The 57457-nt window shown below is 59.8% G+C and carries 55 protein-coding genes (2 of these 55 only partly in view); 30 read left to right on the top strand and 25 right to left on the bottom strand.

Annotated elements, in window-relative coordinates; translation table 11 throughout:
• Positions 1-685, bottom strand: the 5' portion of a protein-coding gene (locus RCJ00_RS14125; RefSeq protein WP_316222719.1) for a hypothetical protein. Its footprint begins 485 nt before the window's first position; the window shows 685 of its 1170 coding nt (coding positions 1-685); its start codon is at positions 683-685; its stop codon lies off the left edge, out of view.
• A gap of 137 nt (positions 686-822) precedes the next feature.
• Here RCJ00_RS14125 and RCJ00_RS14120 point away from each other — a divergent pair, with 137 nt between their 5' ends.
• The gene (locus tag RCJ00_RS14120; protein WP_316222718.1) at positions 823-1101 is read left to right on the top strand and encodes a 4Fe-4S dicluster domain-containing protein; all 279 of its coding nucleotides are present in this window, start codon (positions 823-825) and stop codon (positions 1099-1101) included.
• A gap of 17 nt (positions 1102-1118) precedes the next feature.
• Here the strand turns inward: RCJ00_RS14120 and RCJ00_RS14115 are convergent, their stop codons facing one another.
• Positions 1119-2675, bottom strand: a complete 1557-nt coding sequence (locus tag RCJ00_RS14115; RefSeq protein ID WP_316222717.1) for an MDR family MFS transporter — start codon at positions 2673-2675, stop codon at positions 1119-1121.
• Between the two features lie 131 nt (positions 2676-2806).
• Between RCJ00_RS14115 and RCJ00_RS14110 the strand changes: the two genes are divergently transcribed.
• From RCJ00_RS14110 to RCJ00_RS14095, 4 genes are all read left to right on the top strand, one after another.
• A complete protein-coding gene (locus tag RCJ00_RS14110; RefSeq protein WP_316222716.1) occupies positions 2807-3373 on the top strand; it encodes a carbohydrate binding domain-containing protein in 567 nt (188 codons plus the stop codon).
• 199 nt (positions 3374-3572) lie between these two features.
• Positions 3573-5894, top strand: coding sequence for a glycoside hydrolase family 3 C-terminal domain-containing protein (locus tag RCJ00_RS14105; protein ID WP_316222715.1), 2322 nt, complete (start codon positions 3573-3575; stop codon positions 5892-5894).
• Positions 5894-6319, top strand: coding sequence for a GNAT family N-acetyltransferase (locus RCJ00_RS14100; protein WP_316222713.1), 426 nt, complete (start codon positions 5894-5896; stop codon positions 6317-6319). Before RCJ00_RS14105 ends, RCJ00_RS14100 begins: the two co-directional genes overlap by 1 nt.
• Positions 6316-7104: a GDSL-type esterase/lipase family protein gene (locus tag RCJ00_RS14095; RefSeq protein WP_316222712.1), complete on the top strand. Its 789-nt coding sequence runs from the start codon at positions 6316-6318 to the stop codon at positions 7102-7104. The genes RCJ00_RS14100 and RCJ00_RS14095 overlap by 4 nt, the downstream gene beginning before the upstream one ends.
• Here RCJ00_RS14095 and RCJ00_RS14090 read toward each other — a convergent pair.
• Entirely contained in the window at positions 7087-7536 is a 450-nt protein-coding gene (locus tag RCJ00_RS14090) for an Lrp/AsnC family transcriptional regulator (protein WP_316222711.1), read from the bottom strand. The genes RCJ00_RS14095 and RCJ00_RS14090 overlap by 18 nt on opposite strands.
• A gap of 118 nt (positions 7537-7654) precedes the next feature.
• Here RCJ00_RS14090 and RCJ00_RS14085 point away from each other — a divergent pair, with 118 nt between their 5' ends.
• Positions 7655-8395, top strand: a complete 741-nt coding sequence (locus tag RCJ00_RS14085) for a tryptophan 2,3-dioxygenase family protein (protein ID WP_316222709.1) — start codon at positions 7655-7657, stop codon at positions 8393-8395.
• Complete coding sequence (locus RCJ00_RS14080; RefSeq protein ID WP_316222708.1) at positions 8392-9444, top strand: aminotransferase class V-fold PLP-dependent enzyme; 1053 nt, start codon at positions 8392-8394, stop codon at positions 9442-9444. The genes RCJ00_RS14085 and RCJ00_RS14080 overlap by 4 nt, the downstream gene beginning before the upstream one ends.
• Positions 9445-9455: 11 nt before the next feature.
• Here the strand turns inward: RCJ00_RS14080 and RCJ00_RS14075 are convergent, their stop codons facing one another.
• Entirely contained in the window at positions 9456-9782 is a 327-nt protein-coding gene (locus RCJ00_RS14075; protein WP_023456622.1) for a cell division protein ZapA, read from the bottom strand.
• Positions 9782-10078, bottom strand: coding sequence for a hypothetical protein (locus RCJ00_RS14070; protein ID WP_316222705.1), 297 nt, complete (start codon positions 10076-10078; stop codon positions 9782-9784). The genes RCJ00_RS14075 and RCJ00_RS14070 overlap by 1 nt, the downstream gene beginning before the upstream one ends.
• Positions 10079-10227: 149 nt before the next feature.
• On the opposite strand from RCJ00_RS14070, the gene tkt reads away from it, so the two are divergent.
• Positions 10228-12210 (top strand): transketolase, encoded by a 1983-nt coding sequence (gene tkt / locus RCJ00_RS14065; RefSeq protein WP_316222703.1) that lies wholly within the window; start codon positions 10228-10230, stop codon positions 12208-12210.
• 277 nt (positions 12211-12487) lie between these two features.
• On the opposite strand, the gene RCJ00_RS14060 is transcribed toward tkt, so the two are convergent.
• Positions 12488-13036: an EF-hand domain-containing protein gene (locus RCJ00_RS14060; protein WP_316222702.1), complete on the bottom strand. Its 549-nt coding sequence runs from the start codon at positions 13034-13036 to the stop codon at positions 12488-12490.
• A 197-nt stretch (positions 13037-13233) separates the two neighbouring features.
• A complete protein-coding gene (locus tag RCJ00_RS14055) occupies positions 13234-13644 on the bottom strand; it encodes an EF-hand domain-containing protein (protein ID WP_316222700.1) in 411 nt (136 codons plus the stop codon).
• Positions 13645-13867: 223 nt separating this feature from the next.
• Between RCJ00_RS14055 and RCJ00_RS14050 the strand changes: the two genes are divergently transcribed.
• From RCJ00_RS14050 to RCJ00_RS14010, 9 genes are all read left to right on the top strand, one after another.
• Positions 13868-14599 (top strand): response regulator, encoded by a 732-nt coding sequence (locus RCJ00_RS14050; RefSeq protein WP_316222698.1) that lies wholly within the window; start codon positions 13868-13870, stop codon positions 14597-14599.
• Positions 14600-14602: 3 nt separating this feature from the next.
• Positions 14603-16228, top strand: a complete 1626-nt coding sequence (locus tag RCJ00_RS14045; RefSeq protein WP_316222697.1) for a HAMP domain-containing sensor histidine kinase — start codon at positions 14603-14605, stop codon at positions 16226-16228.
• A gap of 213 nt (positions 16229-16441) precedes the next feature.
• Entirely contained in the window at positions 16442-17464 is a 1023-nt protein-coding gene (gene gap / locus RCJ00_RS14040; protein WP_316222695.1) for a type I glyceraldehyde-3-phosphate dehydrogenase, read from the top strand.
• Positions 17465-17564: 100 nt separating this feature from the next.
• Complete coding sequence (locus RCJ00_RS14035) at positions 17565-18776, top strand: phosphoglycerate kinase (RefSeq protein ID WP_316222693.1); 1212 nt, start codon at positions 17565-17567, stop codon at positions 18774-18776.
• A gap of 119 nt (positions 18777-18895) precedes the next feature.
• Positions 18896-19933, top strand: a complete 1038-nt coding sequence (fba, locus tag RCJ00_RS14030; protein WP_316222691.1) for a class II fructose-bisphosphate aldolase — start codon at positions 18896-18898, stop codon at positions 19931-19933.
• A 130-nt stretch (positions 19934-20063) separates the two neighbouring features.
• The gene (locus RCJ00_RS14025) at positions 20064-20624 is read left to right on the top strand and encodes a 6-carboxytetrahydropterin synthase (RefSeq protein ID WP_316222689.1); all 561 of its coding nucleotides are present in this window, start codon (positions 20064-20066) and stop codon (positions 20622-20624) included.
• Positions 20621-20977, top strand: coding sequence for a dihydroneopterin aldolase (gene folB, locus RCJ00_RS14020; protein ID WP_316222687.1), 357 nt, complete (start codon positions 20621-20623; stop codon positions 20975-20977). The genes RCJ00_RS14025 and folB overlap by 4 nt, the downstream gene beginning before the upstream one ends.
• A gap of 5 nt (positions 20978-20982) precedes the next feature.
• Positions 20983-21525, top strand: a complete 543-nt coding sequence (locus RCJ00_RS14015) for a DinB family protein (protein WP_316222686.1) — start codon at positions 20983-20985, stop codon at positions 21523-21525.
• Positions 21526-21602: 77 nt separating this feature from the next.
• Positions 21603-22031, top strand: a complete 429-nt coding sequence (locus RCJ00_RS14010; protein ID WP_316222684.1) for a hypothetical protein — start codon at positions 21603-21605, stop codon at positions 22029-22031.
• Here RCJ00_RS14010 and RCJ00_RS14005 read toward each other — a convergent pair whose 3' ends face one another.
• The 3 genes from RCJ00_RS14005 to uvrB all read right to left on the bottom strand — a co-directional run bounded on the left by RCJ00_RS14005 (position 22032) and on the right by uvrB (position 25788).
• Positions 22032-22628 (bottom strand): DUF3617 domain-containing protein, encoded by a 597-nt coding sequence (locus tag RCJ00_RS14005; protein ID WP_316222682.1) that lies wholly within the window; start codon positions 22626-22628, stop codon positions 22032-22034.
• Between the two features lie 278 nt (positions 22629-22906).
• Positions 22907-23251, bottom strand: a complete 345-nt coding sequence (locus RCJ00_RS14000) for a hypothetical protein (protein WP_316222680.1) — start codon at positions 23249-23251, stop codon at positions 22907-22909.
• Between the two features lie 380 nt (positions 23252-23631).
• Positions 23632-25788 carry an excinuclease ABC subunit UvrB gene (gene uvrB / locus RCJ00_RS13995; RefSeq protein ID WP_316222679.1) on the bottom strand — a complete coding sequence of 719 codons (2157 nt, stop codon included), beginning with the start codon at positions 25786-25788 and terminating at the stop codon, positions 23632-23634.
• 623 nt (positions 25789-26411) lie between these two features.
• Between uvrB and RCJ00_RS13990 the strand changes: the two genes are divergently transcribed.
• The 4 genes from RCJ00_RS13990 to RCJ00_RS13975 all read left to right on the top strand — a co-directional run bounded on the left by RCJ00_RS13990 (position 26412) and on the right by RCJ00_RS13975 (position 30735).
• Positions 26412-27566, top strand: coding sequence for a cell wall hydrolase (locus tag RCJ00_RS13990; RefSeq protein WP_316222676.1), 1155 nt, complete (start codon positions 26412-26414; stop codon positions 27564-27566).
• Positions 27567-27819: 253 nt separating this feature from the next.
• Positions 27820-29544 carry a methyl-accepting chemotaxis protein gene (locus tag RCJ00_RS13985; protein ID WP_316222675.1) on the top strand — a complete coding sequence of 575 codons (1725 nt, stop codon included), beginning with the start codon at positions 27820-27822 and terminating at the stop codon, positions 29542-29544.
• 227 nt (positions 29545-29771) lie between these two features.
• Positions 29772-30152 (top strand): hypothetical protein, encoded by a 381-nt coding sequence (locus RCJ00_RS13980; RefSeq protein WP_316222673.1) that lies wholly within the window; start codon positions 29772-29774, stop codon positions 30150-30152.
• Between the two features lie 208 nt (positions 30153-30360).
• The gene (locus RCJ00_RS13975) at positions 30361-30735 is read left to right on the top strand and encodes a hypothetical protein (RefSeq protein WP_316222671.1); all 375 of its coding nucleotides are present in this window, start codon (positions 30361-30363) and stop codon (positions 30733-30735) included.
• Positions 30736-30869: 134 nt separating this feature from the next.
• Here the strand turns inward: RCJ00_RS13975 and RCJ00_RS13970 are convergent, their stop codons facing one another.
• Positions 30870-31004, bottom strand: coding sequence for a hypothetical protein (locus RCJ00_RS13970; RefSeq protein ID WP_255346288.1), 135 nt, complete (start codon positions 31002-31004; stop codon positions 30870-30872).
• Between the two features lie 346 nt (positions 31005-31350).
• On the opposite strand from RCJ00_RS13970, the gene RCJ00_RS13965 reads away from it, so the two are divergent.
• On the top strand, positions 31351-31878 hold the full coding sequence (locus RCJ00_RS13965) for a TIGR02281 family clan AA aspartic protease (RefSeq protein WP_316222667.1): 528 nt from the start codon (positions 31351-31353) through the stop codon (positions 31876-31878).
• Here RCJ00_RS13965 and dusA read toward each other — a convergent pair.
• Both dusA and RCJ00_RS13955 read right to left on the bottom strand, forming a co-directional pair.
• Positions 31862-32899: a tRNA dihydrouridine(20/20a) synthase DusA gene (gene dusA, locus RCJ00_RS13960; RefSeq protein ID WP_316222665.1), complete on the bottom strand. Its 1038-nt coding sequence runs from the start codon at positions 32897-32899 to the stop codon at positions 31862-31864. The two genes, RCJ00_RS13965 and dusA, sit on opposite strands and share 17 nt — an antisense overlap.
• A gap of 140 nt (positions 32900-33039) precedes the next feature.
• The gene (locus RCJ00_RS13955; RefSeq protein ID WP_316222664.1) at positions 33040-34026 is read right to left on the bottom strand and encodes an NAD-dependent epimerase/dehydratase family protein; all 987 of its coding nucleotides are present in this window, start codon (positions 34024-34026) and stop codon (positions 33040-33042) included.
• A 160-nt stretch (positions 34027-34186) separates the two neighbouring features.
• Here RCJ00_RS13955 and corA point away from each other — a divergent pair, with 160 nt between their 5' ends.
• Positions 34187-35155, top strand: coding sequence for a magnesium/cobalt transporter CorA (gene corA / locus RCJ00_RS13950; RefSeq protein ID WP_316222663.1), 969 nt, complete (start codon positions 34187-34189; stop codon positions 35153-35155).
• 16 nt (positions 35156-35171) lie between these two features.
• On the opposite strand, the gene RCJ00_RS13945 is transcribed toward corA, so the two are convergent.
• Positions 35172-36491: an ABC transporter ATP-binding protein gene (locus tag RCJ00_RS13945; RefSeq protein WP_316222661.1), complete on the bottom strand. Its 1320-nt coding sequence runs from the start codon at positions 36489-36491 to the stop codon at positions 35172-35174.
• Between the two features lie 20 nt (positions 36492-36511).
• Positions 36512-38272 carry an ABC transporter permease gene (locus RCJ00_RS13940; protein ID WP_316222660.1) on the bottom strand — a complete coding sequence of 587 codons (1761 nt, stop codon included), beginning with the start codon at positions 38270-38272 and terminating at the stop codon, positions 36512-36514.
• A 425-nt stretch (positions 38273-38697) separates the two neighbouring features.
• Here RCJ00_RS13940 and RCJ00_RS13935 point away from each other — a divergent pair, with 425 nt between their 5' ends.
• Entirely contained in the window at positions 38698-41901 is a 3204-nt protein-coding gene (locus tag RCJ00_RS13935) for an autotransporter outer membrane beta-barrel domain-containing protein (protein ID WP_316222659.1), read from the top strand.
• Here the strand turns inward: RCJ00_RS13935 and RCJ00_RS13930 are convergent.
• The 4 genes from RCJ00_RS13930 to RCJ00_RS13915 form a co-directional block, all read right to left on the bottom strand.
• Positions 41892-43268: an efflux transporter outer membrane subunit gene (locus tag RCJ00_RS13930; RefSeq protein WP_316222658.1), complete on the bottom strand. Its 1377-nt coding sequence runs from the start codon at positions 43266-43268 to the stop codon at positions 41892-41894. The genes RCJ00_RS13935 and RCJ00_RS13930 overlap by 10 nt on opposite strands.
• Positions 43265-44389 carry an HlyD family secretion protein gene (locus RCJ00_RS13925; protein WP_316222657.1) on the bottom strand — a complete coding sequence of 375 codons (1125 nt, stop codon included), beginning with the start codon at positions 44387-44389 and terminating at the stop codon, positions 43265-43267. Before RCJ00_RS13925 ends, RCJ00_RS13930 begins: the two co-directional genes overlap by 4 nt.
• 37 nt (positions 44390-44426) lie before the next feature.
• Positions 44427-46013, bottom strand: coding sequence for an efflux MFS transporter permease (locus RCJ00_RS13920; RefSeq protein WP_316222656.1), 1587 nt, complete (start codon positions 46011-46013; stop codon positions 44427-44429).
• 361 nt (positions 46014-46374) lie between these two features.
• Positions 46375-46845 carry a hypothetical protein gene (locus tag RCJ00_RS13915; RefSeq protein ID WP_316222655.1) on the bottom strand — a complete coding sequence of 157 codons (471 nt, stop codon included), beginning with the start codon at positions 46843-46845 and terminating at the stop codon, positions 46375-46377.
• A gap of 83 nt (positions 46846-46928) precedes the next feature.
• Between RCJ00_RS13915 and RCJ00_RS13910 the strand changes: the two genes are divergently transcribed.
• Positions 46929-47096, top strand: a complete 168-nt coding sequence (locus RCJ00_RS13910) for a hypothetical protein (protein ID WP_316222654.1) — start codon at positions 46929-46931, stop codon at positions 47094-47096.
• A 33-nt stretch (positions 47097-47129) separates the two neighbouring features.
• On the opposite strand, the gene RCJ00_RS13905 is transcribed toward RCJ00_RS13910, so the two are convergent.
• From RCJ00_RS13905 to RCJ00_RS13890, 4 genes are read right to left on the bottom strand one after another with little or no spacing between them, the layout of a single operon-like run.
• Positions 47130-48446, bottom strand: a complete 1317-nt coding sequence (locus tag RCJ00_RS13905; protein WP_316222653.1) for an ABC transporter substrate-binding protein — start codon at positions 48444-48446, stop codon at positions 47130-47132.
• Positions 48443-49279 (bottom strand): carbohydrate ABC transporter permease, encoded by an 837-nt coding sequence (locus RCJ00_RS13900; RefSeq protein WP_316222652.1) that lies wholly within the window; start codon positions 49277-49279, stop codon positions 48443-48445. The genes RCJ00_RS13905 and RCJ00_RS13900 overlap by 4 nt, the downstream gene beginning before the upstream one ends.
• Positions 49276-50175, bottom strand: a complete 900-nt coding sequence (locus tag RCJ00_RS13895; RefSeq protein WP_316222651.1) for a carbohydrate ABC transporter permease — start codon at positions 50173-50175, stop codon at positions 49276-49278. Before RCJ00_RS13895 ends, RCJ00_RS13900 begins: the two co-directional genes overlap by 4 nt.
• Entirely contained in the window at positions 50172-51263 is a 1092-nt protein-coding gene (locus tag RCJ00_RS13890; RefSeq protein ID WP_316222650.1) for an ABC transporter ATP-binding protein, read from the bottom strand. Before RCJ00_RS13890 ends, RCJ00_RS13895 begins: the two co-directional genes overlap by 4 nt.
• A 269-nt stretch (positions 51264-51532) precedes the next feature.
• Between RCJ00_RS13890 and RCJ00_RS13885 the strand changes: the two genes are divergently transcribed.
• Complete coding sequence (locus RCJ00_RS13885; RefSeq protein WP_316222649.1) at positions 51533-52540, top strand: LacI family DNA-binding transcriptional regulator; 1008 nt, start codon at positions 51533-51535, stop codon at positions 52538-52540.
• On the opposite strand, the gene RCJ00_RS13880 is transcribed toward RCJ00_RS13885, so the two are convergent.
• Both RCJ00_RS13880 and RCJ00_RS13875 read right to left on the bottom strand, forming a co-directional pair.
• Positions 52537-53235 carry a gluconate 2-dehydrogenase subunit 3 family protein gene (locus tag RCJ00_RS13880; RefSeq protein ID WP_316222648.1) on the bottom strand — a complete coding sequence of 233 codons (699 nt, stop codon included), beginning with the start codon at positions 53233-53235 and terminating at the stop codon, positions 52537-52539. The two genes, RCJ00_RS13885 and RCJ00_RS13880, sit on opposite strands and share 4 nt — an antisense overlap.
• Positions 53232-54944: a GMC family oxidoreductase gene (locus RCJ00_RS13875; RefSeq protein ID WP_316222646.1), complete on the bottom strand. Its 1713-nt coding sequence runs from the start codon at positions 54942-54944 to the stop codon at positions 53232-53234. Before RCJ00_RS13875 ends, RCJ00_RS13880 begins: the two co-directional genes overlap by 4 nt.
• A gap of 176 nt (positions 54945-55120) precedes the next feature.
• On the opposite strand from RCJ00_RS13875, the gene RCJ00_RS13870 reads away from it, so the two are divergent.
• The 4 genes in view from RCJ00_RS13870 to RCJ00_RS13855 are tightly spaced (at most 49 nt apart) and all read left to right on the top strand, a layout consistent with a single transcriptional unit that may run on beyond the window.
• On the top strand, positions 55121-55540 hold the full coding sequence (locus RCJ00_RS13870) for a c-type cytochrome (protein ID WP_316222644.1): 420 nt from the start codon (positions 55121-55123) through the stop codon (positions 55538-55540).
• 49 nt (positions 55541-55589) lie between these two features.
• Positions 55590-56417, top strand: coding sequence for a 3-keto-disaccharide hydrolase (locus RCJ00_RS13865; RefSeq protein WP_316222643.1), 828 nt, complete (start codon positions 55590-55592; stop codon positions 56415-56417).
• Between the two features lie 20 nt (positions 56418-56437).
• On the top strand, positions 56438-56995 hold the full coding sequence (locus tag RCJ00_RS13860; protein ID WP_316222641.1) for a gluconate 2-dehydrogenase subunit 3 family protein: 558 nt from the start codon (positions 56438-56440) through the stop codon (positions 56993-56995).
• An 11-nt stretch (positions 56996-57006) separates the two neighbouring features.
• On the top strand, positions 57007-57457 hold the 5' portion of the coding sequence (locus RCJ00_RS13855) for a GMC oxidoreductase (RefSeq protein ID WP_316222639.1). Its footprint extends 1241 nt past the window's final position; the window shows 451 of its 1692 coding nt (coding positions 1-451); the start codon lies at positions 57007-57009; its stop codon lies beyond the right edge, outside the window.

Genomic DNA, 57457 nt, shown 5'->3' with positions numbered 1-57457 from the left:
AAAAATCCTCGTCGTTCATACGGAAGGTCTGCTTGAGGGGCTCAAGATCACTGTCGAGATTATTAGCCAATATCTTGGAGGTCAGCTTCAACGCCGCCTGTTCCATGCCCTTGCCAAACGCGGTCATGACCAAGTGCTCAATCTCGGCATTGGCAAAGCCGATCATCTCATTCAGATCATGAGGTGAAATTTTCAGATAGCACGGATCAGGACGAAAATTGAACCGCGCGAGATGCTCGCGCACTAGAAATGGATCGAGGGAGGGAATTTCGTCGAGATGTTGAAGGATTTGCAGATCGGTATTGGACGCCAGGTCCGAACTGTTGAAATAGCTGTTAACGAAGGTGTTGAACCCGATCTGGTTGACGAAGATCGAACGTCCCCCCAGACGCAGGTCGCCGGCGTCGAATGGCATAATAATCTTGGTCGCAGTGCGCCGCGGACGGCTGAACAACTCGCGTTCGGTGGCGCGCAGGGTATGCTTGATCAACAGGGCCTTGTTGAGCTGAGAATTCCTGAAAAATGGCGCGGACGTATAACCGGGCGTCCGGCCGGCCACGTTAAAAATCTGGGACAGGTTGAGCACACGGCTGGTAGAGGCCGTTTCACCGAGATTGGCGAGGTTACGAACATCGCGTTGGGTTTGATTATTCGATTTGGCGTAGGACGCCGTACGCGCGTTCATAAGCGAACCTTCTGGTCAAAAAAAGCTATGGCATTTTGCCTAAGCTCTGTACGCTGTAGATTGCCAATGACCGTACGGCGAAACGATTAAAGGCATATAAATTTTGATAAAAAACGCTTCGCAAAATGGCTATTTCCGTGGACAAATGCAAACAGGATGCTGGTGTATTTACACCGCAGATCAATCGGACACGCTGTGAAGGTAAGGGCGATTGCGTCGTCATCTGCCCTTACAATGTCTTTGAACTGGACATCCTGCCGCCGGAACACCGGACAGGCCTGGGAACAATGGCACGCCTAAAAGGTTTCATGCACGGATGGAAACAGGCCTTCGCCGTTAACGCCGATGCCTGCCGGGCGTGCGGTCTGTGCGTCTCGGCCTGCCCGGAAAAGGCCATAACCCTGGTAAGGCGCTGATCCGTACCTGACCGGAATCAGGGCTTTTTGGAAAAATCCGCGTCTTCCAAAATGGCTTCGGGAAGCGATTCCTCGATAATTTTTGCTATGCCTGGCTCGCGTCCCCTGATGGGCCGCTCCTCCATGCTCCACAAGGTAATGGCGGCCAGACACAGGCCGGCCGCCCCGCACCCGAATAGAGGCCGAAAAATCAGCGCTGCGTGATCAACGAGCTTGAGATGGTCCAGAACCTGTGGTGTTAGGCCGGCGCTGGCCTCACTGCCCATCAGGCCGAAGACCTGCCCGAACAGTATCGCGCCAAAGGCCGCCACCAGCAGCGCACCGCCCAAGGAGCGGAAAAAATTCATCATGCCGGTCGCGGTGCCCATCTGGTGACGTTCGACCACGTTTTGGATGGCGACGATGCTGACGGACATGACGGTGCCCAGCCCTGCGCTGGCAACCACCAACAGACATTCGAATCCCCAAAGCGGCAGCCGGTCGGGGAAAACGGCCAGTACGGCGTAGACACAGGCGGCGACCGGTAGACCGATCATCGGCATCAGTTTGTATTTCTGCCCTTTGGTGAACGAAATATACCGCCCTGCGCCGATTGAGCCAGCTACAACGCCCAGACTCATCGGCACAAGCGCCAGCCCGGTCTGGGTCGCGCCCAAATGATAGACGATCTGTAAAAAGATAGGCAGGTAGATACCGATGCCCATCATGACGCCCATGGCGAGGGTAGACATAAGAGTGGCGCGCAGGACAATGCCGTTCTTTAGCACATCGGTAGGGATCAGCGGTTCCGGCGCCAGGCGCAGGCGAAGCGCGAACAATAGCCATAAGACAACAGATGCAACATAGAAGGCCCATACCGGAACACCGTAGATCGCGCCACCATGCGTATTGAGCGCCAGCATGACGCACAGGGCGGCAACCGCCATCAAGGCTGCGCCGAATACGTCCAGTTTGTGCGGACGTTCATAGCGTGGCAGCTTGAGGAGGGCCTTGAACACAATCCACAGAGCCAAGGCGCCAAAGGGCAGGTTTATCCAAAAGATAGCCGACCAATGGAATTTTTCAGCGATAAAACCGCCCAGAACCGGTCCGCCCAGGCTCGATGCCGTGAAGACAGCGGCGAAATAGCCTTGCAAACGCCCGCGTTCCTTCATGGTCACGACATCTGAAATGACCGTCTGGACCAGTGACATCAGACCGCCGCCGCCAAGCCCCTGCACCGCGCGCGCCGCGATCAGCAGGTACATGTTGTTAGCCAACCCGCACAACGCCGACCCGGCCAGGAATATGGCGATGGCCATCAGCAAGGTGGTTCGCCGCCCGACAATATCCGCCAGCTTGCCGTAGAGCGGCGTCACCACCGTCGACGACAGCAGATAGGCCGTTACGATCCACGGCAGATGCTCGATATCGCCCAGTTCACGGCCGATTGTGGGCAAGGCCGTTGACACGATGGTCTGGTCGAGCGCCGCGAGGAGCATCACCATCATCAGGCCGATGATGACACGCTGGACATCCTTGGGGTCCATGCTCGCTGTCTGGGCGGGCGAAGCGGCGGTATGTGCAGCGGTCATGCGTAGTCTTCCGTTAAATTCGCGCCGCAGACTATGCCTTTTCGCGATAAGCGCAAGAACTTGACGACAGGTCTGTTTCATCGGACATAGGACGACAAAATACATGTCGAAATGTAATGGGAGCCTGACCGATGATGCGCTTTGTGACCGCCGCCCTCGCCGCCTTTGCCATTGTGGCTGCGTCGCACGCCGAAGCCGCCGTCGATATCGCCAGCCGGATGGTGAACCACCCTGCCGCCGACCAGTGGGGCGTCTATGGCACAGGTGAAAAGCATCAGATGGTGAAGGACACGGCCGTCAATGGCGGCTCGGCTTTCCAAGTGTCGTCGGCGGGCATCGGTGCCAACCCGTGGGACATTCAGGTGGGCGCACTGACGTCCAAGCCAATCCAGAAGGGCGATGTCATCTTGCTGGCCGTGTGGGCGAAAGCTGTCACACCAGGCACCATCACCGTTCCCGCCGTCATCCAGCAAACCGCCGCGCCCTATACCAAGATCGGTACGCAGACCTTGACCCTCACCCCTGACTGGCGGCTGCATTATGTCACCGGAACGGCGACCCAGGACTATCCGGCCGGGACAGCGGGCGCCAGCTTGCAACTGGCCACCGGCGCGCAGACAGTGGCGCTCGGCCCCGTCTTCATTCTTGACTTCGGACCGGGCTATAACCTCAAGGACCTGCCGCGCAATATTCCATAGTGCCAGGCGTGTGCGGCCTCTCGCCGTATAAACCACTGCTGGAACCGCTCCCGCTCTCGACTGTGTCATTGCGGCGTATTTTTTGCTTTGGCCGAGACGCTTTTCGTCTATAAACGACGCAAGCCAGTACGGCCTCAGGCCGCAATAATACGCGGCGCCACCAAGGCGCCCTGACGCAACATACTTGGGAGATACCTTTATGACCTCATACCGCTTTCTGGCGCACCTCGCCGGAACGACCGCCCTTATAGGCGCCCTCGCCCTGTCACCTGTCGCCTTTGCTCAGGCCACCAATAACGCGCCAGCCGTAGCCGCCGCCAAGACGGAGGTGCCAAAGGATCGTCCCTGGATGGACGCCAGTCTCGATCCGTCCGTGCGCGCCGACTTGATCCTGAAGGAAATGACGCTGGCCGAAAAGCTTCAGCTGACCTTCGGTTATTTCTCGACCAACCAAACCTGGCAAGTAACCCCCATCAAGAACTACGTCTTCCCGAAGGAAGGCCTGCCCGACTCGGCGGGTTTCGTTCCGGGTATTCCGCGTCTGGGCATCCCTAACCAATGGCAGACCGACGCCGGTGTCGGCGTCGCCACCCAGCGTTCGCCCAATCCGCGTGGCCGCACCGCCCTGCCGTCCGGCGTCGCCACGGCCGCGACATGGAATCCCGCGGTCGCCTATGCCGGCGGCGCTATGATCGGCAACGAAGCCTTCCTGTCCGGCTTCAACGTGCAACTGGCTGGCGGCATGAACCTGCTGCGTGAAGCGCGCAACGGCCGCAACTTCGAATATGGCGGCGAAGATCCACTGCTGGCTGGCGTCATCACTGGCAATGAAATCAAGGGGATCCAGTCCAATAACGTCATCTCGACCATGAAGCACTTTGCCTTCAATGGTCAGGAAACCAACCGCAACCAGATGGACCACCAGATTTCCGACAAGGCGGCGCGTGAGTCCGATCTGCTGGCCTTCCAAATCGCCAATGAAATCGGCCAGCCCGGTTCGGTGATGTGCGCCTATAATCGCGTCAATGGCTTCTACGCCTGCGAAAACAACTGGCTGCTCAATGATGTCTTGAAGACCGATTGGGGCTTCAAGGGCTATGTCATGTCCGACTGGGGCGCGACCCACTCAACCACCCAGGCGGCCAATCAGGGCCTGGACCAGCAATCGGGCTGGGCCTTCGACCGCTCGCCCTATTTCGACGGCGCCCTGCGCGAAGCCGTCAACAACGGTTACGTTTCCGAAGCTCGCGCCAACGACATGGCGCGCCGCGTTCTGTGGGGCATGTTCTCGGTCGGCCTGTTCGACAATCCGGTGAAGGGTGACCAGTCCTCACGCATCGACTTCGTCAAGAATGGGAAGATCAGCCAAACCGATGCCGAAGAATCGATCGTCCTGCTGAAAAACACGCCGGGCCTCCTGCCCCTGTCCAGGACCGCCCGTTCCATCCTGATCGTCGGTTCACACGCCGATGTCGGCGTCCTGTCAGGCGGCGGCTCTTCCCAAGTCTATCCGGTCGGCGGTTCGCCGGTGCCGGATGAATTCGCACCGAACGGCTTCCCTGGCCCCAAGACCTATTACCCGTCGTCGCCGATGAAGGGTATTCAGGCCCGCACCAGCGCCACCGTCACCTATCTCGACGGCAAGGACCTTAAGGCCGCTGCCGCTGCAGCCAAGAAGGCCGATGTCGTCATCGTTTTTGGCGAACAATGGACCGGCGAATCATTTGACGTGCCGGACCTCAACCTGCCCAACGGCCAGGACGCGTTGATTTCCACCGTCGCCAAGGCCAACAAGAAGACCGTCGTCGTGCTGCAAACCGGCGGCCCGGTCGTGATGCCGTGGTTGAAAAACGTCGGCGCTGTCGTCGAAGCCTGGTACCCCGGCACATCAGGCGGCGAAGCTATCGCGCGTGTCCTCACCGGCGAGGTCAATCCGTCCGGCCACCTGCCGGCCACCTTCCCGGCCTCGATCGACCAGACACCGCGTCCTAAGCTGGAAGGCGATCCCAAGCTGGATGCCGATTCGCACCCGGTGAGCGACTATAACATCGATGGCGCCGCCATCGGCTATAAGTGGTTCGACAAGAAGGGCCTGAAGCCGCTCTTCCCCTTTGGCCACGGCCTGTCCTACACCACCTTCCAGCTCGGCAGCCTGGTCGCCGAAGCCAAGGGCCAATCCTTCATCGCCAGCTTCAACGTCAAGAACACCGGCGCGGTCGAAGGCAAGGACGTCGCCCAGGTCTATGTGTCACCGGTCGAAGACAGCGGCTGGGAAGCGCCGAAGCGCCTGGCCACCTTCCTCAAGGTCGACCTGAAACCCGGCGAGTCGCGCACGGTGACGCTCACTGTCGATCCGCGCATGGTCGCCACCTATGATCCGGCCAGCAAGAGCTGGAAGGTCGCGGAAGGCTACTACAAGGTCATGCTGGCGACATCGGCCACCGATATCGTCCAAACCGTTCAGGTCCGCCTTGACGCTCAGACCTTCGGTGTCGGTACTCATTTCGCGAACGCCCAATAATGCTGCGTTTCGAGGTCACTACGGACCCGGCGAAAATTGATTTTGCCGCTGTCTATCGTTTCCTCGACGTGCAATCCAACTGGGCTCAGGGCATTCCGCGCGACCTGTTTGACAGGGCGATGCGGAATGCCCTTTGCTTTGCCGGCTTTCTCGAAGGCGAGCAGATCGCCTTCGCGCGCGTGATTTCCGACTATGCCACCTTCGCCAATCTCGTCGATGTCTTCACGGTGCCGGAGTTCCGCGGCAACGGCTATGCGACGCGCTTGCTGACGGCGGTGTTCGCTCATCCCGATCTGCAAGGGCTGCGCCGCTTCACCCTGGCGACACGCGACAAACACCCGCTCTATGCAAAATTCGGCTTCCATCCGCCGCTGTTTCCGGAAACGCTGATGGAACGCTATAATCCGGACATCTACAAAGCATGATGCGATGGCTGCTTCTGTTCTCCGTCCTGATCGTCGCCGGGCCGGCCCTGGCCGACGACTATCGGAGTTCCTCGCCGCGCATCGACGCGGTGGAGAAAGACTGGGGCCAATGGCTTGGGCCCTATCGCGCCAAGATCGTCGCCAAGATGGGAGAAGACTTCGGCGAACAATATATCTACGCCGCACAGAACGCCGCCCTGCCCCCGCCGGCCCCCAGCGAATCGCGCGTTGTCTTTATCGGCGATTCCATCACCGACCGCTGGAACCTTGCCCGGTTTTTTCCTGGCAAGCCCTACATCAATCGCGGTATCGGCGGCCAGGTCAGCCCGCAGTTGCTGGTACGCTTCCATGCCGATGTCGTCGCGCTCAAACCGAAGGCCGTGGTCATTCTGGTTGGCATCAATGACGTACAGGGCGTGCTTCAGGTCGAAACCGAAGCGCAGATCGCCGCCAATTATCGTGCCATGGCTGAAATCGCCGTCGCCAACGGCATCAGGCCGATCTTCACACGCCTCATGCCGCTCAACAACTACACGCCCAATGCCGCCACCATGCTGCAAGAGAGGCGCCCCGAACGGATCGCGTGGCTGAATGCCTGGCTATCCGGCTTTTGCGCCGACCACGGCTATGCTCTGATCGATTACGGCCCAGTGCTGCGCGACGACAAGGGCCTGCTCCGCGCCGACTACACCACCGACGGTATCCATCCGAACGATGCCGCCTACGCTGCCATGGTGCCCCTTGCTGAACAGGCGATTGAAACCGCCTTACAGGTTCGGCATTAGCGCACCATTCTCCTTGATTGTACGCATGGCCAAGGTGGTCGTGAACCGCTCGACACCAGGCAGCCGCCACAGGCTCTGGCGCAAGAAGTCATCGAGCGCCGTCATCGATGGCATGACGACCCGCAACAGATAGTCCGTAGCGCCCACCGTCGCGTGACAGCCGAGCACAGCGGGATGCGCCGCGACGGCCTGCTCGAACGCCTCGTGCCGGTCGAACGCGACGGTCACCTGCACGAAGGCCAATGTCGACAGGCCCAGCGCTGACGGATCCAGGTCGGCGCGGTAGCCACGGATGACGCCGGACGTTTCAAGCGCCTGAACCCGCTTCCAGCACGGTGATTTCGACAGCCCCGTGCGCTCGCCCAGTTCCGCGAAGGACAGGCGGCCATCGACTTCTAGCGCTCGCAGTATGGCTTCATCGAACCGATCCATTTGTTTCCTCATAAGCTCAAAAACACGCCACTTGTTTCCATTGTGCCGCAATATTGGGATACAATAGAAACAATGTTCGCACCAGCCTGCGCTATCGTGGCTCAACAGGGAGCCCGCCATGAACCGCCAGCACTATTACGATCTGCTTTCCGCGCCCGCCCGGCTCGACTATGAGCTTTACCTCGATACCGGAAACCTTTTGGCGTGCCAAAAGCCCATGCCCGCCATGATCAATGCCGACGAACTGCAATTCCAGATCGTGCATCAGGTCGAGGAATTGTGGATGAAGTTGATGATCCATACCCTGCTCGATATCGACGATCACATGCGGGCCGGGCATGCGCACAAGGTGGTGACGCTATTTTCCCGTTGCAACATGATCATGAAGCTGATGAGCGAACAGCTCGACCTGCTGGAAACCATGTCGCCGCACGATTATCAGCAAATCCGGCTACAACTCGGCAACGGGTCGGGCCAGGAATCGCCCGGATTTCGCACCCTGATGAAAATGCCACCCGAACTGTGGGAGACGTTCGAGGCGGTTTACCTGACCGGCCGCGCCCTCAGCGTTCGCGATATTTACGACACCCAGTACCGGCATGACGATGCCTATGTCATCGCCGAATGCCTGATGGAATTCGATGAGCGCATGGGCAAGTTCCGCGCCAACCACATTTTCTTGATTCAGCGCTCCATCGGCATGGGCGCCGCCTCGCTGAAAGGCCGGCCGGTCGAATTGCTCGATGCCGGCGCGCGCCACCGCTTCTTTCCAGCCCTGTGGGCGGTGCGCGCCGAAATGACCGATGACTGGGGTCAAGAATACGGGAAGGTCAGGGAAAGCCTGGGTGCCGCCGAATGAGCGATCTGTTCGACCTGCCGCCCGGCGGCCCCTATCTGCTCAGCCATTCCGCCGGCCTCTTGCCCGTAGCAGCGCGCGGCGAATTCGAAGCGAAATTTTTCACGCCCTGGGCGGCAAAGCCAGGCGAAAGTTGGCCCTTGTGGCTGGAGGCCATAGATGACTTTCGGACGGCCATGGCCGGTCTGCTTGGTGGACGCGCCGCCGACTATTGCCCTCAGCCCAACGTCTCGGCCGGCCTTTTTGCCCTTCTGTCCGGCCTGACGCCGCGCGACGGGCGCGACACCATTGTCATGTCGCCCCAGGCCTTCCCGTCGCTGGGTTTCGTGGCGCAACAGGCGCAGCGCCTGGGCTTCCGCTTTCGCCTGGTGGATGGCGATCCCGCCCATGTGGCAAACTGGGATGCCGCCCTGGCACCGGATGTCGCCGTGGTCGTGGTTATGCATGTGCATTCCAATACCAGCATCGTCTCGCCGGTTGCCGCTATTGCCGAACTGGCCCGGGCGCGCGGGATTTTCAGCATTGTGGACGTGGCGCAGTCGGCCGGTCTGCTGCCTATCGACGTATCGGCGTGGCGGGCGGACGCACTGGTCGGCTCGTGCATCAAATGGCTGTGCGGTGGTCCCGGCGCGGGCTTCCTCTGGTGCCCGCACGATCTGAAACCGTTGAACGTCGGATGGTTTTCGCATGAGGATCCGTTTGCCTTCGACATTCGCGATTTTCGCTATGCGACAGATGCGCGTCGGTTCTGGGGCGGTACGCCATCGGTCGCCCCCTACGTCCTGGCCACCAGCGGCGTCAAAACCATTGCCGCGATCGGCGTAGAGGCCGTTTTGGCGCATAACCGCGCCTTGATCGCACGGATCGATGCGGAAGATCGCAGCGGCAAGGGCGGCACCCTGTGCCACATCCCAACCGATATTGAGAAGACGATGGCCGCGCTGATCCAGGCTGGCTGCCGCTTCGACCGGCGCGGCGACACCTTGCGGCTATCATTCCATATCTACAACACCTCGACCGACGCTGATATCGTGGCGAGGTGTCTAGTTTAGGAGAGTGTACCTTACGCCCCCATCAGGCGTTCCAGGCGGGCGGCGGCATCGGCAATGGCAAAGGCCGCCTTGCGTTCCATTTCATGCGCGCCGGCATTCATGCGTGCATTGGCGGAATTGGCTTCGTCCAATTGCGCCCGCAGGTCCTGCATTTCGTCGATCATCAATAGCGACGCCATCAGGAACAGACGCACCTCACCTATCGCGCCGACATCCGACACGACCATCTCGACATGCTCGTCGAACTTGCGCGCCAATTCCTGAACCCGGCCTTCCTGACCGTCGGCGCAGCCGACCGTATAAGACTTGTTGTTGACGCGAACCGTGACTTCACCCATTACGCCGCCTCATTGGCCAGGAGTTGACGAATATTGGCCGCGGCCGCGCCCAGCGCTTCATGCGCCGCATTGGCGGCCTGGGCCAGTTGCGCGTTGGAAATGCGCGCCTCTTCCAGTTCGGCCAGAACCCGGTCATAGGCTGCGTTGGTGCCACCCGTTCCGTCACCGGTATATTCCGGGAGGGGCTCACCGGCCTGCAAGGCACGAACCCGGGATTCCAGCGCCTCAAGGGCGCGATCCAGCCGATCCACCGCTATGTTGAGACTGCTGCCGGGATGGGCGTGCGCGTTTTCCATGACCGATCTCCTTAAACCTGCCGGCTGATCCGTCCGATAGCGGACCAAAGAATCGCGCCGGGACGCATTAATAACCTACACTTTGGGGAGAAGTTCGGTTAAAGGCACACCGACTCCTGCCACATTAACACTTTAATAGAGACTCACCCATGTCCACAAGCCTTCTTCCGCTGAAGCCGTCCGGTGTCCTGATGGCCGACGCGATCCGCGTCCTGTCGATGGAGGCCGTGCACCGTGCCAAATCAGGCCACCAGGGCATGCCGATGGGCATGGCGGACGTGGCAACGGTTCTGTGGACCAAGTTCCTGAAATACGATCCGAAGCAGCCCGACTGGGCCGATCGCGACCGCTTTGTTCTGTCGGCCGGCCATGGCTCGATGCTGCTCTATTCTCTCCTCCACCTGACCGGTTTCAAATCGGTGTCGATGGAAGACATAAAGAATTTCCGCCAGTGGGGCTCGACCACCGCCGGCCACCCGGAATATGGCCACACCGCCGGCGTCGAATGCACAACCGGCCCGCTCGGCCAAGGCCTGGCCACGGCGGTCGGTATGGCCATGGCCGAACGTCATCTCAATGCCCGCTTCGGCGACGATCTTGTCAACCACAAGACCTGGGTCATCGCCGGTGACGGCTGCCTGATGGAAGGTGTCTCGCATGAAGCCATTTCCCTTGCCGGTCGCCTGAAGCTGAACAACCTGATCGTCCTGTTCGACGACAACAATGTCACCATCGACGGCTACGCCACCCTGGCCGAAACCGGCGATCAACTGGCGCGCTTCAAGGCCGCCGGCTGGGTCGTCAAGGCCATCGACGGTCACGACCACGGCAAGATTGCCGCCGCCATGCGCTGGGCCACCCAGCAGACCAAGCCGGTCCTGATCGCCTGCAAGACCGCCGTATCGCGTCGTGCCGGTGCCAAGGAAGGCGACAAGCACGGCCACGGCTACAACCTGATGGACGACGAAATCAAGGCCGCGCGGGAACATATGGACTGGCTGCACGAGCCGTTCACCCTGCCGGAAAACGTCAAAAAGGCCTGGCTGGCTGCGGGCCGCAAGGGCACGAAGACGCGCAAGACCTGGGAAGACAAGGCGAAATCCAATCCGAAATTTGCCGAACTGACTGCGGCCATGGGCGGCGTGCTGCCGACCAATGCCTTCGAAGCGCTCGACGCTCACATCGCCGACGCCATCGCCACCAAGCCAGCCGACGCCACCCGTTCCTGCTCCGGCAAGGCGCTGGCCACCCTGACGCCAGTTATCGAAACGCTCGTTGGCGGCTCGGCCGACCTGACCGGTTCGGTCAATACCCTGGTCAAGGGTATGACCGCCTTCGACACGGACAATTACGGCGGCCGCTACGTCCACTACGGCGTGCGTGAGTTCGGCATGGCCGCGGCGATGAACGGCATGGCCCTGCATGGCGGCGTCCTGCCCTATGCCGGCACCTTCTTCGTCTTCTCCGACTATTCGCGTCCGGCAATCCGTCTTGGCGCACTGATGGGCGCCAAGGTCGTGCACGTCATGACGCACGATTCCATTGGCGTCGGCGAAGATGGCCCGACGCACCAGCCGGTCGAGCACCTGGCGTCATACCGCGCCATGCCGGGTCTGCACGTCTTCCGGCCCGCCGATATGGTGGAAGCCGCCGAATGCTGGAAAGCCGCGCTGACCGCAAAGGGGCCTTCCATGCTGGTCCTGTCGCGCCAGAAGGTCCCGGCTGTCCGCACTCAGGGCGGCGACCTGTCGGCCAAGGGCGCCTATGAACTGAGCCCGGCATCCGGAGAGGCAAAAGTTTCGATCTTTGCGTCCGGCACCGAAGTCTCCGTCGCGATCGCCGCGCAAAAGCTGCTCGAAGCCGAGGGCATAGCCACCCGCGTCGTATCTACGCCGTCCTGGGATGTCTTCGACGCGCAAGACGCCGCTTACAAGGCCTCAGTCATCGGCAAGGCGCCGGTACGCGTGGCCGTCGAAGCCGCAGCCCCTCTGGGCTGGGAAAAATTCATCGGCAATGACGGCATCTTCGTCGGCATGACCGGCTTCGGCGCCTCCGCCCCGGCTGACCGCCTTTACAAGGAATTCGGCATCACCGCGGAAAACGTCGCCGCCAAGGCAAAAGCCGCTCTGTAATCCACTCGGCGCGCCAAAAAAATAACCCCCTGTCGGCTGTCCGGCGGGGGGTTTTAGTATTCGCAGATCGAAAAACAGGCAGCGTAAAGAAAACAAGCATCTCAAGAAAAAGAGCCGTGGCAACGGCGGTCGCCACGGCTCCGTCCGAACCGCGTCCGCTCCGGGGAGATACGGACACGGTCAGAGTCTGACCAGGATGCGGCATTCAGGGCGATTACCGCACGCTACTTCAGTCAAACGCATAACCCCGTAACGTCCGTCGCACTTTTTTTAAAAATTATTGCCCGGCCGTTTTTCCGGATGCATCCGCGTGACGATGCGGGGCATGATCCCCGGTCTTGTGACCCCGGCCATGATGGGCGGCCGCGCGTTCAGAGGCGTCTAGAAAGCCGTCGTGATTGGTATCGGCCTTATCGAACCGGGCCCTCGCCTCGGCCTCGACTTCCGCCCACGACAGCTTGCCATCGTGATTGGTATCGGCCCGCTCCATCCGCTTCGACTGCCTGTCGGCCCGCCGGTCAGCGGAATGAGCCTTATGGGCGGCCCGCAATTCGTCGCGAGTTATCTTGCCATCGTGATTGGCGTCTATCTCATCGAAGCGCGCCGCCAAGTGGCCGGAGACCTCCGACTTTTCAAGTACCCCATCATGATTGGCATCCATGGCATCGAATTTTTGTGCGCGCTTCTGCGCCCAGTCGTGGCCAGGATGAACCTTCGGCGCGTTCACCGCCGGGGCAGGCATTGCCTCGGACGCGTTTTGGGCCATTGCGCCGCCACAGGTGGTGGCAAGTGCCAGAAAAGAAACAAACATCAGTTTGCGTGACATATCGATTGTCCTGTCTAAGAAAGGAACAGTCCCCATAAATGCCGTTACCTATCGAACGGCAAGCCGGCTGCTTTCCGTCGCCACCTGTGGATAAATCGCACACCCGCAAAAAGGAGGCCGGAACCCAGAGGGTCCCGGCCAGTTGTGCCATCCACGGCAGCTCTTACCTTTTAAGGTTACTCTCAGGCCCTTCGGGGTTACTTTTCAGGTGGCGGGGGCGGCGGGCCATCATCGTGAGCGGGTGTCAATTCGTCGCCGGACAGAACGCCGTCATGGTTCGTGTCGAGCCGATCGAAATGGGCTTTCATCGGCGCCGAAAATTCTTCGAATGTCACCTTGCCATCACCATTGGCGTCCAGCCCCTTCAGATCGGGAGGACCGTGCCTGTGAAACTTGTCGTCGTGCGGGCCCTTTTCCCTCGTCGGCCTGAAGGCATCGAACTCAGCCTGACTGATCACGCCATCCTTGTTCGTATCGATATCGCTGAACGCGGGTCGCGGCGGCGGTCCTTTGCGATCAGGGCCATCCTGACCGTCGGCCAGGGCCGGCAGGGTGAATGCCGCAATCAGAATGAGCGGTGCACCGGCCCATATTACGGATTTAAACATCTGTTTTTCCTCTTTTTTAATCGAAAGGCCCTCTGTGCCTGAGACCCTTCCCTGGCCGCCATGATGCGCGACAGCTGTTTCCCCGCAATGTCACGCAGAAGCGAAATTGGGCGAAAACAAGATTTAATGTTACACTGACGACATCGGAAAGCCGCAAGCCTGCGGCATCCAGGCCACACCGAAACATGCTTTTCTATGGCCCTCTCACCGCGAGCACCTCCCAATGGCACACCCTGTCCTGAACGAACCGCAACCCGCCCCCCAGCCGCGTATTCTGGTCGTTGACGACGACGCCGACCTGCGCGAACTGATCAGCAATTTTCTCGGTCAGAACGGTTTCGACGTTCACACGGCGGCACAGGGCCGCGACATGGAAAAGATACTGGCGCGCGGCGATATCGCACTGGTCGTACTCGACTACATGATGCCGGGCGAAGACGGCCTGTCGATCTGCAAGCGCCTCAATGAGCAATCCGGCCCGCCGGTTATCATGTTGTCAGCGCGCGGTGAGGAAATCGACCGTATCGTCGGCCTAGAACTCGGTGCCGACGATTACATGGCCAAGCCGTTTCATCCGCGCGAACTCCTGGCGCGCATTCGCGCAGTGATGCGCCGTCGCGAAGCTCGGGCCGGCAGCGGCGAAAAATCACCCATCTCGCATTTTTTCGGCTGGCAGCTCGACAATATCAAGCGGACTCTGCTGCGTCCGGACGGCGTCCAGGTCGCCCTGTCCAACGCCGAATTCGAACTGCTGCGTGTTTTCCTAGATCGGCCGGGCCGCGCCCTGTCCCGCGACCAGATCCTCGACTACCTGCACGGCCCCAATACCGACAGCTTTGATCGCGCCATCGACGTACAGATTTCGCGCCTGCGCCGTAAGCTGGCCGATGATACCAACGAGGACATCATCCGCACAATCCGCGGCATTGGCTATATGTTCAAGCCCACGAAGTAACCCTTGCCCGACTCAGCCTCCCCTGCTTCCTCCCGTTCGAATCTGATCTCCCTGCCGATTTTCTGGCAGGTCATGGGATTGAGCTTCGCTGTGCTCATTCTATCGCTAGGCATCAACACCCTGGTGGTTCTCAAGGCCCCGGAGCCGCCACCTTCAGGCTACAGCCTGCCGGAAGCGGTAGCCGCGCTGAAAGGCGGGGTGGTCAAGCTGCGTAACGGGCGGGTACTGAAGGCTGAAACCCTGAAGACGGCACCGGATTTCGTCACCAAGAAGTGGGAACACGGACCACGCGGCATCGCCTTGCAAAACGCGCTGGCCCTGCGGGTGGCTGCCGATCTGAAGGTGCCCGCAGACACCATTGTCATCGAAATACGCCCACGTCACCCCTTCGACGAGTCCCGTCGCTTTGACAGCTATCGCGGCCCCCTTCCTTATGGCGAACCGAACGGGGCCGGCCCAGGTGGACAGCCGAATGGAGATGAAGGTCCCGGCTCCAGACTGTTCGTCCAGCACGACTTTCCGGCACCACAGAACAGACAGGGCGCTGAACACGAATTTTACCCAGGGCCTCCGCCGGACGCATCGTCGCAGGGACGCCAAGACATGACGCCCGGACCATTTCCGGGTGGCTATATTCCAACGGACAGCCGGGCCGACGTCGTCTACCCGGCCTTCAGCGCCGCCTGGAAGCTCAAGGACGGCAGCTGGCGTGTCCTACGCCCGCCGCGCAGCCTGATTGAGCCGTGGCAGGAACGCCTGCTGCTCGGTTTCGGATTGACCGCTCTGCTCATCTTGCCCTTGGCCTGGTGGTTGTCGCAGCGGCTGTCCCGCCCCATCATTGCCTTTTCCGAAGCTGCCGCCAAGCTGAGTGTCGAAGACAACGCGCCGCCGGTCCTGGCCGTCGGCCCGCGTGAGGTGCGCGCCGCCGCCCAGGTGCTCAACGATATGCAGACGCGAATCCGCAAGCAGGTCGAAAGCCGGACGGCGCTTATGGGCGCAATCGCCCACGATCTGAAAACGCCCTTGGCCAGGATGCGGCTGCGCATCGAGGACCTGCCGGCAGCCATGCGGGACAAGCTTAACGGCGACATCGCCCACATGGACGGCCTGATCCGCAGCGCCATGAGTTTCACCAGCGCGCACAAGATGAATGAAATCCTGAGGCCGCTCGACCTCTCATCCCTGGTCGAATCCCTGGGCGACGATCTCTGCGCCATCTGCGCCCTGGAGCCCGCCCTTATCGAGGACAACATCATGGTCATGGGCGACGCGGTGGCATTGAAGCGCATCGTTACAAACCTGGTCGAAAACGCCGGACGCTATGCCAGCGGCTGTCGCATCGAGCTTTCAGCGCGGGGCAAGACGGCAGAGCTGCGGATCATCGACTCGGGTCCCGGCCTGCCGCCGGATATGTTGGAAACCGTGTTCGAACCCTTTTACCGACTGGAATCGTCGCGCAATCGCGATACCGGCGGCACTGGCCTGGGCCTGTCGGTCGCCCGCGCCCTGACCGAGGCGCAAGGCGGCACATTGACGGCAATCAACCGTTACGAAGGCACGCGTATCGTCGGCCTGGAGCTGTTGATGACCCTGCCCCGGTTGGACAAATCACGGTCGCGCACGCGCTGACCACGGCTGTCCTGTGGTTTCAGGAAAAACCAATAAATTGACGCGGCCGGCAGCAAACATAATGCCTTGATATGGAATCCAGGTGATAGCGTTACCATATAGGTTCAGTCGCTAAATAAGGCTTGACTTCAAGGCCTTAAGGTTCAAGAACCGGCGCGTTCAGGTGCCTGTCCGGATCGCCGGAACACAGCTCATTCAGAAAAGGATTTCCACATGGCTTTACGTGTCGCCATCAACGGTTTTGGCCGTATCGGTCGTCTTGTCCTGCGCTCGATCATCGAGCATGGCCGCACGGACATCGAAGTGGTCGCGATCAACGACCTGGGCCCGGTGGAAACCAATGCGCACCTGCTGCGCTACGACTCGATCCACGGCCGGTTCCCGGCCAAGGTCACGGTTGAAGGCGACAGCATCGTCATCGCGGCCAATGGCAAGACCTACGCGCCGATCAAGGTGACGGCGATCAAGAACCCGGCCGAATTGCCGCACAAGGATTTAGGCGTCGATATCGCCTTTGAATGCACGGGTATCTTCACCAGCCGCGACAAGGCCGCCGCCCATCTGGAAGCTGGCGCCAAGCGCGTGATCGTCTCCGCGCCGGCCGACGGTGCCGACAAGACCATCGTCTATGGTGTCAACCATGACAACCTGACCGCCGAAGACCGCGTCATCTCCAACGCGTCCTGCACCACCAACTGCCTGGCGCCGGTGGCCAAGGTGCTGCATGACCTGTGCGGCATCGTCAACGGCTACATGACGACGATCCATTCCTACACCAACGACCAGCCGTCGCTCGACCAGATGCACAAGGATCTGTACCGCGCCCGCGCGGCTGCGCTCAGCATGATCCCAACTTCGACCGGCGCGGCCAAGGCCGTCGGCCTCGTCCTGCCGGAACTGAAGGGCAAGCTCGACGGGTCTTCGATCCGCGTGCCGACACCGAACGTATCGGCTGTCGATCTGGTCTTCAACGCTGGCCGCGACGTGACCAAGGACGAAATCAACGCCGCCATCATCGCTGCCGCCGACGGCCCGATGAAGGGCGTGCTCGCCTATACCAACGAACCGCTGGTGTCGCACGACTTCAACCATGAACCGGCCTCCTCGACCTTTGCCCTGGCCCAGACCCAGGTTATCGAAGGCAAGCTGGTGCGCATCCTGTCATGGTACGACAACGAATGGGGCTTCTCTTCGCGCATGGCCGACACGGCCATCGCCTTCGCGAAGTTCCTGTAATAGACTTGAACCCCGCCGGTCTAATCCGGCGGGGTTTTTCGTTTCGCACCGACAGCGCCGTAACGACTATGCCGGCCCCTTCCGACCTGTGAGATACTCCATGCCCTTCAAGACCCTCGACGACCTCTCCGATCTTACTGGCAAGACCGCCCTGGTCCGTGTCGATTTCAATGTGCCTGTCGAAGACGGCCGCATCACCGACGACACGCGCCTGAAGGTCGCCCTGCCGACCATCGAAAAACTGATCGGTAAGGGCGCGAAGGTCGCTTTGCTGGCGCACTTCGACCGTCCGAAAGGCAAGGCCGTGCCGTCCATGTCTCTCGCCTTCGTGGCGCCCGCCCTGGCGGCCCTTCTGAGCAAACCGGTCGCCTTTGCCGACAATGCCGTCGGTGACACCACCGAAGCTGCCATTGCTGCCTTGCCGGCCGGTGGCGTCATTCTGCTGGAAAACGTCCGCTTCCATCCTGGCGAAGAAACCAACGACGCGGAATTCGCCGCCGAACTGGCGCGGCTCGGCGACATCTATGTCAACGACGCCTTCTCGGCCGCGCATCGCGCCCACGCTTCGACCGAGGCCGTTGCGCGCCTCATCCCGGCCTATGCCGGCGAAAGCATGCGCCGGGAACTGACGGCGCTGGACTCCGCACTCGGCAATCCGCAGCGCCCGACGCTCGGCATCGTCGGCGGCTCAAAGGTCTCGACCAAGCTCGACCTGTTAAAGAACCTTGTCGGCAAGCTCGATGCGCTGGCAATCGGCGGCGGCATGGCCAACACCTTCCTGTTCGCCCAGGGCCATGATGTCGGCGGATCACTGTGCGAGAAAGACCTTAAGGACACCGCGCTCGATATTCTCAAGGAAGCCGAAGCAAAAGGCTGCCGTATTCTGCTGCCCGTTGACGTTGTCGTAGCCCAGGAATTCAAGGCCAATGCCGCCAACCGCACCCAGGACCTGGGCGCCCCACTGTCAGCCGATGACAAGATTTTCGACGCTGGCCCGAAGACGGTCGCCGCCTTGACCGAGGTCATGGCGAATTCGAAGACCCTGATCTGGAACGGACCGCTCGGTGTGTTCGAATTACCACCGTTCGACGCCGCGACGGTCGCCGCCGCGAAATTTGCTGCATCGCAAACGAAAGCGGGTAAGCTGGTAGCGGTAGCGGGCGGTGGTGACACAGTCGCCGCGCTGAACCACGCCGGCGTCGCCGACGACATGACCTTCGTTTCGACGGCGGGCGGCGCCTTCCTCGAATGGATGGAAGGTAAGGTTCTGCCTGGCGTGGCCGCTCTGGAGGAAACAGACAAGCCTATTTAAAATTTATATTTCGCTGATGCACAAAAGACCAAAAGGTCACATCCGCGCGATCTAAAAGCGGCCCAGCCACGTGGGCCGATAAGACCCCGAAAGCCAATGAGAAAGAGGGAAAAATAATCATGGCTCGTATCAGCTTACGTCAACTGCTCGATCATGCCGCCGAAAACAGCTACGGCATGCCGGCATTCAACATCAACAACATGGAACAGGGCCTGGCCATCATGGAGGCGGCGCGCAAGACGCAGTCGCCCGTCATTATCCAGGCCTCGCGCGGCGCCCGCGCCTATTCCAACGACCTGATGCTGAAGCGCATGATCAATGCCCTGGTCGAAATCTATCCGGAAATCCCGCTGTGTATGCACCAGGATCACGGCAACAGTGTCGGCACCTGCGCCTCGGCCATCCAGCATGGCTTTACATCGGTGATGATGGACGGCTCGCTGAAGGCCGACGCCAAAACACCGGCTGATTACGATTACAATGTCGATGTCACCCGTCGCGTCGTTGAAATGGCCCATGCCTGCGGCGTCTCCGTCGAAGGTGAACTGGGCGTACTGGGCTCGCTCGAGACCGGCATGGGCGAAGCCGAGGACGGCCACGGCGCCGAAGGCGTGCTCGACCATTCGCAATTGCTCACCGACCCGGATCAGGCCGTCGATTTCGTCGCCAAGACCGGCGTGGACGCCCTGGCCATCGCCATGGGCACATCGCATGGCGCCTACAAGTTCACGCGCAAGCCGGATGGCGAAGTGCTGGCCATGAACGTCATCAGCGAAATTCACAAGCGTCTGCCCAATACCCACCTGGTCATGCACGGATCCTCGTCAGTGCCGCAGGAATTGCAGGATCACATCAACCAGTACGGCGGCGAAATTCCGCAAACCTGGGGCGTGCCGATCGAAGAGCTGCAAAAAGCCATCAAGATGGGCGTGCGCAAGATCAATATCGACACAGACCTGCGCCTGGCCATTACGGCGGGCATCCGCGAAACCTTCGCCAAGTCACCGTCGGTTTTCGATCCGCGTACCTACTTCAAACCGGCCTACGCCATGATGCAGAAGGTGTGCGAAGACCGTTTCGAACAGTTCGGCGCTGCCGGCAACGCCCCCAAGATCAAGCCGGTCGGTCTGTCGACCATGGTGCAGTTCTACCTGTAACGCGTTTCTGCCTCCCGCCTTGTCCGCTACAGTGTGGCGGACAAGGCCCCAGTCGCGACCATAGCGTCTGCCGGCCCGCATCTCAGGTCAACCGTGCGAGAGACAATTTGACTCTCAGTCCGGTTTGCGCTTGAACGCAGGCATCATGCTTATCCAGTTCAAACGCCGCTTTTCCATGGCCCACCGCTTGCGCTTCGACCAAAATTCGAAGTGCATGACACCGCATGGCCACAATGAATTCGTCGCGGTCAGCCTGCAAGCCAGGGCCGGCCGTGACGTGGCGTGGGGCAGCGCCAATTATGCCGCCAGTTTCGCCGACCTGAAACGCCAGTGGCATAAGTTCGTCGACGACAGCCTCGACCACGCATTTCAACTGGGCCATGACGATCCCATGCTCGGCTATTTTCAGCAGCATGAGCCTGAATTGCTGTCACGCCTGCTCGTCATCGCAGGCGATCCAACGACCGAAGCCGTGGCGACCGCCCTCTATATGAAGTTGAACGCCATACTGGCTGCCCATTTGCCCGATTTCGAGTGCGTGCGCTTCGAAATAGAAGAAACGCCGACCAATAGCGTGATCCTTACGCCGGCCGACATCGTTGCCTGCCCGATCCGGCTGGGCGAATGGTGTCACCGTGCTGATCTCAGCCTGAACGACCTGTTGCCGCCCTCAGCCTGGAGCGCCCTATGACGCTGTTGTCCCGCCGTGTCTTCGTTCGCGGTCTGCGTGTCGAGGCCGCCATCGGCATTTACGACCATGAACACGGCCGCACGCAACCACTGATCATCGATGCCGTTTTCGACATCGACACCCATGCGATCAATAGCCTTAAAGACACGCTCAACTATGAAATGGTCGGCCGCATAGGCCGCGACTTCATTGCACGCGGTCACATCAAGCTGGTCGAGACTCTGGCCGATGATATGGCGCGCACGATGGTTGTACTACCGCACGTCCAGCGCGTCGAAGTCACCATTGTCAAGCCTGAGGCGCTCAATGACGCCGAGCAGGCTGGCGTCTGTGTCATCCACACCAGGGACTAATAGGCATGACGGAACTGGCTTACAAAGAGCATCTGCGCCTGATGGCAACCTATAACAGCGTCATGAACGCCCGGCTGATCGCACTGCTCACTCCGGTGCCCGACGCCGATCTGCTGGCTGCACGCGGCGCCTTTTTTGGCTCGGTGTTAGGAACCCTGAACCATCTGATCGTCGCCGATCTCATATGGCTCAACCGCTTCCGCCCGCACCCGTTTGGTCATGTTCTTATGCCGCTGGACGCCCTGCCCAAGCCGGCGGTACTGGCCGACCTTCTCTATCCGACACTTGCCGAACTGGCGCCCGTCCGTGAAACTCTGGATGCTCTCTTCATCCGCTTCGTCGATCAACTGACCGACGCGGACATCGCCGCCCCGCTCACCTATCGCAATACCACCGGCCAGCCTTTTACCAAGACACTTGGCCTGGTGCTCAGCCATGTCTTTAATCACCAGACTCATCATCGCGGCCAGGTCACCACCTTGCTCAGCCAGATGGGATTGGATATCGGGGTCACGGACCTGGCGCCGCTGGTGCCGGATCTGACATAGAGTTCCAGGGCTATAAATACTGCTTTGCAGCATGAAATCCTGTGCTAGGTTCATCCTATCGTCACACGGATATAGCCATGACCACCAAGCCCCCCCCCGTCACCGCCAAGGATATAGGCAATGGTTTCAAGGCCTTCCTGGCTGATGAACGTTTCACAGCCTTTGTGAACTATGGCCTGCTGATGTTCACGGTCATGACCTTCGGGCTAAGCGCCATGGTCGCCCTGCTGGTCGCCAACTTCGTCGAAGACAAGGCGCCGGACTGGCTTAAAGGCCACTACACCTTTCAGAAACGCACCTTTTGGTATGCGATAGGCCCGGTCCTGTTAACGGCGGTCGCCTACACCTTCGTTCAGCGCCATGCCATTGCCAGCCCGGTCATCAACGTCGTGGTTCTTGGTCTGGTGCTCGCCTCGCTTGGCTATACCGTAGGACGCGCCATCATGGGCTTCAATCACCTGCTCCACAGCCGTCCCGTGCCAAACGCCACGACTTGGCTGGTCTGATCAGTCCGCTACATCGTCCGCAGGCTTGTTTGGGGCTCCGGCTTCTCCCGCCGGTCCACTCGACTTGCGGTCGCGCTTAACGCCCGCCATGTCGAACAGATTCATCTTAACCCCGTCATTGACCACATCACCGGGGACCTGACCCGCCTTGCAACCGCCCAGACGTTTCGAGGTCACCACGTAATTTGTGACACGGTTCAACTGATTGGTGCCAGTGGTCTGGGCTCGGACTTTCATATCGTAGGTCTGGTCTGAATCGATGGTGATAGAGCCCGAATATTCCGTGACCACACCCGGAACCATGGTGCATTCGGCCAATAGCCCCCATGTCCCGTTGTTTTCCATGCTAACAGTGCGACGTGTACAGGTGTCACCGGACAGATCGGTGCCAAGGACGCCAAGACGCCGGTCCGTATCGGCGTCTATGCAAATTTGCAATATCTGCGCCCCTCCGGCGCTACCTTGTTCCGTAACGCGCGTCTCCCATAATCCCGGCTGGCGGGCCGGCAGGGGGACGGAGGGCTTAGGCGCAACAACCGGGGCTGGCGGCGGTACAGGTGCAACCGGCGGTTCCGGCTTCTGGTGACATGCAGTCACTATAAACGCAGTGGCGACCATCGCCAGACGACTTAGTCTACCTGCAAAAGACGGCATAATCCGTTCCCCTGGGACATTCATCCCTACCGATCACTTCTGATCCACGCCCGCATCGCTTACCGTTTGTATAAACGTTATAACGATCCCTGAACCCTTTAAGAATAAGGGAATTAGCAGAGTTGTACCAGCGTTATAATGCAGTGAGCCGAAAATTTTCCCGCCAGACACGAAAAATGCCGGCGGTAAGGCCACCGGCACGTCCATTGTCCGGAGAAAATTTAGCGCTTTTTGGAAATAACCTGAAGGGTTTGCAGGGTACGCGGCAATTCGTCGGCCAGGCGCCGACAGATTTCGCGGGCACCTATGGAATAGACCTCACCGCCATCGGCAATTTCCATGGCCGCCTTGGCTGTGGCATCCAGCAGGACTTCGAATTCAGCGATCTGCTCACGCGCCAGCGCCCTCGCCTCTTCCTGAAGGCGACGTACCCGCTGAGTGCGGCTCTCACGAACCTGCGGCGTCGAGTCGTCAATGAAATTGGCCTTGTGGGTGACATGCGTCGGCAAACTCATGACCTTGTCGCCATCGATCACCTGACCGAGTGCGATTTCTTTCGAGCCCAACGCTATCTCCTTGGAGACAGGCGGCACCACATTCAATCTTGTCCTACGCATTTCAGCCATACCCCGAATTTGACGAACGCATCACAAAAAGTCGGAATAAGCATCCGTCCTCAGGGTTAATAAGCTGTTTAAACCGGTGTTTGACGTCCGGTTCCGAGCCTGTTCCTAAGCAGGTGCTGTCCACTACCTAAGGTCACCCTAAACCGTATAAAAATCCAGTGTGATTGTGGCGTGATTGCGTCCAACAATGCCGATTAATGCATAAGTGTGTGACGGATATAACACTTGATGGTTAATCACGCCCCTAAAACACGGCCTTAGGAGAAAATGGGTGAGAGGCTGATCGCGCAGTTGGCGTTGTGCTTCGCAAAACAGCCAACCTATCCGTCACTGAGCATGTCCTTGGCAAATTCGAGATCGAGCGTCTTAAGACGTTTGATCTCGTCACGCAAGCGCGCGGCCGTCTCGAATTCCAGATTACCTGCCGCTTCGCGCATCTTGGCCTCCAGATCGCGCAGCGTCGCCTGGAAATTGGAACCCAGGAACGGCTTGGAGTCCTTCTCAGACACGCCCATGGGAATCTGAACGCGGTCGCTCTTTTCATACGGGCTATCCAGAATATCCGCGATGCCGCGTTTCACCGATTCCGGCGTAATGCCATGCTCGGCATTGTATGCCATCTGCTTTTCGCGACGGCGGCTGGTTTCGGCCAGCGCCCGTTCCATCGACCCGGTTATCCGGTCGGCATACAGGATCACGCGACCGTCAATATTCCGGGCCGCACGACCGATCGTCTGGATAAGCGAAGTTTCCGACCGCAGGAAGCCCTCCTTGTCGGCGTCCAGGATGGCGACGAAGGCACATTCCGGGATATCGAGCCCCTCCCGTAGCAGGTTGATACCGATCAGCACATCGAAGGCCCCCAGGCGGAGATCGCGAATGATTTCGATGCGCTCCAGTGTGTCAATGTCCGAGTGCATGTATCGGACACGTATGCCCTGCTCATGCATATAGTCGGTCAGGTTTTCGGCCATCTTCTTGGTCAGAACCGTCACCAGCGAGCGGTAACCCTGCTTGGCGACTTCGCGCACCTCTGCGATAACATCATCAACCTGACTGAAATTGTCCTTATGCACAGGACGAATTTCGACTGGCGGATCGATCAGTCCGGTGGGGCGAATGACTTGCTCGGCAAACACACCTTGAGCGCGCTGCATCTCCCATGGACCGGGCGTCGCTGACACATAGATGGATTGCGGGCGCATGGCGTCCCACTCCTCGAACTTGAGCGGTCGATTATCCATGCAGGACGGCAGGCGGAAACCATACTCCGCCAGAATCGACTTACGCGCGAAGTCCCCGCGATACATGCCGCCAATCTGCGGCACCGACACGTGGCTTTCGTCGACGAACAAAAGGGCGTTGTCGGGCATATATTCGAAGAAGGTCGGCGGCGGCTCACCCGGTCCCCGACCGGTCAGGTAGCGACTGTAATTTTCGATACCGGCGCATGCCCCCGTCGCCTCCATCATCTCGATGTCGAATGTGGTGCGTTGCTCAAGCCGCTGGGCTTCCAGCAGCTTGCCTTCCGCATGCAATTGCTCCAACCGCTGCTTCAACTCAACCTTGATACGCGAGACCGCCTGATTGAGAGTGGGACGCGGCGTGACGTAGTGGGACGCAGCGTAGATGCGGACCTCTTTCAGTTCCTGCATCTTTTTGCCTGTCAGCGGATCGAATTCCTGAATCGACTCGATCTCATCGCCGAACATATTGATGCGCCAGGCGCGGTCTTCGTAGTGGGCGGGGTAGATTTCGATGACGTCGCCGCGCCGGCGGAACGTGCCGCGCTCAAAAGCCTGATCATTGCGCTTGTATTGCAAGGCGACCAGATCGGCGCGCAACTGCGCTTCATCGAGGATTTGACCGACCGTCAGATCGAACGTCATGGCGGTGTAGGTCTCGACCGAGCCGATACCATAGATGCACGATACCGACGCCACCACGATCACGTCATCGCGTTCCAGGATGGCGCGCGTGGCCGAATGGCGCATGCGGTCGATCTGTTCATTGATCGACGAATCCTTTTCGATGAAGGTGTCGGTGCGCGGGACATAGGCTTCGGGCTGGTAATAGTCGTAGTAGGAAACGAAATACTCGACCGCATTATCGGGAAAGAAGGCCTTGAACTCCGAATAGAGCTGTGCCGCCAGCGTCTTATTGTGCGCCAGGATCAGGGCCGGCCTTTGCGTCTGCTCAATGATCTTGGCCATTGTGAAGGTCTTGCCAGACCCGGTGACGCCCAGGAGCACCTGATCATGCTCGCGCGCCTTGATACCTTCCATAAGGTCCGCAATGGCCGTCGGCTGGTCACCTGCCGGCTCGTAAGGCGCAGCGAGGCGGAATCGCTTGCCGCCGTCCGACTTTTGCGGACGTTCGGGGCGATGCGGCACCCACGTCGCCGCCAAGGGCGCGAAGTCAGCCACAAACGCGCTGGAATTGTCGGAAACGCCGGAATTGTCGGGAGAACGTGTCATGAACACAACATAAGGAGAGGAGAATTTTTTGAAAGAGGGCGATAAAAACTTTTCGCGTCGGCAAAATCGTCCGCGCATCGCGGCAAGACCGACGTTATGCGACACTATAAGGTCAAAACCTGTCAGGAAGGACTAAAATCGGTGTGGATTCTCCGTTTGATTTCAGCCGGTTAAAAAAGGCTCACTGCCTTACGTTAACGGAAACTTCGCCGGAAATCTGTCAAAACGCCGCCTTAACGCTTCCTTAAATTAGGCTTTTCTGACTAAGAATTTAACTATAAAGAAATCGCAAATAATAAAATTTGAATGCGCCGTATAATGGATATCGCGAATACTTCGCTTTTCCTGTCAATAAAAAGATTCTAACCTGCCAGTAAGAAGTAGCATATTCTTGTATGTTCCATTCCGGGAATCGGCAACAACTCACCGCGTCAAAGCAATGCGCCCAATTTGACACATTTACGCCACATTTGGCCCCTAGATAGCGGCCTGCCCGGCGGGTCCTATCTGTCCTGCCGGCGTCAGTTTTCTGGCCTGCGACTTGCACGTAGCTTATCGCATCGCAACGCCGGAACGCTTCCCGGAGGGCACATTCCGCCCTTGTCACAGAGGACCAGATAGTCTTGGCTTCAACCTTAATCGCGCGCTATCGCATGCGCGCCCTCATGGCGGCGAGTTCTGTTGGCTTGTTGATTGGCGCGTCGATCGGCGCAGCCTGTCTGGGTAGCCACATGGCTCGCGACGGCAGCCGGCGCGCAGACGCCGCCCGTCTCATGATGGCAAGCCGCGACGGGACGATCAATACGGCCGCGCTCGACGCGTCGGGCGGCCAGATCGACCAGAGTGCGTGGAATATCTCGATGCGTTTTTCCGAATTCGGTGGTCACGGAACGGGCAATAGTGCCCTGGCCCAGAACCTGACCACAATGCGTATTTCAGATGACGTACGCGAGCAGAAGGGTTTACCGGACGACGCGCGCCCCAATGATGCCCGAATTGTGCGCGCCAGCCTGACCGCAGCCCCCGCGACCCCACTGTCCGTGCAGGCCGCCGCCGCGATGAATTTCAAGGCCGCTACACGCAGCGATGCCGATTGTCTGACCCAGGCTATCTATTATGAAGCGCGTGGCGAAGGTTCGGACGGTATGCGTGCCGTCGCCCAGGTCATACTGAACCGTGTCCGCCACCCGGCCTATCCGAAGTCGATCTGTGGCGTTGTGTATCAAGGCCTGCGTCAGGCGACCTGTCAGTTCAGCTTCGTTTGCAATGGCGCCATGAGTGCGCCGGTCGAGCGCTGGGCTTGGCGCCGCGCCCAGCAGGTTGCCGATGCCGCCCTCGGCGGCTACGTCATGAAGACGATCGGTACTGCCACCAGCTTCCACACCACCGGCGTCAATCCTGGCTGGTCTGGTACAATGGAACGCGTCACCCAGGTCGGCACCCATATATTCTATCAGTTTCATGGTCGCGGCGCGCGTATCGCCAGCAACGCCGACGGCGTGACACCGTCGTCCGAAGTGCCGCAATCCGGGGCGCCGGCCGCGACGCCGACCGAAATCAAGGCTGACGTGCAGACCACCGCCCTGCTCAACACGCTCTCACGCGCCCAGGCGAATGCCATGCCCGCAGCGGCGTCCACACGGCCTGTTCAGGTGGCGGCGCAGATACACGGTCGCTCTGCCCAGGAAATCGTTGCCGAGGTTTCCCTTCCCGCGCAAAAACCGGCCCCGGTCGCCGTTGCCAGCACTGCAACGCCAAAGGGCACTTCACAACAATAAGGCGATCTCACCTCCAAGAGACATGAACGCGCCGGTCCGCCGGCGCGTTTTCTTTTGCGCACCAGTGGCATTTGCCACATTTTCCGCACAGGTGTGAACGGCGTTAGGATTTCAACAACCTTAATCTGACAGGTTGCCCCAAAGGCTCATCCTAACCGTGAGTCGCGAGCGGCGCCCGGCGACCGCCTGCGATGCAACGGAACGGAGGTCTTCACCTCTTTATATCCTATTGAAAAGTTGTCAGGGGCCAATAATGACGAAAACTACCGCCGCGGGCGCCTCCCGCGGATTCCAGATTTCCAACTGGTCGTTCACCGCGAAATTCATGGCGCCGGCAGCGGTCGCTACCGCCCTGATGGCAATCCTGGCGGCAGGCTCGATCTATATCATGAACGGTCAGGGCCGCACGATCGACGACATCAATTTGAATGCGATCCCGAAGATCGTCGAAATCGCCGACATCAAGGCCGCGATCAAGGAAGAAAACGGCCGCCTATTCCGCGCCCTGACGATGAAGGCGACCGATCCGACCGCCAACGCATCGGGCGACGTCAATAAGGTCGCTCAGACCTTGGGCGACATCGCCGTTCGCGTCAAAAAAGATGCCGACCTGGCCACGGACGCCACGCAAAAGAAGCAACTGACCGATCTGGCCAAGGAAGTGAAGACCTACAAGGAAGCCGTCGAATTCGCCGGGTCCGTCATGGATGTGGACTTTGCCTCGGTCGGGCCGATGATGTCGCAGTTCGACGCCGGTTACGCCAAGATGTCTGAGCTGTCTGACAAGATCATTGGCGATACCGTCGCTTCCGCCAAGACAGCTGCCACCGACGCCAAGACTGCGCAAACAGCCGGCATCAGCTTCCTGACCATCTTCGCTGTCATCATGGCAGTCATTTCGGGCGGTATCGCCTATTTGTTCTCGCGCATTACCGTCACCGGCATCAATCGCATCGCCAAGACGACCGAGGAATTGGCCAATGGCAACCTCAATGTCGATATCAACGCCCTGGCCCGTCGCGACGAACTGAAGTCGGTCGTCGACAGCCTGAACGTCTTCAAGGCCAATACCGAAGAAAAGCAGCGCCTGTCAGCCATGGAAGCCGCCACGGCCAAGACCCGCGAAGAACGCGCACGCCAGATGTCGGAACTGGCCGAACGCTTCCGTCACGAAGCGCAGGACATGCTCGACGCGCTCGGCGCCGCCGCTTCGGATCTCGACGCCAATGGTCGTACCCTGCTGACCATCGCTCAGGAGAACGAGCGCCGGTCGCAATCGGCCGTCTCGTCCATCCGCAATTCGGCCGACAATGTTCAGAACGTCGCTTCGGCCACCACCGAGCTGTCAGCCTCTATCGGCGTGATCGGCGACCAGGCCGTCCGCTCCGTCGAAATCGCCGCCGAGGCCGTTTCGGAAGCTGACCGCACCAATGACTCGATGGCCGAACTGAGCCGCGCCGCCGATCAGATTGGTGAAGTCGTCGACCTCATCAACGCCATCGCCCAGCAAACCAACCTGCTGGCGCTCAATGCCACCATCGAATCGGCGCGTGCCGGCGAAGCGGGCAAGGGCTTCGCGGTTGTCGCGTCGGAAGTGAAGTCGCTGGCCCAGCAAACCGCCAAGGCCACGGATGAAATCCGCGATCGCATCAAGGATATTCAGGCCGCCGCCCAAAACGGCGTCAACGCCATTCGCGGCATCGGCGAAACCATCAAGCACATGAACGAAATCGCTTCGTCCATCGCCGATTCCGTGCACCAACAGGGCGATGCCACGAACGAAATCGCCCGCAACGTCAACGAAGCCTCAGACGGCACATCCATGGCGTCGTCGTCGGTATCTGAACTGTCCGCCTCGGCTGCAGATACAGAAAAAGCATCAACCGAAATGCTCGGCGCCGCCCAGCAACTGACCAAGCGGACCGACGCCATGAGCGAGAATATCCGTCGCTTCCTGTCGGAACTGACTGCGGCCTAAAGCCTGCGGGCGGTCCAGCACGGCCCTGCGGGGTCGCCCAATCGGCAAAAAAACGGAGGCGCCATATGGCGTCTCCGTTTTTTATTGCGCCGCACTATTTTTTACGCAACGCACCGTTGATTCATTTGAAATTAAAAGTTCACTGGCAAAACGACGTCAGCGGCCCACCTCCCCTTGCTGGCTGCGACACACCCTTCTGCGTAACTCTTTGAGTGAAAGTCTGCAAAATGCACACCTCTCCGAAAGCCCGCCTGCTGGCTGGCGCCCTCGCCCTCTCCTTCGCCGTCGTTTCCAGCCAAGCCTTCGCCGAATGCGATGAAGGCCAGGAAACTGTCGTTGGCAAGGCCATCGCCGCTGCCGCCGGCGCCAAGATATCGGCCGTCGTCCCTAGCCAGTCGAAGCAGATGGTCAACCTGGAAACCTGCGAAGTCGCCGGCAGCAATATGAGCGCCGACTTCAAGTTCAATGTCATCGGCGCCGATGGCCTTTACTGGATCACTGGCACGGCCAAGGTCGTGGGCGGCAAGGCCGATGTCAAAATCGGCGGCATGAGCCCGAACCTGGCGGCGGCATCTGCCAAGGCCGGCGTCAAGCTCGCCTCGAACTAAAAACGAAGAGCGCGGAAATTTCTTTCCGCGCTTTTTTGTGTTTATTTGGCCGAAACCGCCTGCGTTAACATTTGCCCGTGACGATCAAAGGGTTAAGCCACGCCGGCGTTAACTGATCTTAAGCAAGCCTTACCGTCTGATTTAACAGAATATTTTTCTATCCCTGCTATCTTCTCCTTACCCTGAAGAAACTCAAGGAGAGAAACAAATGATCAAGAAAACCCTTTTCGTTGCCGCCGCCATTATGGGCCTGTCGGCCGCAAGCGCCTTCGCCGCTCCCTGTTCGGAAGATCAGGAGTCGCAAGCCGGCATGCTGGCTGCGGGCGTCGGCAAGGCCGCCGTATCCAAGGTGATCGCCGTCACCGGCAAGCAGATGGTCAACATCGAAAGCTGCGAATTCCGCGCTGGCGCCTTCCAAGTCGATTACAAATACAACTTCCTCGCGGCTGACGGCCTGTACTGGGTCGAATTGTCAGCCAAGTTCAATTCGGATGGCTCTGGTGCGACCACCAAGGTGACCAAGTCCAGCCCGAACATGGCAGCTGCCGAAACCAAGGCCGGCGTCAAGCTCGCCTCAAACTGATCGGTGCCTACATACCCGGTCACATATCCTTGTGATATCAGGGAATAAAAAGACCCTCCGCGATCCAGTCGCGGAGGGTCTTTCATATGCGCATATTCAACGCCACCAACAGACTCGCTGGCGATGGAACAGGCCTATTTCCGGGGGATCGGTTTGAAATCCTGCGGACGACTGACAGCGCGCTCCTCACGGCTGCGCGGACTGCCGAACAGGCCTCCGAACAGAGCAAAAGAGGTCATGGCGTGTTGCTTCTTTTCTTGATCTTGCATGGTTTGCGTCTCCTTTTCCAAATGCAATGCGGACAAGAAGACGCGGCGCAGCTCGCAGGGGTTCTCACCCTCTCAGTCGTCGTCGCGTCGTGAGAACAATGTGCCACATTTTTTACGCAATGCAAGAATTAATCCGAACCCGGATCATAAAATTTTTTATAAAAACTATATAGCATTGATTTTAAAGATTTTTTTATGTCGTTCGGTTGCGTAAATTTATGATTTTTGACAAGAAAATTTCTCACTCCGGATTCATTTTAAAGCAACCCTATTCGGTTAGGATGATGTCAGGCTCAAAAAGAGTCCAGCCGGCGATCACCCGCCGGAGGTCCACGGAGTATGTCATATGCTAAAGTCAGTCATCGTTCTCGGCAGTGCCGTTTTCTGCGCTGTCCTGGTCGGAACGGGTATATTGTCCCTGGACGAGTCTTCGCCGCATCTGGAGTCTGCTCAGACCCTCTCAGCCCCCACACCTTCCGCTGACATTGCCTCGACGACGACCGACACACACGCAACGGCTATTCCGAAGTCCAGCGATGGACACTTCTGGGCTAACGCCACAGTCAATTCCCGTGCCGTACGTCTTCTGGTCGATACCGGAGCGACTGTCGTCGCCCTGACGCCGGCCGACGCCCAGCGCCTGGGCTTTGGCGGCAGCAGCCTGGTCTATGATAGGGAGGTCTCTACGGCCAACGGCAAGACAATGGCAGCCACAATTAATCTGACGACCGTGGGTATAGGCCAAAGCACGGTCCACAATGTCGAAGCCATGGTCATCAAGGACGGACTGACGACCTCCCTACTCGGCATGAGCTACCTTGGGCGCCTGTCACGAATCGAAGCCACCCGGTCGTCGCTTATCCTGCATCCCTAGATAAATCATAGGCTTCACGACGCGTTTCCACCGCCGCCTGGGCGTCACGCACCGCCAGGATTGCACGGTCAAGCACGTCCATCCCGGCGCCCGGACCAATAGAATCGACCGTCAGTATGCGCCGGAAAGCGCGCGCGCCGGGCAAGCCGTGCATCACGCCCAACATATGCCTTGTCATGTGGCTAAGGGGCGTTCCCGCCGCCAGTTGCGCCGCCATATAGGGACGATAGGCCTCAAGTGCCTCGAACGGCCCGACATCTGTCTCACCGCCGAAAAACAAACGGTCCACCTGACCCAGCAACGCCGGTTCATGATAGGCGACACGCCCCAGCATGACGCCGTCGACATGTGCCAGATGCGCCTGCGCCGCTTCCAGCGAGCCAATACCGCCATTCAACACAATAGTCAGATCCGGATGCGCCCGTTTCAGATCGTAGACCAGGCCGTAATCGAGCGGCGGTACGTCCCGGTTTTCCTTCGGTGACAGGCCTTTCAGCCATGCCTTGCGGGCATGGACGGCAAAAGAGGTAACACCGGCGGCCTGACATGCCTCGACCATGGCGAACAAGCTGTCACGTGGCTCCTGATCGTCGACACCGATACGGCACTTTACGGTGACCGGCAGGCGAGTGGCTTCGATCATGGCGCGCATGCAATCGGCGACAAGTTGCGGCTCCCGCATCAGACAGGCGCCGAACGCCCCGGACTGCACCCGGTCGGACGGACAGCCGCAATTCAGATTGACCTCGTCATATCCCCACTCTTCGGCGATCCGGGCGCATTGCGCCAATTCATCCGGATCGGACCCGCCAAGTTGCAAAGCCACCGGATGCTCGACCGGAGAATAGCCAAGCAAGCGTTCGCGATCGCCATGAATGACCGCCTTGGTCGTCACCATTTCCGTATAGAGCAAAGCATGACGCGACAATGTGCGGTGAAAGGCCCGACAATGCCGATCCGTCCAGTCCATCATGGGCGCTACGGAAAACTTTTCCGCTTTATATAATTGATTTAATTTCATAATTTTACAAAACGACGATCCAATCGTTAAATTGGACGCACTGATAACACAAGGCATCTAGATACACGAGTTCACTAGGATATGAAATGAACACCGCAATGAATTCCCAGTAATGGCGTGCCAACCTCTGGATTCTGGTACTAAGGCGCCACGGGATAGGGGGCACCATCGAACCGTTCGGCGTGATACCCTTTCTGCCCGATTGCGCGCATCAAGGGGCTGCGGAAATCCGCGTCGTGCGACAGGCAAGTCAGCACATGGCGAAAATCGTATTTCGGTTGCCACCCCAATGCCGCGCGGGCACGTGCATTGACGTACACACGGTCGATGCTGTCCACCATCTGCCAGCCTTGCCGGGTGAAAAGCGCCTCATAGTCCGGAAACAGGCGACGTACCACAGAGCGCGCGTCGGTGCGCAAAGCCGCCAAATCGCCTACGTCGAACGGCGTGGTGGCCGACACGATATAGCGGCCAAAACCGATCGTGGCCGCCCGCTCCACCGCCAGCAGGTGTGCCTGAACAGCATCTTCCACATCCAGCCGGCGATGGAGCAGCTCGTTCGCCTGCATATTGGCGGTCAAATAGGCTGTCCGCGCCATTGCATCGTCATCGGCTTCGGGAAAGAAGCGAGACGTTCTAAGGACCACCGTAGACAACCGATGCGTACGGGCGAACAGCTCACACAGAAGCTCCGCCGACAACTTTGTGGCGCCATAAATATTCTTGGGAACAGGCGTTACCTCTTCCGTAATCCACGCTGCCGGCTCACCTTCATCCGGTGTCAGGGCCGCGCCGAACGCGCTCGTCGTACTGGTAAAGACGAAGGCCTGCACACCGGCGGCAACTGCGCCTTCCAGCAAGACCAGCGTGCCCGTGACATTCGTATCCACGAACGCCTGTCGATCATGGGTCGCCACATGCGGTTTGTGTAGGGTCGCCGTATGGATGACAGCCCGGACACCCGCCATACTTTCGCGGACACACGCCCGGTCGGTAATTGATCCGGTAATATCCGTGAAATCCGACGGGTTCAGGTCCAGACCGCGAACGGCTTCGCCCCTGGCGCGCAGGGTGCGGACAATGGCTTCGCCCAAATGCCCCGCGCTTCCGGTAACCAGTATCGTCATGGTGTCCTCACCTTCGTTCCCTCATCTCAGCTCCGGCGAATAGAACCGGACCGGATCGCCATCAAGGCATAAATTATGCGTGCCCAATCTCGTAAATTGGCGCATAAGAAGCGCCGACGCGACGTCCGTCTTGACGTCGCCCTTTTTCGACTGAGGCCAAATGACCGTCGTAGCCGCCTACCTGTACCGCAACGGCCAGCGGGTCCGCGAAATCGCCATCAACGAAAAAGTCGACTGTGCCAATGACAAATCGGAATTTGTCTGGATCGGTATCGCCGACCCGACGGAAGACGAAATGGCCGTCCTTAAGGCCACCTATGACCTGCACCCACTGGCGATCGAAGATGCCCTGAATGGCGATCAGCTTCCCAAGGTGGACATCTACGGCGACCAGTTATTCGTGGTGGCGCGGACGGCTCACCTCGAAGACGGGCAGATAGAGTACGGTGAAACCTCCGTATTCCTCGGCCACAGCCATATAATCAGTGTACGGAACAGTTCGTCGCGCGCCCATACCACCCTGCGCAAGGACCTTGAAGCCGCTCCGACCTTGCTGACCCATGGCGTCGACTACATCCTCCACGCCGTCCTGGATTTCATTGTCGACGGCTATCTGCCGATCGTCGAGGCGATCGAAGAAGAAGTGCTGGCTATGGAACAGCACACGGTCGATAATTTCCTCGGCCGTGAGGAGATCACCCGTATCTTTACCCTTCGCCGCGAACTCATCCGCTTCCAGCGCGTATTGGTGCCGATGAGCGAAGTCGCGAACAAGCTGGTACGTATCAACCTGCCGTGCATCGACGATGAGGCAAAGCCCTATTTCAACGATGTGCTCGACCACGTCCGACGCGTTCAGACCATGGTCGACGATCTGCGCGAAGTGCTGACCTCCGTCTTCGAATTCAGCAACCTGCTGGAACAACAACGCACCGGCGTCATTACCCGGCAACTGGCGGCCTGGGCTGCAATCCTGGCCGTGCCCACCGCCATCGCCGGTATTTACGGCATGAATTTCGAGTACATGCCAGAACTGAAAGCCCCGTATGGCTATTTCGTTGTGCTGGGGGTGATCGTCGCCATTTGTGCCATTTTGTATACGCGGTTCAGACGGCTGCGCTGGCTCTGATCACCCCACGGCTGCTCTATTCCGGATTTTCCAGGCTGAATTGATCAGCGCTTTCGTCATAGGCGAAGGCTTCGGCATATCGCCCCCACTGGATGACGGTCTTCAGCGTCTTGTCGGCATAGTCTTCCGACATCAGGTCTTCCAGTTCATCCCGGAAACGCCGCGCCGGCGCCTTGCGGCTCGGACGGTCGTCAAGCACACGACGAATATGCGCCGCCAGGGGCACATAGTTGAGCAGGTGCTTGGCGAACAGGGTTTTACGCTGGTCAACATCGGAATCGACATAACGCTTTCCGGCCGGCAACAGCTTCAGATCGCCGCCTTCCAATTCGGCAAAACGCATCAGTTGGAGCACTTCGGCAATCGGAAACAGTTCGTCGGCTTCGTAATGCAGCGCGCTGGCCAATTCAGGCAGGTCGGCCTTGCCATTGTAAGGATCCGCCGAAATGGCCTCCATCAACCCGGCCAAGGTGTTGGTCGAGGTGCGCGGCAAAGCCATGCCGATACCCATGCCCGGGAACAGTCCTTCACGCGGCTGATCCGGCGTGGCACGCTGGGTCATGCGGGCATAGATGTCCTCCACCAAGGCGCGGAAAGCGGGCGACTGGCGATTGCGCGGCTGCGGCAGGGTGACGGTGATTTCCGCCACGACATGGCCGGGATTGCTGGAAAAGACCAGGATGCGATCACACATCAGCACCGCCTCCTCGATATTGTGGGTGACGATCAGGATGGAACGGATCGGCATACGGCCTTCGTACCATAGGTCGAGCAGGTCGGTGCGCAGCGTTTCGGCGGTCAGGACATCGAGCGCCGAAAATGGTTCATCCATCAGCAGGATAGACGGATCGACCACCAAGGCACGCGCCAGGCCGACCCGCTGGCGCATACCACCGGAGAGTTCCTTCGGATACGCGCTTTCGAACCCGTCGAGCCCGATCAGGTCGATGGCCGCCAGAGCGCGCTTACGCCGTTCCTCCTTGGGCACCCGCTTGGCCTCCAGGCCGACCTCGACATTTTCGAGCACGGTCAGCCAGGGAAACAGGGCAAAGCTCTGGAATACCATGCTGACCGTTGTCGGTCCGCAATCGGGAACGGGGGGAAAGCTCACCGTGCCTTCGGTTGGCGTGATCAGACCGGCTATGGATCGCAGCAGGGTTGACTTGCCGGAACCGGACCGACCAAGCAGGCCGACGATTTCATTGTCCTGCAAGGTCAGATCGACATTGTCCAGGACCAGGAGCCCGGAAGCGCCGGTCTTACCGTAAACGTGACGCACATTGCGAACTTCGACCAGCGGGCTGTTCGTACGGGGAAGAGATTTAACAATAGCCATGGGGAGGCTCCTCAACGCGACTAATTGATACGAAGGCGACGCTCGGCAAAGGCATACATCGGACGCCAGACGGAGCGATTGAAGGCGATAACGAACAGGCTCATCACGGCGATGCCGAGCGCCACGCGAGGGTAATCGCCCGCGCTGGTGGCATTGGCGATAAAGGCCCCAAGCCCGGCCGCTTCCAGGTGGCGGTTGCCCCAGGTCACGACCTCGGCGACGATGCTGGCATTCCAGCATCCGCCGGATGCCGTAAGGGCGCCGGTCACATAGTAAGGGAAGATGGCGGGTATGACGATCTGACGCCACCATTGCCAGTTCCGAATACCAAAGATACCCGCAACCTCTTTCATGTCGCCGGGAATGGCGCTGGCGCCGGCGATAACGTTAAACAGAATGTACCATTGCGTCCCCAAAATCATCAGCGGCGACAACCAGATATTCGGATCCAGCCGGAAGGCCACAATGGCCATGACAGCAAAAGGAAACAGCACATTCGCCGGAAAGGCGGCCAGGAACTGGGCGATCGGCTGAAGGCGTTGCGACCAGGCGGGACGCAAGCCGATCCACACCCCTATCGGCACCCAGATGAGCGTCGCCAGCGCAATCAGAACGACCACCCGCACCAGAGTCACCATCCCAAGACCGAAGGTCGTCACGACATCGCTCCAGGTCAGGTGCCGGGCGATGAAGCCGATCAACTGCCAGAGGGCAAAGGCACAGGCGACCAGAACCACAGCGATCCAGACAGCGTCAAGCGCGCGATCTGTCTTCGGGCTGAGCGTGACACGCACCCGCGGCACGGACGGGAGCCTCGACCACTCAAGGGCGGCAAGCTTGCGCAACGGCCAAAGCACGACATCGATCCCGGTCCGCAGAAACCGTGTCCGACGGATGAGGTCATGCACCCAGGATTTCGGCGCGGCCTGAGAGGCCGTCTGCTCGAAACGGAACTTGTCCGCCCAGGCCACGATGGGTCGAAAGACAAGCTGATCATAGAGCACGATCACCACGCCCATGGCCAGCACGCCCAGCCCGACGCTTTTGAAGTCTTCGCGCGCAATGGCCAAAGACAGCCACGACCCGATGCCCGGCAGGGTGACGGTGGTATTGCCAACCGTTATGGCTTCGGAGGCGACGACAAAGAACCAGCCGCCGGACATCGACATCATCATGTTCCATATCAGGCCTGGAATGGCATAGGGCAGTTCCAGGCGGACGAAGCGCCGCCAGGGCGAAAAGCCGAACTGGCGCGTAACTTCATCAAGGTCCGCCGGAAGGGTACGCAGGCTTTGATAGAAGCTGAACGCCATGTTCCAGGCTTGGCTGGTAAAGATGGCGAAAATGGCCGCACATTCGACACCAAGCTGGCTGAACGGAAACCAGCCCATGAACATGGTCACTGTGAAGCTTAAGAATCCGAGCACCGGAACCGATTGCAAAATATCGAGCGCCGGCACGATAATCAGTTCGGCCTTCCGGCTCTTGGCGGCCAGGGTCGCGACCGAAAAGGTGAACACCAAGGAAGCGGCAAGCGCCGCGAACATGCGAAGAGTCGTACGCAGGGCATATTCCGGCAGCCGCGCCGCGTCGAGGGTGACGGGATTTGTATGTAATTGCGCCAGCGGCGCGTCCATTTGTTCCGTGCCGTGGATGACCATGACGGTCAGTCCGGCCAAAAGGATGAAGGCCGCGAAATCGGCCCATGGCAGTCCGCCGCCTCTGCGCAGCATACGCACAAGCGGGCGGGCGCCTTTGGCATCTTCGAAAAAGAAGACCATGGCTCACCTTGAGATTTTGAGGCCGCATCGGCCAACTCAGGCAAGCCTAAGAAACCTTAAGCCAGACAGGTCGTCCGTTGCGGCGAATTAGATCGACTACTGTCGCTGGGCATGGGTTTGAGGTTCCGTTGAAATTGTCCGCATACCGGATCTAGGCCGGATCGAGGCCCAGAGCGAGGTATGTGCACAATCGGCTCCATAGTCCTCGTTATTGCCCCTGTCAAGGCGTTGTCGCTACTGAAAAAACACCCCTGGAAAAGCCCAAATTTCCGCCTTCGGACCAATTTGCCGAACCGCTGTTTTGGACACCGGCCACGCGTCAATTCTTTCAAGTTTGTCGTGAGATGTCAGCGGTGACGTTTGCGCGACTTAATAGGGCCTACGTGATTTTTCATGGTCCGCGCACATCAATCCGGAACCCCTTCATGCGCAAACACGCCCTTTTCACCGCCACGGCCATCGGTATCGTCATGAGCGGAAGCGCATTCGCCGACACAACCGTCTCAAGCGCCACCACCACGCCCCTGTCCACAAGCACGTCGGGCGACACGACAGTGACGTCGGACGGCACTATTACCCTGACCAGCGGCACGGCGATAACGGTGGACAGCAACAACAAACTGGATTTCGAGGGCAAGATCGCCATGTCCGGGTCCGATTCAAATTCGACCGGCATATTGATTACCGACGTCCCGAACCGCACGGCCGACCTTACCCTTACCGGCGCCATTACCGTTACCGACAATTACACCGCCTCGGACACGACCGGCGATGGCATAGTTGATGCCCCCTGGGCGGAAGGCACGGCGCGCTATGGTCTGCATTCGATTGGGACGTCTCCGTTCAAGGGCGACATAGACGTCACCAGCGCGGCCTCCTTCGACGTCGAGGGCAACCAGTCCTACGGCATCCGCTTCGAAAACCTGATCGACGGGGCCTTCACCTATGACGCCCCCATGACCCTGATCGGCGATCAATCGACCGGAATCGCGCTGGACAAGGGTGCGACCGGCAATGTCTACCTGTCCGGCTCGGTCAGTGTTTTGGGCGCGGACAGCTCGGCTATTACGCTAAAAGGCCCCGTCGGCGGTTCCTTGATCATTGACGGCACCTATTCCGGCACGGGATATTCCTCCACCTCCTCGTTGTCACAAACGGCGCTGGAGGCCCTGACGCCATCGCTTAACCTGCTCCAGTCCGGCCCCCTCGTCAGTATCGAGGGCAGCGTCGCCAACGGCATCCTGTTCAGTTCCACCGTCACCGACACGGTCGACAGCAATACGGACGAAGACGGCAACGGCCAGGTCGATTCCACCCAGACCACCGCCTCGCTGACGCAGTACGGCAGCGCACCGGCACTCAGCATAGGCTCGTCCAGCGGCGACATCTCCATCGGCGGCCTGACTTTCGCCAGCACGGCCATCAGCCCGCCAACCGTCAATTACGGCTTGCTGATCCGCGGGTCCGTCTCCGCGTACGGCATCTATTCCGGCGTTGACGCAACCGCCATCCGTATTGGCGGCACCGGCTATGGCGTCAATATCGCCAACGGCTTCGGCATTAAAGGTACAGTTTACGCCAGTGGCTACGGGGCCAACAGCACCGCTTTGTCGCTATTGTCGGGAACCACGACGCCGCGTCTGGACATCACTGGCACGGTCACCGCTGCCACCAGCACCGCTACAACATCGACAACGACCAACAACGTCACAACCTATTCTACAGCGGGAGACGGCACCACCGCCACCGCCTTGTCGATCGCATCCGGCGCCAGCCTGCCCACGGTAACCGTTGGCGAAAGCGCCGGAATTTATGCGACGACAACGGGGTCCACGGCGAATGCCACGGCAATCGTCGACAATTCCAACACCCTGACCACGATCACCAATGCCGGCAAGATCAGCGCCACGATCACCGCGACCGACAATAACGGCGATGGCACGACCGAAGCGATTACCGGCACCGCCATAGCCATAGATGCCCACAATAATACGGTCGGCCTGACCCTCACCCAAACGGATCCCGCGCCGGACGACGACACCATCGCCGCGCCCTATATCTACGGCAATATCCTGCTCGGATCGGGCGACGACCACATCTCGTCGTCCGGCGGCTACATCTACGGTAATATCGACTTCGGAGCAGGCACGGGCAGTTTCAGTTTGACCGACAAGGCGACGTTCCTCGGCAAACTGACCTCCGCCGGCGAGATCGCCATGAATGTCGACAGCGGTTCCAGCGCGGGGCTGCTGGCGGGCAGTTCAGCCAAGTTGTCCAGCCTGCATGTCGGTGGCGACGCCAGTCTGGCCCTGACCCTGTCTGTCAATGCCCCGACCTCGCCAATACTCACCAATTCAGGCACGGCGGTATTCGACGATGGCGCCAAGCTGTACCTGACGCTCGACAAATTGCTGAACACACCGACGGCCTTCACCGTCATGACGGGGTCGAGCATCAGTCTCGGCACCCTGTCCGGAGCTACGCTCGAAGGCTATATCCCCTATCTGTATCATGCCGATCTGGTGCTGAATAACAACAACACCGTCCTCTATGCCAACTTCCGCGTGAAGACCCAGGCGGAAGCGGGCTATTCGGACAACCAATACGCCGCCATGTCACCGGTTCTGGCCGTTGTCGCTCAGGACTCGGGCGCCCAGTCAGCGCTTTTGTCCCAGACCACGAAAACGGGCTTCGACCAGATTTATAACCAATATCTGCCCGACTACTCCGGGGAAAATATCATCACCCTGTCGCTCGGCGCCGCCGCTATCAACCGCTCGCTCAGCAACCTGACCTTCATCCCGGACAATAATGGCGGCCAATACTGGTTGCAGGAATATGGTTACTCGACCAACCGCCAGTATGGCGAAACCGCCGGTTTCAAATCGACGGCCTTCAGCTTCGCCGGTGGCCGCGAACATCAGGTCTACGGCAATCAGATGATCGGCACCTATCTGTCGCTCACCGGCTCGTCCCCCCGCGATACCTTCTCGGTTGGCGATGATATCATGAGCAGTTCCGACCTGACCATCGGCGCCTATTGGCGGATCAAGACCGGCGCCCTTAAGGCGTGGACCCATGCCGGCGCGGGCTATACCCAGTTCGACAGTACACGCACTCTGGTCGCCAGCACGGTTAGCCACACCGCCAAGGCCAAGTGGAACGGCTATTCCCTGAGCGCGGGTGCGGGAACGTCTTACGATATTCGGTTCGGCAAGCTGGGCATAACGCCCCAGGCCCTGATCGATTACTATCAGCTCAACGAAAATTCCCACTCGGAAAGCGGCGGCGGTGACTATTTCGATCTCGACATCGCCAAACGCAGCGGCCATCTGCTGAGTTCCACGGCCCTGGTCAATGTCAGCTATAATGGCGCCTTCCTGAAGCCCGAGATCTGGGCCGGATACAAGCAGAACATATCCGCCGATCTCCCCGAAACCATCGCCAATTTTGTCGGCGGCGACAGTTTCACCCTCAGTGGCGGCCATATCCAGGGCGGCGGGCCGGTAGCTGGTTTCCGCATTTCAACGGAAAATCCCTACAGCTACTTCGCCCTGGAAGCGCAATACGAACAGATGCCCAGCTATACCAACACCTCGGTGTCCCTGCGGACGCGGTTTCAGTTCTGATACCCGCCGCCTAATGCCTGATACAGGGTAATGGTGGCATTGAGACGGTCTGAGCGGGCCTGGATTAGCAGCAGCTCGGTTTGCAACAGGGCACGCTGGGCATCGATCTGCTCCAGGTAAGGTGAATAGCCGGCGCCAAAGCGTTTTTGCGCCATGCTGTAGGTCTGCGCCAATGCATCGCGTTGCCGGACCAGCACGGCCTCCTGTTGACCTAGCCCATCCACCGCCGCCAAACCGTCCTCGACTTCACGAAAGGCATTGAGCGCCGTTTTGCGGTAGGCGAAGGCGGCCTGATCGCGCCTTGACGCTGCCGCATCGGCATTGGCGGTCAGGCGGCCGCCTTGGAAAAGTGGCTGGAGGACGCTGCCGCCGAGCGAAAACACATCGTAGTTGCGGGGCAGAAGATCGGAACCGACCACACCGCCCGATGCCGTCAGATTAAAGACGGGCAGAAACGCCGCGCGCGCGACGTCCAGCGACCGGTCCGCCGCCGCCAGTTGCGCCTCTGCCTGAGCGATATCCGGCCGACGGCGCAGAAGTTGCGACGGCAGGGATACCGGCACGGATGGTGGCGTCAAAGCATCGAAGGCCGCGCCGCGTTCGATCACCCGCGGGTTATCGCCCAACAGCAGACTGAGCGCGTCTTCCTGACGACGGATCGCCAGCTCGGTCACCGGAATCAACTGGGCCGCTGCCTGATATTCGGCGTCCGCCTGCTCCAGTTCAAGCCGTGGACTATAGCCGGTTTGGGCGCGATGCCGCGCCGAGGCCAGCGCTTTTTCCCGTGTTGCCAGGGTATCCCTGAGCAGGGTCAGGCGGGCATCCAGGCCGCGCAGGGTGACATAGCCGCTGGCCGTTGCGGCCGCGACGCTCAAACGCACCGCTTCACGATTGGCCTCGGAACCCGCAAGCGCCGCGCGGGCGGCCGCGGAGGCATTACGTAGACGGCCGAACAGATCAACCTCGTAAGAGACCTGCAACCCGGCCTGTCCAGCCGTCTGGGTCACCGGCAATCCGGTCGCCGCACTCAGAGCGCGGGCGTATGACCCTCCGGCGTTGGCCCCAACCGTCGGCAAAAGCGCGCCTTCGCTGATGCGGAACTGGGCGCGCGCCTCTTCGACCCGTGCCGCTGCTATGGCAATGTCCGTATTGTTGGCAAGAGCCGTTTCGACCAACCTGTCCAGAACCGGATCGTTGAAGCCTCGCCACCAATCGGGCGAAAGCATCCCCTCCCCAGCCTGCCCGCGCCAGTGCGCCGGTGGGGTCAGCGATGCGGCAACGGGCGCGACCTGACGCGGTCCGGCACAACCACCCACCGTCACGGCCACCAGGCCGATAGCCACACACCCAAAGATATGGCGATTCATGGCATGGCGCGCGTATTGACACGCGCCTCCACCGACATGCCGGGCCGCAGGCGACGCGCCAGATCCTGATTGGGGTCGATACGGATGCGGACGCCGATGCGCTGCGGAATCTTGACGAAGTTGCCGGTGCCGTTGTCGGGACGGATCGCGGCAAATTCCGAGCCCGCCGCCGGTGACAGGCGTTCGATATGCCCGGTCAATCGGCTGCCGCCCAAAGCATCGACCGTCATAGTCACTGGCTGACCTATAGCCATGCGCGCCGTCTGGGCCTCCTTGAAATTGGCGATGACCCAGCGGTCAGGCGGAACCAATCCGAGCAGTTGCGTGCCGTTCGTCACATATTGGCCCTTGCGCACGCCGATTTCGCCGAGTTGCCCGCCTTCCGGTGCGCGGATCAGCGTATTGCCCAGATCGATCTCAGCCAGTTGCACTTGCGCTCGCGCGGCCTCGACCTGCGCTTCCAGGCCGCCACGGCCGACCTCAACGGTTCGCACATCCTGCTGGCCGATTTCGCCTGCGGCCTGGGCCTGACGAACTTGCGCCTCTGCCGCACGCAGAGCGGCCAGGGTCGAATCGCGCTCGCGTATCGACACCGATCCATCGCTAACCAGTTCATCGACGCGGCGCATGTCGGCCTGGGCCCGCAGCAATTGCGCCTGAGCGGCAGCGATGGCCGCCGCCTGGCTTTGCAACGCTGCGCCCCGTGACGCCCGCGCCTGGGCTGAATTGGCCAGGCTGGCTTCGGCAGCCGCTAGGTTGGCCCGCGCCGCCGCGACACGCTGCTCGTAAATGCGGTCGTCGATTCGCGCCAGAATCTGCCCCGGCTGCACCGTCTCGTAATCTTTGACAAGCACCTCGGTGACATAGCCGCTGACCTGCGGCGCGATGATGACGGTCCGCCCCCGCACATAGGCATTCTGAGTCACTTCACTACCGCTGCTGAACGGCGGCAGATGCCACGCCCACAGGATTAGGAAGACGCCGGCAATCCCCAGGGCGAGGAGTACGATGGTGAAGAGTGTCGCGCGCTGCGGCGGCTGCCACATTGGGCGCGGCGTTGCGGTATCGTCAGAAGGGGGCGGCGTTTCGGCGGCCGCCGGGGCGGGCGTCTGATCACTCATGCATGGGCTTTCTGCATATGGAACATGATGAAATATCTCAGGAAGCGGGCTGTCCGGCGCCGGTGCGGCCGGTCACGCGGTTGAAAATGATAGCGTAGCCAATGTAGGCAGCGGTCAGGATGGCCAGCACCATGACCAGTCGCGACACATCGTTAAAGGCGGCGATATTGGCTTCGCGTGTCACGATGCCATTGAGTGAGGTGATGCCACCGGCAATGCGCGCCATGACCTGGGGGTCACTGGCCAGCAGATGGCTGTCGAGCGATAAGGCGTGGGCACGCGTCTGCATGACCTGGTAGCTGCCGAGCAATGCCGCCCCAGCCAGGCCGCCAATATTCTGCGACAGGTTGAAAATGACGGAAAAGCTGACGATGAAGCCGCCACCCTGGCGGATGACCTTGCCAAAGCCGTATAACAGAGCCGGTCCGATGAAGAAGGTTGATCCGAACGCCAGCAATGCCTGCGAGAGGTAGAGTTGCGGTGGCCGGGTCAGGGAGGAGGCGAAGCTGTCGAGCCACGCCCCCAGCGCGATAATCAACGCCGCTGACATAACCAGATACGGAATCCGGTTGGGCTTGAGCAGGACCGCGCTGGCCACGGTACCAGCGACCATGGCAATAAGGACGATGAAGAACAGACCGTGCAGCTGGTCATTGTTGAGCCCACCAATCGTCAGCAAGCCGATGGACCCGAACGTCTGCTCGGTTAGGGCCAGCCGAACCAGCATCGCCACCATGCAAAACCGGAAGATGTCCAGACTGCCGATCCAGCGTAGTTGCAGCAATGGGTTGCGACGCAGGTGCTCAGTCAGGATCACGCCGACGAACAGGATAACCGTCGCCACCAGCGCCCAGCCCAGCCAGGGCGTATCAGTCCACCACAGATAACGCCCAAGCGTAAGGACGGCAGACAGGAGCAACATAGCCGGCAGAAACAGGACCATGGTCAACATGTCGAGCGGTTCGAACGATTTGACCTTATCCGTCGGGGGCAAGGGCAACAGGTTTGACGCCGCCAGCGCCAGGAAGGCCAATCCCAGTTCCATCAGATGTATGGTCCTCATGCCGTCGAGACCAAGCGCTTCGACCGGCATAAGGCGCGCAAGCGGCGTGGCCAGTTGCGGCAAGCCGACGGCGATGATCAGGGCCAACGGCCGTATCTTTGCTGGAAAGGCTTGAAGGAGGTTGTAGATGGTCAGGGTGGACAGACCGGCCGCCAGAAATCCGGCCGCGGCGCGGGAAATGACCGCCATGGTAAAGGTCGGCCAGAACAGTTGCACAAAAACCAGAGCGATATAGGGGGCCAAGAGAACGTGGATGACCGGCTGAACGCCGAAACGCATTCGCGCCTTGATAATCAGCAGGTTCGAGGAGGCATTGAAGGCGACATATACGACAGTCAGCCAGGAAATATCCACCTGGGTGACGCCGAGCGCACCGGCAAGAGACGGACCGTTGACGCTTATAGCGGCGTTGCTGAGGGAAGCCGCCATGGCCATGATGACGGCGATCGCGGCATATCCAAAACGCCGGGCAGTCGGATGCGCCGGCGAATAGGGCGACCCGGGCAGGGTGGGCCGTTCGTGGGAGGCAAATTCGTAGGCCGACGCGCCGTCAGGCGGCATGTGGCGCATCCCAACAAACGAAAACAGACAGGGCAGCCTCCTCAGATTGACCGATACCTGATGATTAAGGTGACGAATATAAATAAAAAATAAGAAATGTTCCCGGCATTTTGGGCAAAAAAAAGCCGCGCTCTACGGCGCGGCCAGTTTACAGGGAGGAAACGCCCAGGAAGGGCATCAGCGCCAGGAAGGCACCGAACAAGAGCAATTTATGACGCAGCGCAGCAAATTTCAAGAGGGCAATAGCCCAGAATTGTAACAACATTAACGAATATTGCAGCAATTCGTGATCATTCCCGAATTCCAGGGCATTGGTTCTTAGGATACGCCCGCCGAACCACATCGAGACCCGTCAAACGCGCTAAACGACATGTAATCGTCGGGCCTGGACGTCAATAACCATGGCCTGCTCCGGCGGCAGCGTGCGAAATACGTGGCCGTTGCCGTACAGCAAGCCCGTCAGGCAGACCGCCGCATCATACAACGCCGCCGTCCGGTCATGGCCCAATACCCAGCGCGCATGGGCACAAAAGCGGGCTTCGTCACGCGCCTGGGCCGCCGCGAACAACGCCATCAGGCTGGTTTCATCACGCGTCAGATGAATATGACCCGGCCGCGCCAAGGTAATCGGCCGTTCCCCCTTTGCCAGGGCCAATAACACGCCCTCGAATGCCTGAGCGCCCTCCGCGTTGCGGCGGCCAAAGGCATGACAGAATTCGCGGTGGATCATACGGCATTCCGGTGCACAGGCGACGGCGGTTCGCAGGACCCAGGTGATAAAATGTTCCGCATAGCTGAGGGTGCGTATATCGATCGGTGCGACATCAGACATATCAGGCTCACAGGAATTATTTGCGAATAATTCTCATTAGCACTACATTGCGTCGGCATCAATCCTATTTTGAAAGCCGACCGATGACGCTAATTCCGGAACCTACACTGGACGAATTGCTGGCTGACCCCATGGTGCATCTGATGATGCGCAGCGATGGCCTGACTCGCACCGTGGTGCGCCAGATCATGGAAGACGCGCGAAGCGCCTTGAGTTCGAGGCTCAAGCCTAAACCTAGACCTAAGCCTTGAAGACCTGACGGCGGGTCATAGCGGATGTGTCTTTTAGAGAACGTGGAAAAGGAGATCGTTGACGCGATTTTCAGCATCCTTCAATGCACGGTCCACCGTCTTGTGACCGGTAATGGCCGAAGCCAATTCATCGCCGATTATGTCCCGCACCGCGAACTGACGCTCGATGCCGGGAGGCAGGGTTTCGCCTGTGCGCGCCAGGGTGACAATCTCGCTCCGGTGCGGCAAATTCAGATACTTGGCGCTGGCGGCGACATCGGCCTGGGTCGTCAGGTGTCCAGTCCGCGACCAGTCAAAGTCATGCATCTGCAAGAACTTCATCAGCCTGAAAACCGCCGCGCGCTGGGCGGGTGTGCGCTCTCGCCTGGGCATGACCCAGGCGTGACCGTCGACATAGGCGATCTGATCGGTGCTGCCGTATAACATGGGATAGGGTTTGACCGTATAGCCATGATAAAGCGGCCGCCCCGGTGTATTGGCTTCGGCATTGAAGGTGCCGATCATCCAGGTTCCCACCAGACAGATACCGCCCTGCCCGTTCAGGAAGCCGGCCATCGCAGCGGGATAGTCCTGGCCCGGCGCCATCAGGCCCTCGGCGTAGATTTGACGGAACAGATCCACCACGCGATGTGCCTGCGGCGTATCGATGTGAATATGGCGCGGATCGGTGAAGAAGACAGCCTTCTGGTCGAGCAGATAGGTGTACAGGTCGAGCGTAAGGGCGGCACGTTCATTATCCGTCGGCTGCAACAGATAGGGTAGTCCCGTTCGCGCCTTGAATTGCCGCGCCTGGGCCAGCAACTCCTCCGGCGAATGTGGCAGGATCGGTTCTCCGTCCTTCACCAGACCCGCCCTGGTCATCAGGTTCATATTGATGTGCCAAAGCTGCGTCCAGTTATCGAAGGGCATGCCATAGACCTGCCCATTGATGGTCACACCGTTGCGCGCCGCCGGCGTAAAGTTGCCGACGTCCAGCCCGATGGCCTTGAAATCGGCATCGAGCGGCTCGATCAGGTGGCGAGAGGCAAAATCCGGCAGGGTCGACATGTGCATGACGACAATATCGGGGGGATCACCGGCGGCATACTGTGCCGACAACTGGTCATAGCCGGGCCAGGGTGCGATATTGACCGATAAAAGGATATCGGGATTTTCCTTTTCAAAAGCATCCAGTAGGCCAGTCACCACTTCGCATTCGCCATCGGGATTGGCAATCGGCGCCTGACCGTGCGGGACATTGGCGCGACACTCGCCGAATATGCGCTGAACGGTGATATGGGTGCGATCGTCCCTGGCGTGACAGGCGGTCAGCGCGAGCAGGATAAAAACGGTCAGGACGCGCATCTTCATCGGATCGCCGCTCCCGATACCGCGCGAACAATATACTTCTGGAAAATGATGTAGACGATCAGGATGGGCACTGCGGCGAAAACCGCCTGGGTCATCAGGTAGCCGAGTCCCGAGGTCTGGGCAAAGTTAATCTGCGACGCAGATAGACCAACTGTCAGGGTGAACATGTCGGGCCGCGTCGCCGAAATCAGCGGCCACCAATAGTCGTTCCAGGACGCCAGGAAGGTGAAGATGCCGAGCGTCGCCTGAGCCGGTATGGTGAGCGGCAACAGGACCTTCCAGAAAACTTTCAGGCGCGACGCATTGTCGAGCATGGCCGCCTCATCGAGTTCCTTGGGAATGGCACGGAAATACTGTGTCATCAGGAACACCCCGAAAGGGGCCGCCAGCCCGGGCAGGATAAGGCCGGGATAGGAGTTGTGCAGGTGCAGGGCTGTGAATAGCTGATGACGAGTAATGATCACCGCCTGCTCGGGAATGGCCAGCCCGAACAGCACGAAAAGGAACAACTTGTCGCGCCCGGGGAAATCGAGGCGGGCAAAACCGTATCCCGCCAGGGACGACAGGATCAGCACCCCAATCGTCGTCAGGCCGGACACGATCACCGAATTCATCAGCCAACGGAAGACGCCGGAATTGCGCACGATCGCTTGATAATTTTCCAGGGTGTAGGGACCGTGAAAGGCGTTCGCCGTCGAATGCAGCAAATCCCCGTTCGATTTCAGTGACAACAGCAAAGTCCACATCAGCGGACTCAGCATGATAAAGCCGAGCACGACCAGAAGCGCCAGCGCGCCGGCGTCGCCGATAGGTTTCGACGCGACGGGAGTCATGATGTCGCTCCCTTCGTGGCCTTGAGTGTCGCACGCTGGCGCGTCACCAGATACTGCGCCACCGTGGCGATGAGGATGATGGCGAAGAGAATCTGTGACGCGGCAGCGGCATAACCGATATCCCAACGGCGGAAACCGATCTCGAAAATAAACAGCACGATCGACCGGGAAGCACCATTCGGGCCGCCCTGGGTGATCAGTTGCGGCTGTCCGAACAGCTGGAATTGCAGGACGCACTGGAAGATGGCGACCAAGATGACCGTGCGGCTGACACTCGGCAGGGTGATCGACCACAAAGTGCGAAACCACGAGGCATTATCGAGCGCAGCGGCTTCATAGATGTCCTTTGGGACCTGCTGAAGCGCTGACAGATATAGCATCATCGGCAGGCCGAGGCACCACCAGACGGTGATAATCGCCATAGATATCATCACGAGGCGCGGATCGCTGAGGAAAGGAATGGCGCCAGCGCCGAACAGGGCGCGGATGTTCGCCACCAGCCCGCCATCGGCCATGAGGATCATGCGCCAGATCAGGGTGACAATGGTCACGGACAGCACCGAAGACGAAAAGAAAACGCCGCGAAAAAAGGCCGCGACCCGTGTTGTGCGATTAAGCAGAAGCGCCAGGAACAGCGGGACAACGGTCAGGGGCGGCACGGTAAGCAGCACGAAATAAAAGGTATTGGCGACGCTTTGCCGGAAAACGGCGTCGCGCAGCAGGCGGCTGAAATTTTCCAGCCCGACAAATTCGCCACCCCCGAACAGGTCTGCCTTGAACAGGCTGAGCCCCATGCCCGCCAACAAGGGATAGACCAGCAGGCAGACATAGACGGCCAGGAACGGTGCCACGAATAGGGCGTTGGACCACCGCGTCTTTTTGCGGTTAGCAATCATTCCGTGGCGTCCGTGTGATAAGCTGTGCCGTTACCATCGAAAATGTGGGCGGTGCCAGCATCGATGTTTAGACCGACCGTATCGCCCATGCGGACCTTGCTGATACCCGCGTCTTCGGCGGTCATTGGCGTCCCATCGGCCAGCTTCGTGTAGACCAGGGTGCGCTCACCCAGCCGTTCGACAAATTCGACCTGCGCATCCAGATCACCCGCCCCGGGTGCCACGACGGCTACGGTTTCCGGACGTAAGCCGACGCGCCAATGCGTCGATTGCGGTAACCCGGAGGCGCCTACGCGCGTCGCGACCGCCCGGCCGCCCAGACGCGCGACGACGAAACCGCCGGATTCGCCGATTTCGGTCTTGAGAATATTCATCGGCGGCGAGCCGACAAAACCTGCGACAAAGATGTTGGCCGGCCGTGCATAGACGTCCATCGGCGTGCCGACCTGCTGAATGCGCCGGTCATTCACCACCACGATGCGGTCGGCCAGAGTCATGGCCTCGACCTGATCGTGCGTCACAAGGATCATGGTGGCCTTTAGCCGGCGGCGCAATTGCGCCAGTTCCAGCCGGGTGCGCATGCGTAAGGCCGCGTCGAGATTCGACAAGGGTTCATCGAACAGGAACAGGTCCGGATTTTTAACGATAGCGCGGCCAATGGCAACGCGCTGCTTCTGGCCGCCGGACAACTCCTCCGGCTTTCGGTCTAGATAGTCGGACAGCTCCAGGATGCGGGCGGCCTCATCGATACGGCGGACGATTTCGACCTTGTCCACGCCTATGTTCTTAAGGCCGAACGCCATATTGTCGGCAACGGTCATATGCGGATAGAGGGCATAGTGCTGGAAGACCATGGCGACGCCGCGCGCACCAGGCGCCAGGGTATCGACGCGACGATCCCCAATGTGGATCTCACCGGCATCGACATCCTCAAGCCCGGCGATCATGCGCAGAAGGGTCGATTTTCCGCAGCCCGAAGGCCCCAAGAATGCAACGCATTCGTTCGGTTCGACAGTCAATGAAATGTCTTCGAGCACCGAAACCGGGCCGTAGGCCTTGCTGACGTTCTTAATCGCGATGCCGCTCACACGCCTACCCTCAATAATCACAGTCCACGGCAACCACGCGGACGCCGCCCGACGATGACCTCTTTGATGTGATTAGCGGCGAACCTGCACAGGAGTCCACCCTACCGCCCTGTTTCTCTGGAAGCGCCTTTTTGGCTTTTTACTCAGACAAAATGAGGCCTAACACCTAAGTTCGCCGTCGGCAACCGAGGTCAAAATCGGCGTTTCCGCTGGAACGATACGTGATATCGCATTAATGACAAGGTGATAGATTCTTTTCAGGACAGGCCATGTCAACCATTCAGGATGTCGCGAAACTGGCGGGCGTATCGACCGCGACGGTTTCGCGCGTGCTCAATGGCTATGCGCACGTCTCCCCGCCTGTGCTGGAAAAGGTTGTGGGGGCCATTGAGCAACTGGGCTACGAACCCAACCAGATGGCTAAGTCGCTGCGAACGTTGAAGACGTCCCGCATCATCGTCACCGTACCGGACATCGCCAATCCGTTCTTCGCCAACATCATTCGCGGCGTCGAAGAGGCGGCCCAAGTTGCCGGCTATACGGTCCTGCTCGGCGACGTCGGCTCCACCCCGGACAGCGAAGAGGCCTATGCCGGGCTGCTCCGCCGTAAGGAAGCCGACGGCATGATTTTCCTGGGCCATACCCTGCCCGCGTCGTTGAACGACCTCATCGCCCGCAAAGGCGCCGCCGCCCCGGTGGTCAATGGCTGCGAATTCAGCGCCGACTTGGCCGTGTCCAGCGTCCATATCGACAATGCCGGCGCCGCCCGCGAAGCCATGGATTACCTTTACGCGCTTGGGCATCGCCGTATCGGCATCATCACCGGCGATTTGCGCAGCCCAATCAGCCGCGACCGTTTGCAAGGCGTCAATGACAGCGCGCGAACCCATGGGCGGGCCTCAGACCTGACCATTGTGACCGGCGACTATTCGATCGAATCCGGCGTCGAACTGGCGGCACGGTTGGCCGGGCTGGCGACGCGCCCTACGGCCATATTCTGTTTTTCGGACGATATGGCGTTTGGCGCTCTGCATGCCTTGCGTCAGGCGGGACTGAATTGTCCCGGTGATGTATCCGTCGTCGGATTCGACGATGTCCGCCTGGCGCAGTTCGGCGCGCCGACGCTTACCACCATTCGCCAGCCGATGCGCGAAATCGGCGCCCGAACCGTGGAGTTGCTGATCGGTATAATCGAAAACGGCGTGACCGAACGGATCAATATAACGCTCGATCACAAGCTTATCATACGCGACAGCACGGCACCCCCCAAGCCTTAAGCGTAGGGTTCCAGTTGCAACGAGGTCAGCAGGGCATTCAGGTGCGCCATGGCCTCATCGCTCGGGCCAGGATAGTCTCCTATGATGGGATTTTCAGGCGCCATTCCGGCCGCCGCCAGATTGTCCGGCATCGAATAATAGCCGAAGATCGTCATCACCCGGAACCAGCCGAAGGCGTCGCCCGCCGCCTTCGGGACGTTGCCGTAGGCCAGAACCGCCTCGATAAGATGCTGCTGATCAATGCGCGACGATGACACGAAATCCGTTGCGCCGCTCAGCCGGCTTTGGGCATCGAGCCACAGCATAAGCGACAGAAGCTGTGGCCGGTCCTTTTGCTGATCCGGGTAAGGTGCGCTGATCCATTCATCGAAGAAGGCCGCGATATCGCATTCGCCCGCGCCTCTGGACACATCGTCGGCCGGCAACAACCAGTCACCCAGCGTGTTGATGAGCCGCCTGTGCGCTGGCGCCAGGGTCAGCGGCCATGGCGCGGTCGGGTTCATTGTGTCCGGATCAGTGCCATAGCCGGGTCCGGTAATCGGCGCCAGCGTCACCACAGGCCAAGGGGACACCTGTGCTAGGCTGGCTCCGCTGGGCTCAAGATTGGCGGGCACCTGGGCGAACGCCGCATCGGCCAGCAGGCCCGACGCGCTGGCCGCCATCATCCATCTCAGACTGTCGCGACGCGAAATCATGCCAGGCCTCCCGTCTTGAGTTCTGCCGCCAGATGCTCGCTGGACCTCATCGCCAGCGCCATGATGGTCAGCGTCAGGTTCTTATGCGGATTTGAGGCGAAGACCGAGCCGTCATGAAGGCGCAGATTGGGCACCTCCCAGGTCCGGTGCCATTGATCGGTCACAGAGGTGCGTGGATCGGCGCCCATGCGCGCCACGCCGGCTTCGTGGATAATCTCGCCGCCCGCCTTGATCGCCGCTTCAGGGGACTCGTCAGGCTGGGTAACAATGCCGCCAAGGCGGCTGAATATCGCCCGTGCCGTGCGCTGGCCATGGGCGATCTGGTTATATTCGGCCTGGGTCCATTGCCAATGGAATTTCAGAACCGGAATGCCGAAACGGTCGGTCACTGCCGGATCGATTTCGGCGTAGCAGCCATCATTGCGCACCATTTCCCCGCGCAGGCTGAGGTGCAGGGTCGTACCCTTCACATTTCGGACAGCCCGTTTGAGATCGCTGCCGTACAGGCGTGGCAGGCTCCAGATTTCCTGGCCCATGCCGGGCGCGCCAAACCGGCCACCGATTTCGAAATGATAGCCGCGCGGGAAGTCGAGCTGACCCGCCTGCTGTGCCTTGTACAACCACCACGGAATGTACATGTGGGCGAAATTGATGCCGAATTCGTTGTAGTAGGGGCGGCCGGCCAAACCGGGAATGACGGCTTCTATGTGCGCGCCCGTCGTGTCGGTCAGATTACGACCGACCTGGCCGGACCCGTTGGCCAGTCCGTTCGGCTGAGCCGCCGTTTTCGAATTGAGCAGCAGGCGCGCGGTTTCGCACGCCGAGGCCGCGAGTATGACCGCCCGGGCACGCACGATATGGCGTTGTCCCGTTTTGCGATCAACATATTCGACGCCATCCGCCTTGCGCTCATTGGACAGGACAACACGCGACACCATAGCGTCCGTGACGACCTTTAGCCGTCCCGTCGCCTTGGCCATGGGCAATAGGGAGGTTGTCGTCTGGAAGGCTGCACCGATATTACACCCGCGCCCGCAGTCCGTCGCATTATAACAGGCGCTGCGCGGCGCGGCATCGTCTGGCATGTCGCGCGTCAGCACGGCCGTGTGCGTCCCAACGCAGGGAATACCCAGCGACTTCGCCGCTGCCGCGATCAGCAATTCCGGCACGCGTGGTTTGGGTGGCTGGTGAAGGATTTCAGGCGGCGAATCCGGATGATTTTCGAGACCGAGCGGCCCGCCGCACACCCCAATCAACTGCTCGACTCGGTCATAGAAGGGCGCGACCGTATCGTAGTCGATCGGCCAATCGACGCCCTGGCCATCTCGTGAAAATCCCTTGAAATCATATGGGCCAAAACGCGGCACATGACGCGCCCAATGATTGGTCCTCCCGCCCAACATACGCGACCGCCACCATTTGAAATCCTGGCCTGTCGCCTGGGTGTAGGGTTCGCCTGGCACCTCCCAGCCGCCATCGATCGTGGCGTCATAATAGCCGAAAGGCTTGTCCGGCGTCCCCACACCGCGCAGGGGCGCGTCCTGGTCGGTGCCAAACATGTTGACCTCCTGCCCGGGATCATAATCGCGCCCGGCTTCGAGCATGAGGCAGCGAATCCCGGCGCGTGTCAGGACATAGGCCGACATGGCGCCGCCCGCGCCGGAACCCACGATGATGACATCAATATCGGCAACGGCAGTTTGTGCCATGCTCCGCCCCTGTTCGCTCCCTGCGCGATTTGCCGCGCTTTTGTGTCATGTATTTCATGCGGTCATGAAGTTGGCAAGCGGGATTGTAATCGATTTCAGATCATGATACGCATTTTGAAAACGAGGGATAATGTGCTGAGATGGCGCTCCCCGATAGCAGGTGCAGGAGAGTTGTTTTGCTGAAATTTTCGCGTGGCGTTTCGTTTGTTTCTGGCGTTCTCAGCCTTGCGGTTATTGGGTTTGCGCCCGTCATGACCGCTCATGCGGCACCGCTTGATGCCGCCCAGATGGCGGCCGGAGAAAAAGCCTTCGCTCAGTGCAAGGCCTGCCACAACCTGGCCGCCGCCGCCAAGGATAGCGTCGGTCCTAACCTGTACGGCGTTTACGGCACAAAGGCCGGCGCCCATTCCACCACTTTCAAATATAGCGCCGCCATGAAGGCATCGGGCCTGACCTGGGACGATGCGACTCTTGACACCTTCCTGAGCGGCCCGACCAAGGCGGTTCCCGGCACCAAGATGGCCTATCGCGGCGTTACCGATCCCGCCACGCGCAAGGCGCTGATCTATTACATCAAGGCCCAATCGGCCAAGTAAGCATTGCCGTACAGCGTACCCGAAAAAATAAAAGCCACAGGGGCAGGAAATGAAGCGTTTTATATCGGCCGGGCGAATGCTCGGACTCGCGTTTGCCTTGACGGTCATGCCGACCGGACTGAGCCCGGCGTTCGCCGACGACCTCGGCTTTACCGACACCCCAATGCTGCCGGGCGGTAAATGGCACGTGCACGATCCCGCCCGGCCTCATCCACCGATCGTCACGCCGGGCCGAACAGCCGGCGATGCGCCGTCTGACGCCATAGTGCTGTTCGATGGCACGTCCCTGAACGCCTTCACCACCGCCGACGGCAAACCCGCCGATTGGACACTGGCTGACGGCGCCATGACCGTTCCGCATCGCGAAGGGCCTCATGGCGATGGCAATCTCACGACCCGCCAGGCCTTCGGCGACATGCAGCTGCACCTGGAATTCCGTGAACCCGCGGCTGTATCGGGCACGTCGCAGAACCGCGGCAATTCCGGCGTCATCATCATGGGCCAGTACGAGGTTCAGGTCCTCGATTCCTATGACAACGTCACCTATGCCGATGGCCAGGCCTCGGCCATCTATGCCTGGAAGCCGCCCCTGGTAAACGCCTCCCGCAAACCAGGCGAATGGCAAAGCTACGACATCATTTTCGAACGCCCGCATTTCGACAGCTCCGGCAAGGTCATCAAACCGGCCTACGTCACCGTGCTGCACAACGGCGTGCTGACCCAGAACCATCAGCAGATCCTGGGTAAGACCGACTGGAAAACGCTAGCCACATATCATCCGCATGCGGATGAATTACCATTTACGCTCCAGGATCACGGTGCGGCCGTGTCGTATCGCAATATCTGGGTGCGCAGACTGAAACCTGCCGAAGACTGACCAGACAAGGGGAAGCATACATGACACTTGATCGCAGACGACTTCTCACCGGTATCGCCGCAATGATCGGCGGCGCGGTCATAGCCCCCATGGCGCGCGCCATGGCCGGCGGCATGAACCCCGGCTTCGACGTCCAGGCCCCCTACATGACTGATGCTCAGCGCAAGCTGACAGCCGCTGTAAGTGAGCGTATCCTCCCAACTACCGACACGCCCGGCGCCATAGCGGCGGGCGTGCCGGGCTTTATCGAGATGATGCTCGCCGACTGGTATTGGCCCGCCGAACGCGATCTAGTCATGGGCGGTCTGGCCGCTATCGACGCCTACGCCCAAACCACCTTTGGCAAACCCTTTGCCGCCGCGACGCCCGCTCAGCAGGATGCGACGCTTACCCTTGCCATGAACCAGACTCTGGCCGGCGCACCCGCCGACAGTTTCGAACACCTGCGCCAGATGGTGATATTCGGCTACTACAGTTCCGAGATCGGCGCCACGGTCGAACGCGTCTACCTTCCCGTCCCCGGCACCTACGACGGCGCCTACCCCTATGCCAAAGTCAATCGCGTCTTTTCCTCCTGAGGGTTTTTGCCATGTCCGATACACGTTTTGACGCCATCGTCATTGGCTCCGGCGTTTCCGGCGGCTGGGCCGCCAAGGAACTGACCGAAAAGGGCCTTAAGGTGCTTATGCTCGACCGCGGCCGCATGGTAGAGCATAGTGTCGACTATACCTATGAAGGCACGGGGCCGTGGGAACAGCCCTATCGCGGCCAGACGCCGCCCGCCCTGACCGAAACCGACTATTACGCGTCACGTTACGGCGGCGCCGGCAGTACGGCGGTCAAGGATTTCATGAACAATGACCGTCTCAATCCCTATGCCTTCAAGGATGGTCCGGAATTTCGCTGGGTGCGGCCGGGTATAGTGGGTGGAAAGTCGGTAACGTGGGGGCGCGTGTCGCTGCGTTTTGGCCCGCAGGACTTCGAGGCCAATGCCCATGATGGTCACGGCGCCGACTGGCCGGTGCGCTACGAAGACATAG

Source organism: Asticcacaulis aquihabitans (genome assembly GCF_032490435.1).
In the GTDB taxonomy this organism is placed as follows: Bacteria; Pseudomonadota; Alphaproteobacteria; order Caulobacterales; family Caulobacteraceae; genus Asticcacaulis.
This window is presented reverse-complemented; position numbering and strand designations above follow the sequence as displayed.

Excerpts from the sequence above, each read along its gene's own strand:
- RCJ00_RS14115 (WP_316222717.1), bottom strand. The coding sequence starts at position 2,675 with ATGACCGCTGCACATACCGCCGCTTCGCCCGCCCAGACAGCGAGCATG.
- RCJ00_RS14110 (WP_316222716.1), top strand. The coding sequence starts at position 2,807 with ATGATGCGCTTTGTGACCGCCGCCCTCGCCGCCTTTGCCATTGTGGCT.
- RCJ00_RS14105 (WP_316222715.1), top strand. The coding sequence starts at position 3,573 with ATGACCTCATACCGCTTTCTGGCGCACCTCGCCGGAACGACCGCCCTT.
- RCJ00_RS14100 (WP_316222713.1), top strand. The coding sequence starts at position 5,894 with ATGCTGCGTTTCGAGGTCACTACGGACCCGGCGAAAATTGATTTTGCC.
- RCJ00_RS14095 (WP_316222712.1), top strand. The coding sequence starts at position 6,316 with ATGATGCGATGGCTGCTTCTGTTCTCCGTCCTGATCGTCGCCGGGCCG.
- RCJ00_RS14090 (WP_316222711.1), bottom strand. The coding sequence starts at position 7,536 with ATGGATCGGTTCGATGAAGCCATACTGCGAGCGCTAGAAGTCGATGGC.
- RCJ00_RS14085 (WP_316222709.1), top strand. The coding sequence starts at position 7,655 with ATGAACCGCCAGCACTATTACGATCTGCTTTCCGCGCCCGCCCGGCTC.
- RCJ00_RS14080 (WP_316222708.1), top strand. The coding sequence starts at position 8,392 with ATGAGCGATCTGTTCGACCTGCCGCCCGGCGGCCCCTATCTGCTCAGC.
- RCJ00_RS14075 (WP_023456622.1), bottom strand. The coding sequence starts at position 9,782 with ATGGGTGAAGTCACGGTTCGCGTCAACAACAAGTCTTATACGGTCGGC.
- RCJ00_RS14070 (WP_316222705.1), bottom strand. The coding sequence starts at position 10,078 with ATGGAAAACGCGCACGCCCATCCCGGCAGCAGTCTCAACATAGCGGTG.
- tkt (WP_316222703.1), top strand. The coding sequence starts at position 10,228 with ATGTCCACAAGCCTTCTTCCGCTGAAGCCGTCCGGTGTCCTGATGGCC.
- RCJ00_RS14060 (WP_316222702.1), bottom strand. The coding sequence starts at position 13,036 with ATGTCACGCAAACTGATGTTTGTTTCTTTTCTGGCACTTGCCACCACC.
- RCJ00_RS14055 (WP_316222700.1), bottom strand. The coding sequence starts at position 13,644 with ATGTTTAAATCCGTAATATGGGCCGGTGCACCGCTCATTCTGATTGCG.
- RCJ00_RS14050 (WP_316222698.1), top strand. The coding sequence starts at position 13,868 with ATGGCACACCCTGTCCTGAACGAACCGCAACCCGCCCCCCAGCCGCGT.
- gap (WP_316222695.1), top strand. The coding sequence starts at position 16,442 with ATGGCTTTACGTGTCGCCATCAACGGTTTTGGCCGTATCGGTCGTCTT.
- RCJ00_RS14035 (WP_316222693.1), top strand. The coding sequence starts at position 17,565 with ATGCCCTTCAAGACCCTCGACGACCTCTCCGATCTTACTGGCAAGACC.
- fba (WP_316222691.1), top strand. The coding sequence starts at position 18,896 with ATGGCTCGTATCAGCTTACGTCAACTGCTCGATCATGCCGCCGAAAAC.
- folB (WP_316222687.1), top strand. The coding sequence starts at position 20,621 with ATGACGCTGTTGTCCCGCCGTGTCTTCGTTCGCGGTCTGCGTGTCGAG.
- RCJ00_RS14015 (WP_316222686.1), top strand. The coding sequence starts at position 20,983 with ATGACGGAACTGGCTTACAAAGAGCATCTGCGCCTGATGGCAACCTAT.
- RCJ00_RS14010 (WP_316222684.1), top strand. The coding sequence starts at position 21,603 with ATGACCACCAAGCCCCCCCCCGTCACCGCCAAGGATATAGGCAATGGT.
- uvrB (WP_316222679.1), bottom strand. The coding sequence starts at position 25,788 with ATGACACGTTCTCCCGACAATTCCGGCGTTTCCGACAATTCCAGCGCG.
- RCJ00_RS13985 (WP_316222675.1), top strand. The coding sequence starts at position 27,820 with ATGACGAAAACTACCGCCGCGGGCGCCTCCCGCGGATTCCAGATTTCC.
- RCJ00_RS13980 (WP_316222673.1), top strand. The coding sequence starts at position 29,772 with ATGCACACCTCTCCGAAAGCCCGCCTGCTGGCTGGCGCCCTCGCCCTC.
- RCJ00_RS13975 (WP_316222671.1), top strand. The coding sequence starts at position 30,361 with ATGATCAAGAAAACCCTTTTCGTTGCCGCCGCCATTATGGGCCTGTCG.
- RCJ00_RS13970 (WP_255346288.1), bottom strand. The coding sequence starts at position 31,004 with ATGCAAGATCAAGAAAAGAAGCAACACGCCATGACCTCTTTTGCTCTG.
- RCJ00_RS13965 (WP_316222667.1), top strand. The coding sequence starts at position 31,351 with ATGCTAAAGTCAGTCATCGTTCTCGGCAGTGCCGTTTTCTGCGCTGTC.
- dusA (WP_316222665.1), bottom strand. The coding sequence starts at position 32,899 with ATGAAATTAAATCAATTATATAAAGCGGAAAAGTTTTCCGTAGCGCCC.
- RCJ00_RS13955 (WP_316222664.1), bottom strand. The coding sequence starts at position 34,026 with ATGACGATACTGGTTACCGGAAGCGCGGGGCATTTGGGCGAAGCCATT.
- corA (WP_316222663.1), top strand. The coding sequence starts at position 34,187 with ATGACCGTCGTAGCCGCCTACCTGTACCGCAACGGCCAGCGGGTCCGC.
- RCJ00_RS13945 (WP_316222661.1), bottom strand. The coding sequence starts at position 36,491 with ATGGCTATTGTTAAATCTCTTCCCCGTACGAACAGCCCGCTGGTCGAA.
- RCJ00_RS13940 (WP_316222660.1), bottom strand. The coding sequence starts at position 38,272 with ATGGTCTTCTTTTTCGAAGATGCCAAAGGCGCCCGCCCGCTTGTGCGT.
- RCJ00_RS13935 (WP_316222659.1), top strand. The coding sequence starts at position 38,698 with ATGCGCAAACACGCCCTTTTCACCGCCACGGCCATCGGTATCGTCATG.
- RCJ00_RS13930 (WP_316222658.1), bottom strand. The coding sequence starts at position 43,268 with ATGAATCGCCATATCTTTGGGTGTGTGGCTATCGGCCTGGTGGCCGTG.
- RCJ00_RS13925 (WP_316222657.1), bottom strand. The coding sequence starts at position 44,389 with ATGAGTGATCAGACGCCCGCCCCGGCGGCCGCCGAAACGCCGCCCCCT.
- RCJ00_RS13920 (WP_316222656.1), bottom strand. The coding sequence starts at position 46,013 with ATGCCGCCTGACGGCGCGTCGGCCTACGAATTTGCCTCCCACGAACGG.
- RCJ00_RS13915 (WP_316222655.1), bottom strand. The coding sequence starts at position 46,845 with ATGTCTGATGTCGCACCGATCGATATACGCACCCTCAGCTATGCGGAA.
- RCJ00_RS13910 (WP_316222654.1), top strand. The coding sequence starts at position 46,929 with ATGACGCTAATTCCGGAACCTACACTGGACGAATTGCTGGCTGACCCC.
- RCJ00_RS13905 (WP_316222653.1), bottom strand. The coding sequence starts at position 48,446 with ATGAAGATGCGCGTCCTGACCGTTTTTATCCTGCTCGCGCTGACCGCC.
- RCJ00_RS13900 (WP_316222652.1), bottom strand. The coding sequence starts at position 49,279 with ATGACTCCCGTCGCGTCGAAACCTATCGGCGACGCCGGCGCGCTGGCG.
- RCJ00_RS13895 (WP_316222651.1), bottom strand. The coding sequence starts at position 50,175 with ATGATTGCTAACCGCAAAAAGACGCGGTGGTCCAACGCCCTATTCGTG.
- RCJ00_RS13885 (WP_316222649.1), top strand. The coding sequence starts at position 51,533 with ATGTCAACCATTCAGGATGTCGCGAAACTGGCGGGCGTATCGACCGCG.
- RCJ00_RS13880 (WP_316222648.1), bottom strand. The coding sequence starts at position 53,235 with ATGATTTCGCGTCGCGACAGTCTGAGATGGATGATGGCGGCCAGCGCG.
- RCJ00_RS13875 (WP_316222646.1), bottom strand. The coding sequence starts at position 54,944 with ATGGCACAAACTGCCGTTGCCGATATTGATGTCATCATCGTGGGTTCC.
- RCJ00_RS13865 (WP_316222643.1), top strand. The coding sequence starts at position 55,590 with ATGAAGCGTTTTATATCGGCCGGGCGAATGCTCGGACTCGCGTTTGCC.
- RCJ00_RS13860 (WP_316222641.1), top strand. The coding sequence starts at position 56,438 with ATGACACTTGATCGCAGACGACTTCTCACCGGTATCGCCGCAATGATC.